General features: G+C 70.8%; 58 protein-coding genes, 2 pseudogenes and 1 riboswitch (2 of these 61 running past the window's edge). Of the genes and pseudogenes, 35 read left to right on the top strand and 25 right to left on the bottom strand.

What is annotated here, in order from left to right:
• A protein-coding gene (locus tag FLW16_RS10315; RefSeq protein ID WP_260615139.1) for an MFS transporter crosses the window boundary here: on the bottom strand, positions 1 to 391 show its beginning. Its footprint begins 989 nt before the window's first position; the window shows 391 of its 1,380 coding nt (coding positions 1-391); it begins with the start codon at positions 389 to 391; its stop codon lies beyond the left edge, outside the window.
• Between the two features lie 122 nt (positions 392 to 513).
• Between FLW16_RS10315 and FLW16_RS10310 the strand changes: the two are divergent.
• Positions 514 to 1,356 (top strand): annotated as a pseudogene (locus FLW16_RS10310) (LysR family transcriptional regulator); the annotation flags it as partial.
• Positions 1,357 to 1,383: 27 nt separating this feature from the next.
• Here the strand turns inward: FLW16_RS10310 and FLW16_RS10305 are convergent.
• Positions 1,384 to 2,559 (bottom strand): macrolide family glycosyltransferase, encoded by a 1,176-nt coding sequence (locus tag FLW16_RS10305; RefSeq protein ID WP_260615138.1) that lies wholly within the window; start codon positions 2,557 to 2,559, stop codon positions 1,384 to 1,386.
• A gap of 289 nt (positions 2,560 to 2,848) precedes the next feature.
• A complete protein-coding gene (sigJ, locus tag FLW16_RS10300; RefSeq protein WP_142559758.1) occupies positions 2,849 to 3,802 on the bottom strand; it encodes an RNA polymerase sigma factor SigJ in 954 nt (317 codons plus the stop codon).
• 170 nt (positions 3,803 to 3,972) lie between these two features.
• On the opposite strand from sigJ, the gene FLW16_RS10295 reads away from it, so the two are divergent.
• The 5 genes from FLW16_RS10295 to FLW16_RS10275 all read left to right on the top strand — a co-directional run bounded on the left by FLW16_RS10295 (position 3,973) and on the right by FLW16_RS10275 (position 9,730).
• On the top strand, positions 3,973 to 4,590 hold the full coding sequence (locus FLW16_RS10295) for a lactate utilization protein (protein WP_260615137.1): 618 nt from the start codon (positions 3,973 to 3,975) through the stop codon (positions 4,588 to 4,590).
• 249 nt (positions 4,591 to 4,839) lie between these two features.
• Entirely contained in the window at positions 4,840 to 5,289 is a 450-nt protein-coding gene (locus FLW16_RS10290; protein WP_142559756.1) for a helix-turn-helix transcriptional regulator, read from the top strand.
• 5 nt (positions 5,290 to 5,294) lie between these two features.
• A complete protein-coding gene (locus FLW16_RS10285; protein ID WP_142559755.1) occupies positions 5,295 to 5,705 on the top strand; it encodes a VOC family protein in 411 nt (136 codons plus the stop codon).
• Positions 5,706 to 5,854: 149 nt separating this feature from the next.
• A complete protein-coding gene (locus tag FLW16_RS10280) occupies positions 5,855 to 8,239 on the top strand; it encodes an excinuclease ABC subunit UvrA (RefSeq protein ID WP_221890986.1) in 2,385 nt (794 codons plus the stop codon).
• 123 nt (positions 8,240 to 8,362) lie between these two features.
• Positions 8,363 to 9,730, top strand: a complete 1,368-nt coding sequence (locus FLW16_RS10275) for a pyridoxal-dependent decarboxylase (RefSeq protein ID WP_142559754.1) — start codon at positions 8,363 to 8,365, stop codon at positions 9,728 to 9,730.
• 141 nt (positions 9,731 to 9,871) lie between these two features.
• On the opposite strand, the gene FLW16_RS10270 is transcribed toward FLW16_RS10275, so the two are convergent.
• The 4 genes from FLW16_RS10270 to FLW16_RS10255 all read right to left on the bottom strand — a co-directional run bounded on the left by FLW16_RS10270 (position 9,872) and on the right by FLW16_RS10255 (position 13,184).
• On the bottom strand, positions 9,872 to 10,219 hold the full coding sequence (locus FLW16_RS10270; protein ID WP_142559753.1) for a helix-turn-helix transcriptional regulator: 348 nt from the start codon (positions 10,217 to 10,219) through the stop codon (positions 9,872 to 9,874).
• 114 nt (positions 10,220 to 10,333) lie between these two features.
• A complete protein-coding gene (locus FLW16_RS10265) occupies positions 10,334 to 11,020 on the bottom strand; it encodes a CHAP domain-containing protein (RefSeq protein ID WP_142559752.1) in 687 nt (228 codons plus the stop codon).
• A gap of 14 nt (positions 11,021 to 11,034) precedes the next feature.
• A riboswitch (cyclic di-AMP (ydaO/yuaA leader) is annotated at positions 11,035 to 11,168 on the bottom strand.
• Between the two features lie 196 nt (positions 11,169 to 11,364).
• On the bottom strand, positions 11,365 to 12,534 hold the full coding sequence (locus FLW16_RS10260; RefSeq protein ID WP_260615136.1) for a cell wall metabolism sensor histidine kinase WalK: 1,170 nt from the start codon (positions 12,532 to 12,534) through the stop codon (positions 11,365 to 11,367).
• On the bottom strand, positions 12,531 to 13,184 hold the full coding sequence (locus FLW16_RS10255) for a response regulator transcription factor (protein ID WP_142559751.1): 654 nt from the start codon (positions 13,182 to 13,184) through the stop codon (positions 12,531 to 12,533). Before FLW16_RS10255 ends, FLW16_RS10260 begins: the two co-directional genes overlap by 4 nt.
• Positions 13,185 to 13,340: 156 nt before the next feature.
• On the opposite strand from FLW16_RS10255, the gene FLW16_RS10250 reads away from it, so the two are divergent.
• Genes FLW16_RS10250 through FLW16_RS10235 form a run of 4 tightly spaced genes read left to right on the top strand, consistent with a single transcriptional unit; the run spans position 13,341 to position 16,940 of the window.
• Entirely contained in the window at positions 13,341 to 13,898 is a 558-nt protein-coding gene (locus FLW16_RS10250; protein WP_142559750.1) for a hypothetical protein, read from the top strand.
• Positions 13,895 to 14,959, top strand: a complete 1,065-nt coding sequence (locus FLW16_RS10245) for an efflux RND transporter periplasmic adaptor subunit (protein ID WP_260615135.1) — start codon at positions 13,895 to 13,897, stop codon at positions 14,957 to 14,959. Before FLW16_RS10250 ends, FLW16_RS10245 begins: the two co-directional genes overlap by 4 nt.
• On the top strand, positions 14,956 to 15,747 hold the full coding sequence (locus tag FLW16_RS10240; RefSeq protein ID WP_185949346.1) for an ABC transporter ATP-binding protein: 792 nt from the start codon (positions 14,956 to 14,958) through the stop codon (positions 15,745 to 15,747). The genes FLW16_RS10245 and FLW16_RS10240 overlap by 4 nt, the downstream gene beginning before the upstream one ends.
• Positions 15,744 to 16,940, top strand: coding sequence for an ABC transporter permease (locus tag FLW16_RS10235; RefSeq protein WP_142559749.1), 1,197 nt, complete (start codon positions 15,744 to 15,746; stop codon positions 16,938 to 16,940). Before FLW16_RS10240 ends, FLW16_RS10235 begins: the two co-directional genes overlap by 4 nt.
• Before the next feature lie 4 nt (positions 16,941 to 16,944).
• On the opposite strand, the gene FLW16_RS10230 is transcribed toward FLW16_RS10235, so the two are convergent.
• Both FLW16_RS10230 and add read right to left on the bottom strand, forming a co-directional pair.
• The gene (locus tag FLW16_RS10230) at positions 16,945 to 18,297 is read right to left on the bottom strand and encodes a serine hydrolase (protein WP_142559748.1); all 1,353 of its coding nucleotides are present in this window, start codon (positions 18,295 to 18,297) and stop codon (positions 16,945 to 16,947) included.
• Between the two features lie 116 nt (positions 18,298 to 18,413).
• The gene (add, locus tag FLW16_RS10225; protein WP_185949345.1) at positions 18,414 to 19,361 is read right to left on the bottom strand and encodes an adenosine deaminase; all 948 of its coding nucleotides are present in this window, start codon (positions 19,359 to 19,361) and stop codon (positions 18,414 to 18,416) included.
• Positions 19,362 to 19,542: 181 nt separating this feature from the next.
• Here add and FLW16_RS10220 point away from each other — a divergent pair, with 181 nt between their 5' ends.
• Together FLW16_RS10220 and FLW16_RS10215 are read left to right on the top strand one after the other, a co-directional pair.
• Positions 19,543 to 20,091 (top strand): RNA polymerase sigma factor, encoded by a 549-nt coding sequence (locus tag FLW16_RS10220; RefSeq protein WP_142559747.1) that lies wholly within the window; start codon positions 19,543 to 19,545, stop codon positions 20,089 to 20,091.
• Positions 20,088 to 21,074, top strand: coding sequence for a hypothetical protein (locus FLW16_RS10215; RefSeq protein WP_142559746.1), 987 nt, complete (start codon positions 20,088 to 20,090; stop codon positions 21,072 to 21,074). The genes FLW16_RS10220 and FLW16_RS10215 overlap by 4 nt, the downstream gene beginning before the upstream one ends.
• 122 nt (positions 21,075 to 21,196) lie before the next feature.
• On the opposite strand, the gene FLW16_RS10210 is transcribed toward FLW16_RS10215, so the two are convergent.
• Positions 21,197 to 22,048 (bottom strand): alpha/beta fold hydrolase, encoded by an 852-nt coding sequence (locus FLW16_RS10210; protein ID WP_142559745.1) that lies wholly within the window; start codon positions 22,046 to 22,048, stop codon positions 21,197 to 21,199.
• Positions 22,045 to 22,482, bottom strand: a complete 438-nt coding sequence (locus FLW16_RS10205) for a MarR family winged helix-turn-helix transcriptional regulator (protein ID WP_142559744.1) — start codon at positions 22,480 to 22,482, stop codon at positions 22,045 to 22,047. Before FLW16_RS10205 ends, FLW16_RS10210 begins: the two co-directional genes overlap by 4 nt.
• A 170-nt stretch (positions 22,483 to 22,652) precedes the next feature.
• Here FLW16_RS10205 and FLW16_RS10200 point away from each other — a divergent pair, with 170 nt between their 5' ends.
• The gene (locus FLW16_RS10200; protein WP_221890985.1) at positions 22,653 to 23,474 is read left to right on the top strand and encodes a helix-turn-helix domain-containing protein; all 822 of its coding nucleotides are present in this window, start codon (positions 22,653 to 22,655) and stop codon (positions 23,472 to 23,474) included.
• Positions 23,475 to 23,547: 73 nt separating this feature from the next.
• On the top strand, positions 23,548 to 24,159 hold the full coding sequence (locus FLW16_RS10195; protein ID WP_142559742.1) for a dihydrofolate reductase family protein: 612 nt from the start codon (positions 23,548 to 23,550) through the stop codon (positions 24,157 to 24,159).
• Here FLW16_RS10195 and FLW16_RS10190 read toward each other — a convergent pair.
• Positions 24,156 to 24,638: a helix-turn-helix domain-containing protein gene (locus tag FLW16_RS10190; RefSeq protein WP_260615154.1), complete on the bottom strand. Its 483-nt coding sequence runs from the start codon at positions 24,636 to 24,638 to the stop codon at positions 24,156 to 24,158. The two genes, FLW16_RS10195 and FLW16_RS10190, sit on opposite strands and share 4 nt — an antisense overlap.
• A 91-nt stretch (positions 24,639 to 24,729) precedes the next feature.
• On the opposite strand from FLW16_RS10190, the gene FLW16_RS10185 reads away from it, so the two are divergent.
• Positions 24,730 to 25,431 carry an SDR family oxidoreductase gene (locus FLW16_RS10185; protein ID WP_142559740.1) on the top strand — a complete coding sequence of 234 codons (702 nt, stop codon included), beginning with the start codon at positions 24,730 to 24,732 and terminating at the stop codon, positions 25,429 to 25,431.
• Positions 25,432 to 25,467: 36 nt separating this feature from the next.
• Complete coding sequence (locus FLW16_RS10180) at positions 25,468 to 25,893, top strand: tautomerase family protein (protein WP_142559739.1); 426 nt, start codon at positions 25,468 to 25,470, stop codon at positions 25,891 to 25,893.
• Positions 25,894 to 25,970: 77 nt separating this feature from the next.
• On the opposite strand, the gene FLW16_RS10175 is transcribed toward FLW16_RS10180, so the two are convergent.
• Together FLW16_RS10175 and FLW16_RS10170 are read right to left on the bottom strand one after the other, a co-directional pair.
• A complete protein-coding gene (locus FLW16_RS10175; protein WP_221890984.1) occupies positions 25,971 to 26,915 on the bottom strand; it encodes a chlorophyllase/cutinase-like alpha/beta fold protein in 945 nt (314 codons plus the stop codon).
• Between the two features lie 15 nt (positions 26,916 to 26,930).
• Complete coding sequence (locus tag FLW16_RS10170) at positions 26,931 to 27,776, bottom strand: LLM class flavin-dependent oxidoreductase (protein WP_260615131.1); 846 nt, start codon at positions 27,774 to 27,776, stop codon at positions 26,931 to 26,933.
• 243 nt (positions 27,777 to 28,019) lie between these two features.
• Between FLW16_RS10170 and FLW16_RS10165 the strand changes: the two genes are divergently transcribed.
• Entirely contained in the window at positions 28,020 to 28,607 is a 588-nt protein-coding gene (locus tag FLW16_RS10165; protein WP_142559737.1) for a TetR/AcrR family transcriptional regulator, read from the top strand.
• A 90-nt stretch (positions 28,608 to 28,697) separates the two neighbouring features.
• Complete coding sequence (locus tag FLW16_RS10160; protein ID WP_142559736.1) at positions 28,698 to 30,959, top strand: ATP-dependent RecD-like DNA helicase; 2,262 nt, start codon at positions 28,698 to 28,700, stop codon at positions 30,957 to 30,959.
• A 41-nt stretch (positions 30,960 to 31,000) separates the two neighbouring features.
• Here the strand turns inward: FLW16_RS10160 and FLW16_RS10155 are convergent, their stop codons facing one another.
• The gene (locus tag FLW16_RS10155) at positions 31,001 to 32,095 is read right to left on the bottom strand and encodes a hypothetical protein (RefSeq protein WP_142559735.1); all 1,095 of its coding nucleotides are present in this window, start codon (positions 32,093 to 32,095) and stop codon (positions 31,001 to 31,003) included.
• Between the two features lie 331 nt (positions 32,096 to 32,426).
• On the opposite strand from FLW16_RS10155, the gene FLW16_RS10150 reads away from it, so the two are divergent.
• The 5 genes from FLW16_RS10150 (at position 32,427) to FLW16_RS10130 (ending at position 37,074) form a co-directional block, all read left to right on the top strand.
• A complete protein-coding gene (locus tag FLW16_RS10150; protein ID WP_142559734.1) occupies positions 32,427 to 33,467 on the top strand; it encodes a cytochrome P450 in 1,041 nt (346 codons plus the stop codon).
• Positions 33,464 to 34,321 carry an isocitrate lyase/phosphoenolpyruvate mutase family protein gene (locus FLW16_RS10145; protein WP_142559733.1) on the top strand — a complete coding sequence of 286 codons (858 nt, stop codon included), beginning with the start codon at positions 33,464 to 33,466 and terminating at the stop codon, positions 34,319 to 34,321. The genes FLW16_RS10150 and FLW16_RS10145 overlap by 4 nt, the downstream gene beginning before the upstream one ends.
• A 187-nt stretch (positions 34,322 to 34,508) precedes the next feature.
• The gene (locus FLW16_RS10140) at positions 34,509 to 35,663 is read left to right on the top strand and encodes an Ig-like domain-containing protein (protein WP_260615130.1); all 1,155 of its coding nucleotides are present in this window, start codon (positions 34,509 to 34,511) and stop codon (positions 35,661 to 35,663) included.
• Positions 35,664 to 35,721: 58 nt separating this feature from the next.
• Positions 35,722 to 36,054 carry a helix-turn-helix transcriptional regulator gene (locus tag FLW16_RS10135; RefSeq protein WP_142559732.1) on the top strand — a complete coding sequence of 111 codons (333 nt, stop codon included), beginning with the start codon at positions 35,722 to 35,724 and terminating at the stop codon, positions 36,052 to 36,054.
• A gap of 102 nt (positions 36,055 to 36,156) precedes the next feature.
• Positions 36,157 to 37,074: a TIGR03620 family F420-dependent LLM class oxidoreductase gene (locus FLW16_RS10130; protein ID WP_142559731.1), complete on the top strand. Its 918-nt coding sequence runs from the start codon at positions 36,157 to 36,159 to the stop codon at positions 37,072 to 37,074.
• A 24-nt stretch (positions 37,075 to 37,098) separates the two neighbouring features.
• Here the strand turns inward: FLW16_RS10130 and FLW16_RS10125 are convergent, their stop codons facing one another.
• From FLW16_RS10125 to FLW16_RS10110, 4 genes are all read right to left on the bottom strand, one after another.
• Positions 37,099 to 38,049: a sigma-70 family RNA polymerase sigma factor gene (locus FLW16_RS10125; protein ID WP_185949344.1), complete on the bottom strand. Its 951-nt coding sequence runs from the start codon at positions 38,047 to 38,049 to the stop codon at positions 37,099 to 37,101.
• A gap of 34 nt (positions 38,050 to 38,083) precedes the next feature.
• Positions 38,084 to 39,130: a hypothetical protein gene (locus FLW16_RS10120; protein ID WP_142559729.1), complete on the bottom strand. Its 1,047-nt coding sequence runs from the start codon at positions 39,128 to 39,130 to the stop codon at positions 38,084 to 38,086.
• Positions 39,131 to 39,154: 24 nt separating this feature from the next.
• On the bottom strand, positions 39,155 to 40,444 hold the full coding sequence (locus tag FLW16_RS10115) for an NAD(P)/FAD-dependent oxidoreductase (RefSeq protein ID WP_142559728.1): 1,290 nt from the start codon (positions 40,442 to 40,444) through the stop codon (positions 39,155 to 39,157).
• Positions 40,445 to 40,573: 129 nt separating this feature from the next.
• A complete protein-coding gene (locus tag FLW16_RS10110) occupies positions 40,574 to 40,753 on the bottom strand; it encodes a hypothetical protein (protein ID WP_142559727.1) in 180 nt (59 codons plus the stop codon).
• Between the two features lie 132 nt (positions 40,754 to 40,885).
• On the opposite strand from FLW16_RS10110, the gene FLW16_RS10105 reads away from it, so the two are divergent.
• Together FLW16_RS10105 and FLW16_RS10100 are read left to right on the top strand one after the other, a co-directional pair.
• Entirely contained in the window at positions 40,886 to 41,317 is a 432-nt protein-coding gene (locus FLW16_RS10105) for a helix-turn-helix domain-containing protein (RefSeq protein ID WP_142559726.1), read from the top strand.
• 121 nt (positions 41,318 to 41,438) lie between these two features.
• Entirely contained in the window at positions 41,439 to 42,212 is a 774-nt protein-coding gene (locus FLW16_RS10100; RefSeq protein WP_142559725.1) for an SDR family NAD(P)-dependent oxidoreductase, read from the top strand.
• A gap of 154 nt (positions 42,213 to 42,366) precedes the next feature.
• Here FLW16_RS10100 and FLW16_RS10095 read toward each other — a convergent pair whose 3' ends face one another.
• From FLW16_RS10095 to FLW16_RS10085, 3 genes are all read right to left on the bottom strand, one after another.
• Entirely contained in the window at positions 42,367 to 42,897 is a 531-nt protein-coding gene (locus tag FLW16_RS10095) for a MarR family winged helix-turn-helix transcriptional regulator (protein ID WP_142559724.1), read from the bottom strand.
• Positions 42,887 to 43,609, bottom strand: coding sequence for an SDR family NAD(P)-dependent oxidoreductase (locus FLW16_RS10090; RefSeq protein WP_142559723.1), 723 nt, complete (start codon positions 43,607 to 43,609; stop codon positions 42,887 to 42,889). The genes FLW16_RS10095 and FLW16_RS10090 overlap by 11 nt, the downstream gene beginning before the upstream one ends.
• Positions 43,610 to 43,685: 76 nt before the next feature.
• A complete protein-coding gene (locus FLW16_RS10085) occupies positions 43,686 to 44,447 on the bottom strand; it encodes a phytanoyl-CoA dioxygenase family protein (protein WP_142559722.1) in 762 nt (253 codons plus the stop codon).
• A gap of 230 nt (positions 44,448 to 44,677) precedes the next feature.
• Between FLW16_RS10085 and FLW16_RS45070 the strand changes: the two are divergent.
• A pseudogene (locus FLW16_RS45070) lies at positions 44,678 to 45,079 on the top strand (DUF4158 domain-containing protein); the annotation flags it as partial.
• Between the two features lie 613 nt (positions 45,080 to 45,692).
• Entirely contained in the window at positions 45,693 to 47,705 is a 2,013-nt protein-coding gene (locus FLW16_RS10080) for a Tn3 family transposase (protein WP_312847128.1), read from the top strand.
• 25 nt (positions 47,706 to 47,730) lie between these two features.
• On the opposite strand, the gene FLW16_RS10075 is transcribed toward FLW16_RS10080, so the two are convergent.
• A complete protein-coding gene (locus tag FLW16_RS10075; RefSeq protein WP_142559721.1) occupies positions 47,731 to 48,027 on the bottom strand; it encodes a zinc-binding dehydrogenase in 297 nt (98 codons plus the stop codon).
• 15 nt (positions 48,028 to 48,042) lie between these two features.
• Between FLW16_RS10075 and FLW16_RS10070 the strand changes: the two genes are divergently transcribed.
• From FLW16_RS10070 to FLW16_RS10040, 7 genes are all read left to right on the top strand, one after another.
• Positions 48,043 to 48,357: an alpha/beta hydrolase domain-containing protein gene (locus FLW16_RS10070; RefSeq protein ID WP_142559720.1), complete on the top strand. Its 315-nt coding sequence runs from the start codon at positions 48,043 to 48,045 to the stop codon at positions 48,355 to 48,357.
• Between the two features lie 263 nt (positions 48,358 to 48,620).
• Positions 48,621 to 50,114 carry an alpha/beta fold hydrolase gene (locus tag FLW16_RS10065; protein WP_185949343.1) on the top strand — a complete coding sequence of 498 codons (1,494 nt, stop codon included), beginning with the start codon at positions 48,621 to 48,623 and terminating at the stop codon, positions 50,112 to 50,114.
• Positions 50,115 to 50,250: 136 nt separating this feature from the next.
• Positions 50,251 to 51,477 carry a sensor histidine kinase gene (locus FLW16_RS10060; RefSeq protein ID WP_142559718.1) on the top strand — a complete coding sequence of 409 codons (1,227 nt, stop codon included), beginning with the start codon at positions 50,251 to 50,253 and terminating at the stop codon, positions 51,475 to 51,477.
• Positions 51,468 to 52,121, top strand: coding sequence for a response regulator transcription factor (locus FLW16_RS10055; protein ID WP_142559717.1), 654 nt, complete (start codon positions 51,468 to 51,470; stop codon positions 52,119 to 52,121). The genes FLW16_RS10060 and FLW16_RS10055 overlap by 10 nt, the downstream gene beginning before the upstream one ends.
• A gap of 11 nt (positions 52,122 to 52,132) precedes the next feature.
• Positions 52,133 to 52,645, top strand: coding sequence for a hypothetical protein (locus FLW16_RS10050; RefSeq protein ID WP_142559716.1), 513 nt, complete (start codon positions 52,133 to 52,135; stop codon positions 52,643 to 52,645).
• A 126-nt stretch (positions 52,646 to 52,771) separates the two neighbouring features.
• Entirely contained in the window at positions 52,772 to 52,981 is a 210-nt protein-coding gene (locus tag FLW16_RS10045) for a hypothetical protein (protein WP_142559715.1), read from the top strand.
• 97 nt (positions 52,982 to 53,078) lie between these two features.
• Positions 53,079 to 53,315, top strand: a complete 237-nt coding sequence (locus tag FLW16_RS10040; RefSeq protein ID WP_142559714.1) for a hypothetical protein — start codon at positions 53,079 to 53,081, stop codon at positions 53,313 to 53,315.
• Between the two features lie 149 nt (positions 53,316 to 53,464).
• Here FLW16_RS10040 and FLW16_RS10035 read toward each other — a convergent pair whose 3' ends face one another.
• Positions 53,465 to 54,052 carry a recombinase family protein gene (locus FLW16_RS10035; protein WP_142559713.1) on the bottom strand — a complete coding sequence of 196 codons (588 nt, stop codon included), beginning with the start codon at positions 54,050 to 54,052 and terminating at the stop codon, positions 53,465 to 53,467.
• Positions 54,053 to 54,355: 303 nt separating this feature from the next.
• Between FLW16_RS10035 and FLW16_RS10030 the strand changes: the two genes are divergently transcribed.
• Positions 54,356 to 54,670 (top strand): YciI family protein, encoded by a 315-nt coding sequence (locus tag FLW16_RS10030; RefSeq protein ID WP_142559712.1) that lies wholly within the window; start codon positions 54,356 to 54,358, stop codon positions 54,668 to 54,670.
• Between the two features lie 52 nt (positions 54,671 to 54,722).
• Here FLW16_RS10030 and FLW16_RS10025 read toward each other — a convergent pair whose 3' ends face one another.
• Positions 54,723 to 54,874: the final stretch of a cellulose binding domain-containing protein gene (locus FLW16_RS10025; RefSeq protein ID WP_142559711.1), read on the bottom strand. Its footprint extends 1,270 nt past the window's final position; the window shows 152 of its 1,422 coding nt (coding positions 1,271-1,422); the start codon falls outside the window, past its right edge; it ends in the stop codon at positions 54,723 to 54,725.

The raw sequence follows: 54,874 nt of genomic DNA, 5'->3' as shown, positions 1-54,874 counted from the left end.
TCATCGCCATCGACGCCGGGACACAGCCCGCCGCGGCCAGGCCGAGCAGCGCCCGCAGGCCGACGAGCGCCCACAGCGACGGCGCGAACGCGCTCAGCAGGCTGCCGAGGCCGAAGGCGGCGACGGCCACCCGGAACACGCGGTGCGCGCCGTACCGGTCGGCCACCGACCCGGCCGTCAGCAAGGCGGCGCCGAACACGAGGGTGTAGCCGGTCACGGTCCACTGCAGCCCCGCCACGCCGGCGCCGGCGAACGACCGGGCGAGGTCGGGCTCGGCGACCGACAGGACGGTGGTGTCGAGCAGCACCATGAAATAACCGAGCGCGATCCCGGCCAGCGTTCGGGGCCGGGCGGGCGCCGCTGGGGGAGCGGCGGAAACAGTCGACGTCACAGGGATCTCCAGAAGGTAGACAACCTGGGGGTCACTGTGGCGTCGGCCGCCGTAGGGCTCCACCGTCCAAGCCGCAGGCGGCGTTCGGAATAACCGAACGCTCCCGGCCCGTTCGGTGCGGCATGGAACTGCGGCAGTTGCGCACCTTCGAGGCGGTTGTGGCACACCGGACAGTCACCGACGCCGCTGTCGCCCTGGATCTCGCGCCGTCGTCGGTGTCGGAGCAGATCAGGACGCTGGAGCGGGACCTCGGAGTCGCGCTGTTCGAGCGGGGTCCCCGGGGGATGCGCCCGACCGCGGCGGGCGAGCGCCTGCGCGGCTGGGCGCGCCGTCTGCTTGACCAGGCCGACCAGGCCCGGCGCGACGTCGCGGAGGCCCGCCCGGTGCTGCGGCTCGGCGCCCTGGAGACGATCGCGGCCGTGTACGTGCCCGCGGTCCTGGCCCGGCTGGCCGAGCGCCGTCCCGACCTCGTGGTGGAGGTGCGGTCGGACGGCGCCCGCGACCGTCTCCTGGACGCGGTCGCCGTCGCGGACCTCGACGCGGCGCTGCTGCTCGACACCGGTGATGATCTGGGCGGGCTCGGCTTCGGCGCGCCGGCCGCGCCGCTGGCCTTCCTCGACCTCGATCCCGTGCCGCTCGCGCTGGTCGCCGCGCCGGATCATCCGCTGGCCGCCGCGTCCCGGCTGCGCAAGGAGGACCTGTACGGCCAGCGGTTGCTGGTCAACGTGCCCGCCTGCTCGTTCTGGCTGGCGGGGGAGCGCCTGCTTGGCGACCGGGTGGAGCGGGTGCGGGCCGGCGGCGTGCCCGTCATGCGGGCGTGGGCCGAGCGCGGCCTCGGGATCACGCTGCTGCCGTGGTTCGCGGTCGCCGATCAGGTCGCCGCCGGCGCCCTCGCCCGGCTCGCGTTCGACGTCCCCGGCCTGAGCCTGCGCCTGGTGTGGAGGGCCGACCGCGAGGCCCTCCCCGGCATGCGCGAGATCCTGTACGCGAGCTCAGGTCAGCATGTTCTCGATCAGGTCGGCGGCGCGCAGGGTGCCGCCCTCGGCCTGCGCGGCGGCGCGCAACCGTGCCGAGCGGCGGGCGACCTCCGCGTCGGTGACCAGGTCGTCCAGAGCCGCCCGTAGCGTCTCGGCGGTGGCTTCCGCGGTGTCGATGCGGCGGGCCACGCCCAGTTCCACGAGCCGGTCGGCGTTCGTGAACTGTTCGGCGGCCTGGGGCACGGCGATCATCGGGACACCTGACAGCAGCCCTTCGCCGCAGCCGCCCATTCCGGCGTGCGTGATGAAGGCGTCCGCGTGGTTCAGGATCGCCCGCTGGGGGACCCAGGAGTGCACCTCGACGTTGGGCGGGATGTCGCCGAGGTCCCTCGGGTCGGTGTACTTGCCGATCTGGAGGACGACGTGCCAGCCGGGCAGGTTGCCGTAGGCGGCCAGGCACTGGCGGTAGAACTCCGGTTGACGGGTGTACGCCGAGCCGAGGGAGATCAGCAGCACGTTCTCCGCGCCCGCCGGGCGAATCCAGCCGCCCGCGTCCGCCGTCGCGTCGACGCAGGGCCCGACGAAGGTCACCGTGTCGGTGTCGACCCGGTCGGCGTGCGGCTGCATCGCTCGGGCGATGAGCGCCAGGGCACGCGGGGGACGGCCGGAGAAGGCGTCCACGTCGGTGGTGGACGCCCCGCAACCGGTGAGCCACTGGGCGAACTTCGCCCGGTAGGCGTCGGCGCCCGGCAGCCGGCGCAGGTGCGCCGCGACGTCCTGGTCGTAGCCGTCCCAGGCCACGAACGTTGGGGACAGCTGCATGAGAGGCCGGTCCTGCGATTCGGCGAGGGCGCGCGCAGCGTAGGCGCCGATGTCGTACAGGTACAGGTCCGCCGGGTCATGGTCGTAGGCGGCGCGCAACTGGGGGAGTGCCTGGATGGCATCGTCCAGGAAGAGGTCCATCGCTGCGATGGGGTCGTCCGGCCAGTCGTTGTCGGCGACCGGCAGCCGGGACGTGCACGGGACGAGTTCGGCGCCGGTGGCCGCGATCAGGTCGGCCACCGCCGGATCGTTGGCGTAGGTCACGCGGTGGCCCCTGGCCACCAGTTCGCGGATGATCGCGAGACCGGGCAGGACGTGGCTGACGGCGGGGACGCCGACCATCGCGATGTGGGCACGACGACGGGACATGCAAGCTCACTCATTTCAGGTCTACGGCGAAACGAAAACAGCAAGCCCGCGCGCCGGCCTCTCCGGTGAAGCCTCGGTCGTAGGCGACGCACACGGACATGCGAGAGGGAAACCGGGGGCGCTGCCCCGGCCTGTCAGCCGTAGATCTGGAAGAAGTGCATGCCCACGACCCTAGCCGCGCTCAGGCTTCCGGGCACCCCGATTTCCGCCGGCCCGCCACTACTGCGCCCGAGCGGCGGCGGGGCTGGACGGAACGGCCACCTCGCCGCCGCTCGGATACGTCTGTGCGTCAGCCCGTCGTCCAGCGGCGGAGTTTCTCGGGGTTGCGTACTACCCAGATGTGCGTGATCCGGTCACCCGCGACGTCGAACGCGAACACGGTCACGGTGACGCCGTCCTGCTGAGCCACCAGGCCGGGCTGACCATTGACCATACGCTCCAGGATCGTCATGTCGCCGGGCCTCCGGCGGGCGATCTCGACCCAGGCGTGCGCGATCTGCTCGCCGCCTTCGATGGGGTGCAGGAAGGTGGTGGCGAGGCCGCCGCCGTCGGCGATCGCCGTGGCGTCGGGGTCGAGCAGGCCGATGAGGGCGTCGATGTCCTTGGCTTCCCATGCCTGCTTGAAGTCCCTGACGACGCTGGCGCGCCGGGCTGCCGGGGTCGCGGAAGGCTGTGACGCCCGGATGCGGCGGCGGGCAGAGGAGGCCAGCTGGCGGCATGCGGCCGGGGTACGGCCCACGATCTCGGCCACCTCGGCGAAGGAGTGGCAGAAGACGTCGTGCAGGATGAACGCGACGCGCTCGGCCGGGGTCATCGAGTCGAGCACGACCAGGAAGGCCAGGTTGACCGACTCGTCCAGGGTGACCCTGTCTGCCGGGTCGACGGCGGTGCCGCCCGGCCGCCCGGTGCTCCGCTCCGTACGTTCGGGTAGCGGCTCGGGGATCCATTCGCCCACGTAGGTCTCTCGCCGGGCCCGGGCGGAGCTGAGCAGGTTGAGGCAGATGCGGCTGGCGACCGTCGTCAGCCAGGCGCCGGGGGATTTGATGGCCTCCTGCTGCTGCGGCGACATGGCGTACCAGCGGGCGTAGGTCTCTTGGACGGCGTCCTCGGCCTCGGCCAGGGAGCCAAGGAGCCGGTAGGCGATATTGATCAGCTGGTGCCGCTCACTCGTGATCGCGTCCAGGCCGGGATCGGGCCGGCCGTGCCCTGGCCGGGATTGGGTGGTCCGGGATTCGGTGGTCATGGTCCCGACGGCTCCCTTGGTCGCATCTGCCCTCACCAGTTCGACAAGAGATCGCGCCGGAATGTGAGGCCGGTGCCTCGCCTCACATTTCTGTGGGCTGTGTTGTCGAACCGCTGGAACGAACACATCATCCAGCGAACAGGAAACTCAGAGACATCATGACTACTTCAATGCTGGCACCATCGTTCGCCGACCCGGCGCCCGCGCAGCGTCTGGAGCGGGCGGCCGCTGCGCTGACCGCGCACGGGTTCGCCGTCGAGATCCTCGACGACGCCGCCGCGGCGCGTACCCGCGTCAAAGAGCTGATACCCGAGGGCGCCGCCGTGTTCACCGGGGCCAGCGAGACCCTCCGCCTGTCCGGCATCGATGAGGACCTCAACAGCAGCGGGCGATACGAGTCCGTCAAGGCACGCAGCAGGACCATGGACCGCGCCACCCAATTGGGCGAGATCTGGCGGATGATCGCCTGCCCCGACGTCGTCGTGGGCAGCGTCGCCGCGGTCACCGAGACCGGATCCCTCGTCGCCGCCTCGGCCAGCGGAGGCCAGCTGGCCGGCTACTCGGGCGCCGCGGCCCGCGCGATCTGGATCGTCGGGGCGCAGAAGGTGGTGCCCGACCTGGGCACCGCGCTGCGGCGCGTCGAAGACCACTGTCTTCCGCTGGAAAACGAGCGCGCCCTGAAGGCCTACGGGCAGCCCAGCGCCCTCAACCGCCTTCTCATCCTCAACGCGGAACCCCACCCCGGGCGCGGCACCGTCCTGCTGCTCCGCGAAGCCATCGGCTACTGAACCACCGGCGTTCCCGGTTGGGGAACCCCTGCGGAGCGGCCGAAGGGCCGGCACCGCTCACCTGTTCCCGGGTTCCTCAACCACGCCGAGCACCTGGCGATCTGCTCTCGCACGCCATGGATCTCACGGAGAGATCCAGGTCGGTCGGACGGCGCGGCGTCGCGATGATCCGGACGCGCCGCAGGTCAGACAGCAGGTGCGGGCCGGCGGCACGCCGAATCTGTCGGTGGCGCGACGTACGATTCTCGGGTGAGCAGCAAACCCGCCTGGGCACAGCACCTGCGCGATCTCGCGCTGCTGCGCCGAGTCCGTGACCGGATCGACCGGGAGTACGCCCAGCCGCTGGACGTCGAGGCGCTCGCGCGCGGCGTGAACATGTCCGCCGGGCACCTCAGCCGCCAGTTCCGGCTCGCCTACGGCGAGTCGCCCTACAGCTATCTGATGACGCGGCGGATCGAGCGCGCTATGGCGCTGCTGCGTCGTGGCGACATGAGCGTCACCGAGGTCTGTTTCGCGGTCGGCTGCTCGTCGCTGGGCACCTTCAGCACGCGTTTCACCGAGCTGGTCGGTGTGCCGCCCAGCACCTACCGGCGCCAGGCGGCGAGCGCGACGGCCGGAATGCCGCCCTGCGTGGCGAAACAGGTGACCCGGCCCGTCAGGAATCGAGAAGCACGCATCACCGAGCCGCAGCTAGCGTGACTGCCATGGACGTGACGATTCACTCGACCTTCCTGCCGCACGACGACCCCGACGCGGCCCTGGCCTTCTACCGCGACGTCCTCGGGTTCGAGGTCCGCAACGACGTCGGTTACGGCGGGATGCGCTGGATCGCGGTCGGCCCCGTCAACCAGCCCGGCACGTCCATCGTCCTGTACCCGCCCGGCGGCAACCCCGGCGTCACCGACGACGAGCGCCGCACCATCGCCGAGATGATGGCCAAGGGCACCTACGCCATGATCACCCTGGCGTCCGACGACCTCGACGGCCTCTTCGAGCGGCTGCAGGCCGGCGGCGCCGAGGTCGTGCAGGAGCCGATCGAGCAGCCGTACGGGGTTCGCGACTGCGCCTTCCGCGATCCCGCCGGCAACATGATCCGCATCAACGAACTGCGCTGAACCGGCCACGTCGCACCGCTGGTTCCTCGTTCCCCCGCGCCGGCGAAGAGAACCAGACGTACCGCTCGAAGCTGGTTGGATCGAGCCTGGCGACGCCGACGGAGACCGCGAAGGCAGCCCCGCCCGAACACATGGAGAACACGATAAGCATGGCCACGAGGACGGACGCGCAGTCCCCTGAGCTGCACGTCGCCGACACCCACGATCTGATTCGCGTGTACGGCGCGCGCGAGAACAACCTCAAGGACGTCAGCATCGAGATCCCGAAGCGCCGGCTGACGGTGTTCACCGGTGTCTCGGGCTCGGGCAAGAGCTCGCTGGTGTTCAGCACGATCGCCGCCGAATCGCAGCGGCTGATCAACGAGACCTATTCCGCGTTCGTGCAGGGCTTCATGCCGACGCTGGCACGGCCCGAGGTCGACGTGCTCGACGGGCTGACGACCGCGATCGTCGTCGACCAGGAGCGGATGGGCCCCAACCCCCGCTCCACGGTCGGCACCGTCACCGACGCCAACGCGATGCTGCGCATCCTGTTCAGCCGGCTCGGTCAGCCGCACATCGGCTCGCCCCAGGCGTTCTCCTTCAACGTCGCCTCGATCAGCGGCGCGGGCGCGGTCAAATTCGAGCGCGGCGGCAAGACCGTGAAGGAGCGGCGCGAGTTCAACGTCACCGGCGGCATGTGCCCGCGCTGCGAGGGCATGGGCCGGACCTCCGACATCGACCTGTCCCAGCTGTACGACGACTCCAAGTCGCTCAACGAGGGCGCGCTCACGATCCCCGGCTACAGCGTCGACGGCTGGTACGGCCGTATCTTCAGCGGCTGCGGTTTCTTCGACCCGGACAAGCCGATCCGCAAGTTCACCAAGAAGGAACTCCACGACCTGCTCTACAAGGAGCCGACCAAGATCAAGGTCGACAACATCAACCTCACCTACGAGGGTCTGATCCCGCGCATCCAGAAGTCGATGCTGTCCAAGGACAAGGAGGCGTTGCAGCCCCACGTCCGGGCGTTCGTGGAGCGGGCCGTCGCGTTCATGACCTGCCCCGAGTGCGGCGGCACCCGGCTCAGCGAGATCGCGCGGTCGTCCAAGATCGAGGGGATCAGCATCGCCGACGCCTGCGCGATGCAGATCAGCGACCTGGCCGACTGGGTCCGCGGCCTCGACGAGCCGTCGGTCGCGCCGCTGCTCACCACGTTGCGGCAGCTCCTCGACTCGTTCGTGGAGATCGGGCTGGGTTATCTGTCCCTTGACCGGGCGTCGGGCACGCTGTCCGGCGGCGAGGCGCAGCGCGTCAAGATGATCCGCCACCTCGGTTCCTCGCTCACCGACGTTACCTATGTCTTCGACGAGCCCACGACGGGCCTGCACCCTCACGACATCCAGCGGATGAACGATCTGCTGCTGCGGCTGCGGGACAAGGGCAACACGGTGCTGGTCGTGGAGCACAAGCCGGAGATGATCGCGATCGCCGACCACGTCGTCGACCTCGGCCCCGGCGCCGGCACGGCGGGCGGCGCGGTCTGCTTCGAGGGCACCGTCGAGGGGCTGCGGGCCAGCGGCACCATCACCGGCCGCCATTTCGACGACAGGGCCACGCTCAAGGAGACGGTGCGCAAGCCCACCGGCACGCTGGAGATCCGCGGCGCGGCGGCGAACAACCTGCGCGACGTCGACGTCGACATCCCGCTCGGGGTGCTCGTGGTGGTCACCGGAGTCGCCGGATCAGGCAAGAGCTCGCTCATCCACGGGTCGGTCCCCGCCGGCGCAGGCGTGGTGTCGGTCGACCAGGGCGGCATCCGCGGCTCGCGGCGCAGCAACCCGGCGACGTACACCGGACTGCTCGAACCGATCCGCAAGGCGTTCGCGAAGGCCAACGGCGTGAAGCCGGCGCTGTTCAGCGCCAACTCCGAGGGCGCCTGCCCCACCTGCAACGGCGCCGGCGTCATCTACACCGACCTGGCGATGATGGCCGGGGTCTCCACCACCTGCGAGGAGTGCGAGGGGAAGCGGTTCCAGGCGGCGGTGCTGGAGCACAAGCTCGGCGGGCGCGACATCAGCGAGGTGCTCGCGATGCCGGTGGCCGAGGCCCAGGAGTTCTTCGGCTCCGGCGAGGCGCGCACGCCCGCCGCGCGCGCCATCCTCGACCGGCTCGCCGACGTCGGGCTCGGCTACCTCACCCTCGGCCAGCCGCTCACCACGTTGTCCGGCGGCGAGCGGCAGCGGCTCAAGCTGGCCACCCACATGGCCGACAAGGGCGGCGTCTACGTCCTCGACGAGCCGACCGCCGGCCTCCACCTCGCCGACGTCGAGCAACTGCTCGGGCTGCTGGACCGGCTGGTCGACTCCGGCAAGTCGGTCATCGTGATCGAGCACCACCAGGCGGTCATGGCGCACGCCGACTGGATCATCGATCTGGGTCCCGGCGCCGGTCACGACGGCGGCCGGATCGTCTTCGAGGGCACGCCGGCCGACCTCGTCGCCGCCCGCTCCACCCTCACCGGCCAGCACCTCGCGGCCTACGTCGGCGCCTGACCCAGGCCGTTCAGGACGGCCGCGGCGGGCGTACAAGCGGGTGCGGCCGCCGCGGCCCCGGCAGATGGGGTTGGGTGTTTTGGGGGATAAGGGGGCCTGCGCATCAGGGGATAAGGTGCGTCGGTGGAGGAACTGAGTCGTCTGTTCCGCTCCGCCGCCGACCACGCGGCCGCGTACCGGAGCTCGTTGCCCGACCGGCCGGTCGGAGTGCCGGTCGACCAGCAGGCGTTGACCGACGCGTTCTCCGGCCCGTTGCCCTCGGCCCCTTCCCCGCCGGAGCAGGTCCTGGCGGACCTGCTCGCCGCGGCCGAGCCCGGCCTGGTCGCGAGCGCCGGCCCGCGATACTTCGGGTTCGTGGTCGGCGGCGCGACGCCGGCCGCGACCGCCGCCGACATCCTCGCCGCCGGTTGGGACCAGATCGCGACCAACGCCGTCACGTCGCCGGCGGCCATCGCGGCCGAGGCCGCCGCCGGCGCCTGGCTGAAGGAGCTGCTGGGGATCCCGCCGTCGGCGTCGGCCGGTTTCGTCACGGGCGGCCAAGCGGCCAACACCGTCGGCCTCGCCGCCGCCCGGCACCAGGTGCTGGCGGACGCGGGCTGGGACGTGGAACGGCGCGGGCTGCTCGGTGCGCCGCCGATCCGGGTGATCGCGGGGGAGGAGCGGCACGCGACCATCGACCGGTCGCTGCGTCTGCTCGGGCTCGGGACGGACGTGGTGGAGCCGGTGCCCGCCGGGCCGAACGGCGCCATCGACCTCGGGGCGCTGCGGGATGTGCTGAGAGCCGGCTCCCCGGGCCCCGCCATCGTGTGTCTCCAGGCCGGCAACGTGAACACCGGTGCCTGCGACCGGCTACGGGAGGCGTGCGAACTGGTTGGCCGGCATGGCGGGTGGGCCCATGTCGACGGGGCGTTCGGGCTGTGGGCCGCGGCGAGCCCCGCGACCCGGCATCTGGTGGACGGGCTGGAGCTGGCCGACTCCTGGGCCTGTGACGGCCACAAATGGCTGAATCTTCCGTACGACTCGGGCTTCGCGTTCTGCGCACGGCCCGGCGTGCACACGGCGGCGATGTCCTACGCCGCCCCTTACCTGACCGGATCGGGTGGCGCACCGGCGGGAGCCGATCTCACCGCCGAATCCTCTCGCCGGGCCCGCGGGTTCGCCGTGTGGGCCGGACTGCGGGAACTGGGCCGCGACGGGGTCGCGGCCCTGGTCTGCCGCTGCTGCGCGCTGGCCCGCCGGTTCGCCGAGGGCCTGACCGCGGCCGGGTTCGAGGTGGCCAACGAGGTGGTCCTCAACCAGGTGCTGGTGAGCTTCGGCGACGACGCGCGCACCGACCGGGTGGTGGCGGCGGTGCAGGCGGACGGCACCTGCTGGGCGGGCGGCACGACCTGGCGGGGGCGGCGGCTGATGCGGATCTCTGTGTCGAACGCCACCACCACCGAGGCGGACGTGGACCGATCCGTCGCCGCGATCACCCGTCTCGCCGCCTGACGTCGGAGCGGTGGCGGCGACGAGCAGTCGCCGCGCGTCGATCCCGGCTCATCGTGCCTGGGCTTTCCGGTGCTCCGCGGCCAGGTGAACGGTGCGGTCCACGCCGGTGCCGCGACGTCGCCGGACGACGTGGGCGCACGATCACGGACGGGCGTCGTCCTGCAGACGGCGCTCGCGCCTGCCGCGGGCGAGTTCGGTGCCCAGGGCATCCAGGCGCTGGTTCCAGAAGCGGCGGAAGTGGTCGAGCCAGGTGTCGACCTCGCGAAGCGGCGCGGGGTCGACGGCGTACAGGCGCCGGGTGCCCTCGGCCCGGACCGTCGCGAAGCCGCTTTCCCGCAGCACGCGCAGGTGCTGCGACACCCCGGGCTGGGAGATCCCGAACTCCTCCTGCACGATCGCGCCGATCTCCCCGGCGGAGCGCTCGCCCTCGGCGAGCAGTTCCAGGATCCGGCGGCGCACCGGATCGCCGAGGACGTCGAACGCGTGCATGCCGCCAGGCTCGCAGCTCACGCTTATGTAGGTCAATTTGGGAGGAGCCCGGACGCCCCGGCGGGGACGGCGAAGCGCGCCGGGATCACCGGCGCGCTTCGGGGCCGTCGTCCGTCAGGAGGAGGCGGTGGCGATGGCGGAGGTGTCCCCGGGATACATCGGGTAGCCGTACCCGGCCACCTGCGAGGTAGGACGGGTGCGGGCCTCGACGGCGCCGCCGTCGCCGGTGTTGCCCTCGATGGTCCGGATCGTGCCGTCGCCGTTGTCCTTGACGACGAACCCGACGTGCTGGACGTCGTCGATGTCCTTGCTGCCGTTCCAGTTGAAGAACACCACCGCGCCCGGCTTGGGCGTGTGGCCCCAGCGGCCGTGGTCGGCGAACCAGCGGGCATGCTCCACGGTGTAGGCGTCGGAGCCCATGACCGGCCCGATGCCGAGCTGCTGGCCCACCCACGAGACGAACATGTCGCACCAGGCCGCGTTGAGGTAGCCCTTGAGCGTGCCGCCGTCGCGGGCGAGGGTCTCGCGGGCGCGGGGCGTGGACATGTACCACTCCTGGAACTTGGTCCCGCCGCCGTTGGCGTTCTCGCTGATCCCGATCTGGCTCCTGGCCAGGGTCAGCACGTCGGCCGCGCTGACCTTGGGCAGCGTGGAGGCGATCTCGGACATGGACTTCACGGCCGCCGGACCCTTGCCGGTGGCCGGGTTGTCCGCGTGCGCGGCCGGCGACGCGATCAGCACCGCCGAGGCGAGGGCCCCGCTCGCGAGAGCAGCGCGAACACAGGTGTTGAGGACGTGCATGGTGGGGCGTACTCCCTTACTTCCATGCCGCCTACCGGGTTAGCTGACGGGTTCGGGCTGGAAGTCGCCCTACGGCACGCATGCCGATTCACCCCAGGAGAGGTGGGTCCCCGGCTCCGCGCGGACGCGGACTCGGCGGCCGGGCGGCAGGCCGGGATCGGCCGGCCGCGTCGGTCTGAGGAGGGCTTCTTGACCATTGAGATGAGCAAGTGCGCCCTGAGATGCCTAAAAGGTAATAGACCAGGTCAAACCGGTCAAGTTAGAACAACTCAGATTTTACTGGTCAGTAGGCGGCAAACCGGACGCAGACGGGTAGCGGGCATCGGCTGCAGGAAGATCCGGGCTCACCCAGGCAGGCGTACAGTCACCGCCAGGCCGCCCTCCGGCCGGGCGAGCGCCTCCACCTCGCCGCCGTGCGCCACGGCGATGGCCCGGACGATGGACAGGCCCAGCCCCGACCCCCGCGCGGAGCGCACGCGGTCGCCGCCGAGCCGTCGGAACGGCTCGAACAGGTCGTCCACCTCGTACGGCGGGACCAGGGGCCCGGTGTTCTCCACCGTCACGCTCACCCCGGTCTCCTCCTCCCGCAACCGGACCCAGACCTCCCCGTCCCGCACGTTGTACTTGATCGCGTTCTCCAGCAGGTTGATCAGGCAGCGTTCGAGGAACAGCGGGTCGCCGTGCGCGACCGCCGGGCGCAGGTCCTCGTGGACGGTCACCTTCCTGTGGCGCGGCTGCAGGTCGATCTGCTCCATCGCCGTACGGACGACCTGCCGCAGGTCGACCGGTTTGCGGGCCGTCAGCTCCTGCTCCGACTGCGCCAGCATGAGCAGGCCCTCGATCAGCCGCTCGTACCTCGCGTTGGTGCCGAGCAGCGCGCGGGCCAGCGCCTTGAGGTCCTCCGACGCCGCCGGCTCCTCCAGCGACACCTCCAGGACCGTACGGTTGACCGCCAGCGGGGTGCGCAGCTCGTGGGAGGCGTTGGCGATGAACCGGCGCTGAGCGTCGAACACCCGGTGCAGCCGGTCGAGCATCGCGTCGAAGGTGTCGGCGAGCCGCTTGACCTCGTCCTGCGGCCCGCGCAGCGCGATCCGCTCGTGCAGCGTGCTCTCCGACAGCCGCTGCGCGGTCTCGGTCACCCGGTCAAGCGGGCGCAGCGCGCGGTCGGCCACCAGGTAGCCCACCACCACCGCGACGGCCCCCACCAGAACCATGACGATCACCGACGACCTGAGCACGTCGCTCAGCACGTCGGCCGCCCCCTGCTCGACGTTCGTGCGCACCCGCTGCGCGAGCATGTCGCTGTCGGGCAGCCTGCCCCCCAGTACGGCATCGGGGACACCGGCCACCTTCGACGCCACCGCGACCACGAACCGCTGGTTGAGCGCCCGCGCGGTCAGCAGGTGGGTGAACCACAGCAGCACCGACCCCGCCAGGAAGAACAGCCCGCCGTACAGCAGGGTGAGCCGCATGCGCAGGCCGAGCCTGCTCCACGGGGACAGGACGCGGGTCACAGCCGGTACCCCCGGCCCGGCACGTTCTCGATCACTGCGGGCTCGCCGAGCTTGCGGCGCAGCGAGGTGATCGTGACGCGCAGCACGCCCGTGCCGGCGTCGGCGTGCTCGTCCCACACGTTCGCCCGCAGCCGGGCCGAGGTCACCAGCCCTCCGCCGGCCCGCATGAGCTCGTGCAGCACGTCGAACTCCTTGCGGCCCAGCGCCACCTGCCGCCCGTCGCGCACCACCGTACGGCGGGCGGGGTCGAGCCGGATCCCGGCCCGCTCCAGCACGGGCGGCACCGCCCGGGGCGAGCGCCGGGCCAGCGCCCGGATCCGGGCCACCAGCTCGGCGAACGCGAACGGCTTGACCAGGTAGTCGTCGGCGCCCAGGGACAGGCCCCCGACCCGGTCCCGCACCCGCCCGGCCGCCGTCAGCATGAGGATGCGGCTCGCCCCACTGGCCGTGACCAGTTCCCGGCACACCTCGTCGCCGTGCACCTCGGGCAGGTCGCGATCGAGCACGACCACGTCGTAGTCCACGTAGGCGGCCAGCTCAAGCGCCTCCTGACCGTCGTAGGCCACGTCCACCGCGATCGCGTGCAGCCGCAGCCCCCGCGCGACGGCCTCGGCCAGCTGTTCCTCGTCCTCGACCACGAGCACCCGCATCCCAACCTCCCGCTCGGCTCCGAGAGTGGCGCAGGCGGTGTTAGCCGCGGATAAGCAGACCTCGCTTATCCACGTTTAGCACCACCTCCGCTGGAGTTGGGCCCCGTCCCCGGCGAACGCCCTGGACGAGAAGGAGCGACAGAGGAGGAACGACCCATGCGCATACGACAACTGCGCGCGCTGTGCCCGGCACTGGGCCCGACACTGGGCCTCACATTGGGGCTCGCACTGGCACTGGCCGGCTGCGGCGCCGCCCCCGCGGACGACGGGATCGCCAGCGCGGGCGGCGCCGGATCGGGCACCGCGAGCGGCGCGGCGGCCAGGCCGTCGGCATCGGCCACCGTGGACCGTCAGGAGGCCCAGCTCAAGTTCGCCCAGTGCATGCGCGAGCACGGCGTGGACGTGCCCGACCCCGGTGCCGACGGCCGCGTCCGCATCATGGGCAAGAAGGGCGACGAGGCCGCGATGCAGAAGGCCATGCAGGCCTGCCAGCACTTCATGAAGGACGCGGTCGGCGACAAGCTCGGCGGCGACGACCCCGAGGCGCGCGACCGGATGGTCAAGTTCGCCCAGTGCATGCGCGACCACGGCATCGACATGGCAGACCCGGCCCCCGGACAGGGGATCCAGATCAAGCTCAAGCCGGGCCAGGAGAAGGCGATGGAAGAGGCGCAGAAGGCCTGCGAGGAGTTCGCGCCGGGGAGGAAGCCGTGAGGAAGGGCCTGGTGATCGCGGGCGCCGGCGTCCTCGCCCTGGCCGCCGCGGGAACGGCCGTCGCCGTGGCGGGCGGCGACGGCGCGGGCGCGGCCGAGCCGTCGCCGCCCCCGGTCCCCGCCACCGCGTCGATCACCCGCCAGGATCTGATCGACACCAAGACCGTGGAGGGGTCGCTGACCTACTCCGGCGAGCGTCAGGTGAGCACCGACGCCTCCGGCACCGTCACCTGGGCGCCCGCCGAGGGCGCGGTCGTCCGGCGCGGCCGCCCGCTGCTCAGGGTCGACCGCAGGCCGGTGGTCCTCATGTACGGATCGCTGCCGCTGTACCGCCCGCTGCGACAGGGCGTCGACGACGGTCCTGACGTCGAGCAGCTCGAACGCAACCTCAAGGTCCTCGGCTACGGCGACGACCTGACCGTGGACGACCACTTCAGCTACGCCACCTACCTTGCCGTCAAGGAGTGGCAGGACGACGCCGGGCTGTCCGAGACCGGGCAGGTGGACGCCTCCCAGGTGGTCTTCCTGCCCGGCGCCGCCCGGGTGACCGACGCCAAGGTCGAGGTCGGCGACAGGACCACCCCCGGACGTCCGGCCCTCACCGTGTCGGGCGTACGGCGGCTGGTGCACGTGGACCTGTCCACCGACGACCAGTCGCTGGCCAGGAAGGGCGCCAAGGTCACGGTGGAACTGCCCGGCGGCGAGCGGGTCACCGGGAAGATCACCGCGGTCGGCACGGTGGCCGAGGCCGTCCCGTCCGGGCAGGGCCAGGACGAGGGCAGCACCATCGACGTCGACATCACCCTGCGCAAGACCCCGAAGACCCGCCTCGACAAGGCGCCGGTCGAGGTGGAGCTGGTCAGCGAGCGGCGCGAGAACGTGCTGGCCGTGCCGGTGGAGGCGCTGCTGGCCCTGCGCGAGGGCGGCTTCGGCGTCGAGGTGGTCGAGGGCGGGTCCACCCGCGTGGTCCCGGTCGAGCTCGGCGCCTTCGGCAGCGGCATGGTCGAGATCACCGGCGCCGGGCTCGCCGAGGGCATGAAGGTCGGGGTGCCCGCCACATGAGCATCCCGCAGCCCGAGCAGCCCTACGTGGTGGAGCTGCGCGAGGTGACCAAGATGTACGGCGGCGGCGTGCATGCCCTGCGCGGGGTGGACCTGCTGGTCGAACGGGGCGAACTGGTCGCCATCGCCGGGCCGTCCGGCTCCGGGAAGTCGACCCTGCTGCACCTCATCGGGACCCTCGACCGGCCCACCACGGGCACCGTACGGATCGCGGGGCACGACGTGGCCGGGCTTTCCGACCGCGAGCTGTCCGCGCTGCGCGCCCGCCATCTGGGCTTCGTCTTCCAGCAGTTCCACCTCGCGCCCGGGGTGAGCGCCTTGGACAACGTCGCCGACGGCCTGCTCTACACCGGCACGCCGCTGCGGGCGCGGCGAGAACGCGCCGCCGCCGCACTGGAGCGGGTGGGCCTCGGCCACCGGCTGGGCCACCGCCCCAACCAGTTGTCCGGCGGCGAGCAGCAGCGGGTGGCGGTGGCCCGCGCCGTGGCGGGCGACCCGCCGCTGCTGCTGGCCGACGAGCCGACCGGCAACCTGGACTCCGCGGCGGGCGCCGAGGTGCTGGGGGTCCTGCGCGACCTGCACGCCGCCGGCACCACGATCGCGGTCATCACCCACGACCCGGAGATCGCCGAATGGTGCCCCAGGCAGGTGCGCGTACGCGACGGCCGCGTCGTCGCCGACGCCGGGGCGGGCACCGGACGCCGCCCTCCCGGACCCAATCCGAAGCGCACCCCTGAGACGGCGTCGAACGCCGAAACGGCGGGGGCGGCGAAGGGAGCACCACGATGACCCGTCAGCGGCCGGCCCCCGTCAGGCTCGGGCCGTCCGACGTCCTGCGGACCGGCGCGGCCGGGCTGCGCACCCGCCCCGCGCGGGTGGTCCTGTCCGCGCTCGGCATCGCCATCGGCATCGCCACCATGATCGCGGTGCTGGGCATCTCGTCCTCCTCCCGCGAGCAGTTGCTGCGCCAGCTCGACCGGCTCGGCACCAACCTGCTCACCGTCGCGCCGGGGCAGACGATGTTCGGGGAGGAGGCCAAGCTGCCCGTGGAGGCGCTCGGCATGGTCAGGCGCATCGGGCCGGTCCGCACGGCCTCGGCCACCGGCACGGTCGACACCACGATCCGGCGCACCGACCGCATCCCCAAGGCCGTGACCGGCGGCATCGCCGTCCAGGCCGCGACCGCCGACCTGCTCACCACCCTGGAGGGCCGGGTGGTCAAGGGCGCCTGGCTGAACGCCGCCACCGAGGCGCGGCCCGCCGTCGTGCTGGGCGCCAAGGCCGCCGAACGGCTCGGCATCTCCAGGATCGGCGTACAGGTCTGGATGGGCGAACGGTGGTTCACCGTCGTCGGCGTCCTCGGCCCGATGCCGCTCGCTCCGGAGATCGAGCGCTCGGCGCTCGTCGGGTTCCCGGCAGCCGAGAAGTACCTGGGCTTCGACGGCCACCCGACGACCGTCTACGAGCGGTCCGCCGAGGAGTCGGTGGAGGCCGTACGGGCCGTGCTGCCGCGCACGGTCAACCCGGAGAACCCGGAGGAGGTCACGGTCAGCAGGCCCTCAGACGCGCTGGCGGCCCGGGCGGCGGCCGCCAGCGCGTTCACCAACCTGCTGCTCGGGCTCGGCGCGGTCGCGCTGCTGGTCGGCGGGGTCGGCGTGGCCAACACGATGGTGATCTCGGTGCTGGAGCGGCGCAAGGAGATCGGCCTGCGCCGCTCGCTGGGCGCCACCCGAGGGCAGGTGCGCCTGCAGTTCCTCACCGAGTCGCTGCTGCTGTCGGCGCTCGGCGGGATCGCGGGCGCGGCGCTGGGCGGCCTGGCCACCGCCGGCTACGCGCTGTCGCGCGGCTGGCCGCCGGTGGTCCCGGCCTGGGCGTTCGCCGGCGCCATAGGCGCGACGCTCGTCATCGGCACCCTCGCCGGCCTCTATCCGGCGATGCGCGCGGCCCGCCTGTCGCCGACGGTCGCGCTGGCCACCACCTGACGGGTCACCTCCAGCCGGCCGGATCGACGCCGCCCGGCACCGGGGCCGCCGGGTCGTACGGCTCACGCGTGAAGATGAACGTGTTGAGGTCGAGGTGGGTCACCCCGCCGGGGGAGCGGACCACCCGCAGGGTCTCCCCGGCGTAGTAGCCGTCGAGGCCCACCCAGGTGCCGTCGGTGCGGGCGGCGAACCGGGAGGCGCGGCCCTGCCCGTTGACCGGGGCCAGCGAGAGGCCCCGCTGCGGCAGGACCCGGAGCACGTACGGCGTCGGCCCCCAGTACCACGGCCCGGTCAGCGCCAGCAGGTCCTCGTCCACCGGGGAGGGCGACCATTCGGCCGGCAGCGGCGGCTCGTGCTCGGCCAGGATGTCCAGCAGGGCGGTGTCGAGGTTGCGCACCCCCGAGGTGGCGTTGGCCATCCACAGCACCGCCACGCCGTCGGCGGGGTCGGCCCACACCGTGGAGAGGAAGCCGGGCATCGACCCGCCGTGGCCGGCCAGCCGCCGCGGGCCGCCGGGCCCGATGTGCCGGGCCAGCTGGATGCCGAGCCCGTAGCCGCGGATCCACACGTCGCCGTCATCCACGACGGCCGGCTCGCGCATCTCGGCGACCGTGGCCGGGCGCAGCACCTCTCTGGTGTCGCCGCCGATGAAGGCCGCCCAGCGGGCCAGGTCGGCGGCCGTGGACCACATCTGCCCGGCGGGGGCCATGGCGCCGTGGTCGTTTTCCGGCTCGGGCAGCAGGACGTCGGCCCAGGGATGCACGGCATATCCGGTGGCGTACGGCGCACGGGGGCGCGGGGTGGTGTCGCGCATGCCGAGCGGCTCCAGGACCTCCTCGCGTACGACCTCGTCCCACGGCGCCGACCGCTTGCGCGCGACCAGCTCGCCGAGCAGGGCGAACCCGACGTTGGAGTAGTGGAAGCGGCGGCCGGGCCGGTGCCGGGCGGACTCGGGGCCGAGCGCGGCGATCAGGTCGCCCACCGGCACACCCGGGGTGCGCTCCCACCACTGGCCGGGCGATTCGGCGGTCAGCCCGCCGCTGTGCGACAGCAGCTGAGCGACCGTGACATCGCCCAGCGGGGTGCCGGGCACGTGCTTGTCCAGGGGGTCGAGCAGGTCGAGCCGGCCCTCGTCGCGCAGCCGCATGACGACGGTCGCCACGAGGGTCTTGGTGATGGACCCGATGCGGTACTGGGTGTCCCGGGTGGGCGGCTCCCCGCCGACCCGGCCGCGCGCCCCGAACCAGGCGATCTCGCCGTCCCGCACGATCGCCGCCACCACCGACGGCACCCGTGCCTCCGCCTGCTCGGCCGCCAGCCTGCGCAGCAGTGCGCGGGCCGTCCCCTCCAGCACCATTCCGGTCGTCCCCTTTCCGTGATCCGCACCAGGCTAGCGCCCCGCCGTCCACGCGGCCCGGGAGTCGGCCCAGGCCGCGCTCGGTCCCGGCAACGGCGCTGCCGGGGAACGGGCTCTCATCCGCTCAGCCATCCGTCGATCTCGGCGCCGATCCGCGCTTTCAACTCGGCAGGTGCGAAGCTGCCCTCGACCGAGGCACGGGCCAGGTTCGCCAGTTCCGCATCGCTGCATCCGAAGATCTCCCTGGCGCGCTGGTACTCCGCCGCCAGCGACGTCTCCCCGTCAGTGTTCACGGTAACCGTCAGACCGGCCTCGATCAGGCGCGGCAGCGGGTGATCCGCCAGTGACGGGACCAGCCCGAGCAGGACGTTCGAGGAGGGGCAGACCTCCAGCGGCACTCGGCGTCTGCGCAGTTCGGCCACCAGGTCCGGATCCTCCAGCACGCGGATGCCATGGCCGATCCGCTCCGCGTGCCCCACCGTCAAGGCCTCCCAGACGCTGGCCGGGCCTGCCGTCTCCCCGGCGTGATGCACCAGGTGCAGCCCAGCCTCGCGGGCGGGCCGGAACACCTCGGCGAACGGCGCCGCCGGGTAGGCCTCGTCTCCCGCCAGGCCGATGGCGATCACCTGGGGGTGCCGGGTGGCCAGCTTGAGGCTGTGCCACAGCCGCTCGACGGGACGACGGCGGGAGTGGTCCAGGATCACCCGAGTCTGGATGCCGTACCGCTCCGCGCCCGCGGCGAGTCCCTCCAGCACGGCCTCCAGCGGCATGTCCGGATCGCCGAGACGCTCGCCGTGCGCCGCCGCGGTGAAGGTGACCTCCGCGTAGCGAACGCCCTGGGCGGCCTCGTCCTCGCAGAACTCCTCGGCGATACGACGGAAGTGCTCATGGTCGCGCAGCAGCCCGCGTACTACGGCCCGTTGGTCGGCGAACTCCCTGAAATCGGTGAACGGCCGGTCCTGGACCGGCGGCTCGCCTCCCAGCTCGCGGATCGTAGCGGGACGGACGGTACTTTCCAGGTGGGTGTGCAGATGAGCCTTGGGCAACAGGCGGAGGTCTCTCACGGCAGAACCCTAGGCAATCGGCGTCCGCAGTACGGACATGATTTCGACGTGCGGCAACGGCGTCCGGACGGCGGCGGCGCTGAAGATTTCCAAGATTCACACGAAATGGTGGGGCACCTTTCGCCATGAAGGAGATGTCCGCGTTTCGTACTGACAAGGAGATCAGCCGTGGGAATCGCCCGTGGATGACGATGAAGCGGCCAGGTTCGAGGCCGTCTACAGGGAGACATACGACCAGATCGCAGCCTACGCCGCGCGCCGCTGTGACACTCCGCAGGACGCGGCCGATGTCGTGGCGGAGACCTTCACCATCGCCTGGCGCCGGGTGGCTGATCTGCCGCCGGGGCAGGAGGCCAGGCTCTGGCTGTACGGCGTAGCGCGCAAGGTGCTGGCCGATCACCGCCGGAGCACAGCCCGGCAGCGGCTGCGCAGCGTGGAGCTTGACGCCGAGATAGCCGATCTTTATGGGGACTCTCCCGGCAGCAGCGTGGAGCTGAGCGTGATCGGCGCGGTGTTTCGCAGCCTGCCCGACGACGACCGTGAGCTTCTCTCGCTGGTCGCCTGGGAGGGGCTGGGGCGCGATGAGATCGCCGCGATGCTGGGACTGTCCCGCAACGCCGTGCGCATCAGGCTTTATCGCGCCCGCAGGCGCTTCTCGCGCGCACTCGACGAAGCCAGTGTCCGGTTCACAGCAGAAAGCCGAATGATTTCGGCGGGGAGGGTGTTGTGAGGAACGTCGATGAGATCAACGAACTTCTGAGGCCACTGGCCCGAGTCGAGCCCGGACAGCCGAACAGCCACGCGTCCGGTACGGGGGCGCGCGCGTTGCTGGCCTCGATCACGACCCAAGAGCCCGGCAGTGCCGCCAGGACGCCGGGACGTACCCGCTGGTCCGCGTCGCGCAGTCCTCGGCATCTTGCGCTGGGCCTGACCGCTGCGGCCGTGCTCGCAACAGGCATCGTGATAGGGCCGAGCCTGCTGGAGGGCGGACGTGGCGTGGCGGTGTCCTACGCCAATTCCGCAGTGGAGATCCACCGGGAAGGCGACCAGTACGTCGCCCGCATCAAGGACCCGTTCGCCGACCACGACAAGTACACCCAGGCGTTCCACTCGGTCGGCCTGAACGTCGATCTACGCCCGGTGCCCGTCTCGCCAGGCGGCGTGGGAAAGATCCTCGGAATGATCATCGCGGACAAGGGTTCCTCTCGCCCCGCCCCGCAAGCCGAGCCAGACCCCTCCGGCCCTCGGATCAACGGTGTCCCCCTCTCGATGGAGGCGACGCCCAAAGGATGCCGGCCAGGACAGGACAGACACTGCGTCATGGTGATGCGAATCCCCGCCGGTTTCACCGGCAGTGTAGACGTCAAGCTGGGACGCCAGGCGAAGCCGGGAGAGGAATACGCGAACTTCGACTCGGCCATGGCGCCAGGCGAGATGTTCGCCGGGGTCCGGCTGAGAGACGGCCGCCCTGTGGACGACATCCTGGCCGAGGCGCGCAGGCGTAACCTGACCGTGGTGTTCAGCCTCATTCGGACGGATGAGAAAACGGGCGGCCTGTCCTTCGAGCCGCTACCTGCCGACCGGGTCGGACCCGGCTGGACCGTCTGGAACGCATGGCAGGTGAAGGCCGGCGTGATCCGGCTGCTCGTCACACCCGAGCGTCTACCCGAGAACCCGTTCTACAACGGAAGCGCGCCACCGCCCGCATCCTGATCACGCGCACGACTCGGCTCCCGCCCCGCAACGGGGCGGGAGCCGTCCGTTCGATGGCCTGCGCGCCCAGGGCGCGACCGTGGCCGGCGCATTGTCAGCGATCGGGCGACCGGGCGTCCACGTCATCGTCCCAGAAGGAACGGCAGCGCCCGCTCGGCCACGATCGGGCCCGATTTCGGCTCGGTGGGTGACAGGTGGCCGAGGCCGTCGATGGTGTCGAGAGTGGCGTCGGGAAGGGTGTCGCGGAGCATGGCGAACTCCGCTCGGTGCGCGGGCTTGGAGCGGCCGCCGACGAGGAGCAGCACCGGGGCGGTGACGTCTTTGAACTCCGCGAGCCGGCCGTACTGGGCGGCGAGTTGCTCGTGCTCGGCCAGGCAGGCTCCCAGAAGGGACCGCATCCGCTGCCAGGCCGGCCCGCGGAAGGCGATGCGGAAGACCATGCGCAGATACCAGTGCGGCAGTTTGGTCATGAAGTCCGGCGCGCCGCCGGAGCCCTGGATGAAGTGGATGAAAGCGCCGTAGTGGTCGCCGGCGGCCAGCCGTTCCCGGAAGGGGGCCATCCAGGCGGTGGGGATGGGGGAGCAGGGCACTCCGGGCTCGTAGACCGCGATGCGGTCGAACAGCGGAAAGGAGCGTGCGGTCTCCAGGACGACCAGCCCGCCGTAACTGTGCCCGAAGGCGAGGCGCGCCCCGGTCGCGGCCTGGACGGCGCGCAGGTCCTCCACTTCCTTGGCCAGGGAATACTCGGGACCCTGGGGGCCGCTGGCGCCACGCCCGCGCCGGTCGACGACGTGCACGGTGAAGGAGCCGGCCAGCGCGGCGGCCGGCGGCAGGTAGTCCTCTGAGGTGCGGAGGTTGCCGCCGACCACGATGAGATCGGGACCCGTGCCCAGCGTCTGGTAGCCGATCACGGTGCCGTCGGCCGAGACGGCCGTGCCCCGGCGTAAGGACGAGGTGTCGATGTTCGGGCTCACTTTCCCGCCTCCCGCTCCAGTCGGTCGAACGTCGCCAGCAGCCGCGCGGTGTGCTCGGCGTACTCGGCGTAGGGCACGCCGCTGTGGGCGACGACGGCGGCCAGCCGGTCTTCGAACTCCTGCCGGATCGAGGTCACCCGCCGCTTTCCCTCGTCGGTGAGGCTCAGCCGCCTGCGGTTCCCCCCGGCGGGGTCGGGCTGGACGTCGAGAAGACCCTCAGCCGCCAGGACGGCCGTCATGCGGCTCACCGACGGCTCGGTCACGCCGAGGTATTCGGCGAGGGTCCGCTGCGTCGAGGCTCCCAGTTCCCCCACCAGGGTCAGCGCCAGGAACCGGCTGTAGGAGATGCCGTGCTCAGCCCGGAGGATCCGGTCGGCGGCCCGGTCCAGCCGGGCGGTGAGCACGTGCAGGTTGAGGCTCAAGTTCTGCTCCATGCCAGTAACTTAGCATGCTAACTTGCCTAAGGCAAGGTGTAGATGCTCATGCACGAAAGGCGACCGCCGTCAGCGCGGCGGCGAGGTCCGGGCGGGCATGGCGCGCCGGCGCTGCTTTGCGCGCGAGATCGAATCCTCGTCACACTGGGTCCATGGAATACGTCGGCCGGGTGCCCGCGCCGCCGCTCGACCAGTTCATCGACGACATCTACTGCCTGACCGGGGTGCCGCGACACCGCCGGATGAACGTCCCGCCGATGCCGTCGGCACACCTGTTCATCAACCTGGGCGGACCCGCCCGGCTGTGGGATTCCGACCCTTCGGTGCCACCGGCGATATTCACCGATGGGTGGTTCATGGGCGTATGGACCAGGCGTTTCCTCTTCGAGTACCCCACGCGTGTGCGGCTCGTCGGGGTGCATTTCAAGCCTTGGGGGATGTCGCCGTTCGTCGATGTGCCGGCGATCGAGTTGCGAAACCGATGGGTGCCGGTCGACGCCGTCTGGCGACGATCGGTGGACCGGATTCGCAACCAGGTCGGCGACGTCGCATCGGCCACCGAGACACTGCGGGTGGTGGAGGAGGAGCTGCGATCGCGATTTGCCGAGGCGGGGCGTGGTCTCGACCTGGTCCGGCACGCAAGCGGGCGTCTGGAGACCTCCCACGGCGCGGTCCCTGTCGGCGCGCTGGCCGATGCGGCCGGGGTGAGCGGCAATCACCTGGCCGCGCAGTTCAAGTCTCATGTCGGGATCACCCCGAAGCGGGTGGCGCGGATCTACCGCTTCGCGCGGCTGATCCTGTCCGTAGACGCCCGGCGTCCGGTCGACTGGTCGGAGCTCGCCCAGACGGCGGGCTACTTCGACCAGGCCCACTTCATCAGGGAGTTCAAGGACTTCACCGGCCACACCCCGACGGAATACCTGGCCCTGCGGCGCCGGTTCCCCGCCGAGCGGGAGTTCCCGCCGGACAGCGGTCCGATGCCCGCCGATTGATTTTTTACAAGCCCGGCCGCCACCGGGACCGACAAGATCGAGGTGAGTGCGCAAGGAGACCCGAGGAGAACCAGTGGGCACAGTGATCATGCACAACGCGGTGTCGGTGGACGGCTTCATCGCCGACGAGAGCGACGGCGTCGGGCCGCTCCACGATTGGTACTTCACCGGGGACACCCCGATCACCGAAGGCGGCGACCAGCAGTACGACCACTCCGGAACCGGAAGTGACTTCAAGGTCTCACGAGCATCGGCGGAGTACGTCCGGCCGATGTGGGAGTCGATCGGCGCGATCGTGATGGGCCGCAACCTGTTCGACCTGGTGAACGGCTGGGAGGGCCGGCCACCCGCGGGCGAACACGTGGTCGTGGTGTCCCACCGTCCCAAGCCCGAGGGCTGGCACCCCGAGGCGTCGTACCATTTCGTCGATGACGTGGCGGCCGCGATCGACAAGGCCCAGGAGCTCGCCGGGGAGCGAATCGTCGGCGTGAACGCCGGCGACGTGGGCGGCCAGATCCTCGCGGCCGGTCTCGTGGACGAGGTGGCGATGGACGTGGTGCCCGTGGTGTTCGGGTCGGGCAAACGCTACTTCGGCGGCATCGACGGGCAGCATCTGCTGGAGGATCCCCACGTGGTCACCCAGGGCGACCGAGTGCTGCACCTGAGGTTCAAGGTGCGCCGCTAGCCGCGCCGCCAGGCGGGGTTCAGCCGGATCTCGATGTCGTCGCACACCGTCTCCGGTGCGGGCTCGGCGCTGACGCGGACCTGTATCGGACGGCCGGTGCCGGCCTCGACGAACGACAGGGGCGGGCGGCCATCCTGCAGGTGCCTGTCGCCCCACTGTATGAGCGACAGGAACACCGGCAGCAGGTCTTCGCCGGCCTCGGTCAGCCGGTATTCGTCGCGGGCCCGGCTCCCCGGCTCCCGATAGACGACGGGCGCGACGACACCCGCGGCCTTCAGCTGTTTGAGTGCCCGCGACACCGCGGGCGCCGAGGCCCCGATCCGCGTCACGAAGTCGTCGAACCTCGTCGTGCCGTAGAAGCATTCGCGGACCACCAGGAACACCGTCTTGGTGCTGAGCAGGTCCAGCACCCGCCCCGCCGAGCATCCGTCGCCGATCGACCACGCATCCCGGTCGGACAGCCGTTCCTCGAACCTCATCGCCACGCCGCCATTGTAGCTAACGCTTGCGTTAGCCAGCAGGGTGTGATGCAATCTCACTAACGAGGTCGTTACTCAGGCGGGGGATGTCATGGTCGCAGTGGCGGGCAGGGTGGTCGTGGTGACCGGGGGCCGGCGTGGACTCGGCGCGGCGCTGGTCGACGAGGTGCTGGCGCGCGGAGCGCGAAAGGTGTACTCGACCGCGCGCTCGGCGTACGTCGACGACCGTCCAGGGGTGGTCGCCACCGAGCTGGAGGTCCGCTCGGCGGCGTCGGTCGCCGCCCTCGCGGAGCTCGCCACCGACGCCGAGATCGTGTTCAACAACGCCGGGATCCTGCTGCCCGCCCCGCTGCTGACGGGTGACTTCGAGCGTGCCACGGAGACGTTCGACGTCAACGTCTTCGGGCCGCTGCGGATGGCGCGGGCGTTCGCGCCGATCCTGGCCGCGAACGGCGGGGGCGCATTGGTCAACATGCACTCCGTGCTGTCCTGGCTGGCCGGCAGCGGCGCCTACGGGGCGTCCAAGGCGGCGGCGTGGTCCCTCACGAACTCGCTCCGGCTCGAACTGGCGCGTCAGAACACCCAGGTCGTGGGTGTGCACGCGGGGTTCATCGACACCGAGATGGTCTCCGCCGTCGAGCTGCCGAAGGCGACTCCGGCCGAGGTGGCCGCGCGGATCGTCGACGGCCTGGAGTCCGGGGCCACGGAGGTGCTCGCCGACGACGTCACAGTGGCCGCCAAGTCGGCGCTGTCCGGCCCCGTGGAGAACCTGACCTTCTCGGCCGCACGTTGACGTCGCGTCTCAGCACTCAGGGAGTACAGAACCGCCATGCCACTGTGGACCATTCATCACACGCCCGGAATCTTCACCGACGAGGAGAAGCACCAGCTCGCCTCCCGTATCGCCGACCACTACGAACAGGTCGGGCTGCCGCGGTTCTACGTGGTCACGCTGTTCCACCAGACCCGGCCCGAGGATTTCTACGTCGGTGGGGAGCCCACCGCGGCCGGGGTCCGCATCGCCATCGACCACATCGCCCGCAGCAATCCCGATAGGGAGAGCCGGCGCCGGACCGCCCGGTGGATCAGGGGCATGCTGCAGCCCCACCTGGAAGGGCACGCGGCGCTGCACTGGGAGTTCCACATCGACGAGACCAGCGACGACCTCTGGATGATCAACGGGATCGCGCCGCCCCCGGCAGGCTCCGACGCCGAGAAGCGGTGGGCTGCGAGCAACTCGGCGTCCCCCTACTGACCGCGCCGGTGAGCGACCGCACGCCCCCGCGCCGGTGACGAGGCGGCGAAGGGGCACGCAGTGCGCCTGTCAGGGATTCATCGGGATTCGATCCGGCCCAGTGGTTCGCCGGCCTCAGCCAGAGCGGCACGCGCCGCCGCCCAGGTGGAATCCCCGAGGCCGAGCGCGGTGCGAAGGTAGGCCCACGTGAGCCGCCGGATCAGGGCGACTCGCTCGGGGTTCTCGTCCGTCGTCTCCGTGACGTTGTAGCCGGAGATCCCGCCGAGCGAGTGTTCCGCCCCGAAAACGGTGAGCAGGCTCTTGCCGCCCGGGCTCAGGAAGTACGCGTCGGTGAACCAGTCGGGCCCGCGGACCGACAGCAGGGACTGGTCGCGATCTCCCGCGACCATGAGGGCCGGTGTGGTCATCTCAGTGAAGCTCGGGTTCATGAACGGGAAGTGCTCGGCGGCGAACGGAGTCAGGTCCGCTCCGCCCGTGCCGGGGAGGGCGAGCAGCACACCCGCGTTGATCCGCGGGTCGGACATGTCCTCTCCCGGCTCGCCCGCGGAATCGAGGACTCGCGCGCCCAGGAGCATGCTCGCCGTCTGGGCGCCCCAGGAGTGTCCGGCCACGGCGATGCGGCTTCGGTCGAGACGCCCGCCGAGGCCGGGAACGGCGGCTTCGACGAACTCCAGCCCGTCGAGGACGCGCTTCAGGTCCTCGACGCGGAAACGCCAGATCAGCGGCGTACGGGGGTCGTCGGGGGGAAGGTTCAGCGTCCTCGAGTCGAGATGGGTGGGCTGGATCACCGCGAAGCCGTGGGCGGTCCAGAAGTCGACCAGCGGGCCGTAGCCGTCCATCGACCCCCCGAAGCCGTGCGAGAAGACGATGACCGGCAGTTCGCTCCCGGTCGCCGGCGCCGACACGCGTACGCGCAGATCCTCGCCACGGCCGGGGGCCGGCAGCACCACCGGCTTCACCGAGATGACGGGGCTGGGTGCGCCGACGGCCACGTCCGTAGTCGCCACGCCTGCGTTGTTCATGGGTTGGTCTTCCTCTCAGTTGTTCCGTGAGGTGATGAGTTCGTCGGTGACCCACCGGGCGACGCCGGCGGGGTAGGGCGACGGCAGTCCGAGGACGATGTGCCGGAAGCCGGCGTCGATCGCCTCGCCGATCGCGTCCCGGGTGGGGCCGGGCCGGTCGTAGGAGACGGGCAGGTGGATCGAGCGGGTGATGGAGGCGGGGTCGCGGCCGATCTCGGCGCAGTAGCGGTCGAGCAGCGCGCTGCGGCGGACGACGTCGTCGATGTCGCCGCCGGGGATGTTCCACAGGTCGGCGTGCTCGGCGACCACGCGCAGCGTCGGGGACGAGCGCCCGCCGATGAGGATCGGCGGATGGGGGCGCTGGACGGGTTTGGGATTGCAGAACGCTCCGGTGAGCCGGACGTGGGTGCCGTGGAAGTCGAACGGTTCGGCCTCGGTCCACAATCGCCGGATCACCGTGCAGGCTTCGGCGAGGCTTTCCACGGCGTGCGCGGCGTCGTGGAAGGGCAGGCCGTGTGCTTCGTACTCACGCCGGGCCAGGGGGTGGCCGGGGCGTGAGCCGACGCCGATGCCGAAGTCGAGGCGTCCGCCGCAGACGTCGTCGACGGTCGCGGCGATCTTGGCGAGCATCGCGGGCGGCCGGAACCGGTTGCTGGTCACCAGCACGCCGAGCCGCAGCCGCCGGGTCTGCGCGGCGAGGGCCGCGAGCAGCGTCCAGCCTTCGTAGGCCGGCCCGTCCGGGTCGCCGCCGATCGGCATGAGGTGATCGAACAGCCACGCGTGCTCGATCTCCGGGATCGAGTCCGCCTCGCGCCAGACCCGCAGGACGTCGTGGTAGGCGACCTGTTGCGGGGCGGTCATGATCCCGAAACTGGGGTGGAGTGAGTGTGGCATCGGGGTCGTCGGTCCTTTCGGCACCGGCAGCGCCGGGGTGGGGTGCGCCACCGGCGTCGACCGGGAGGGGAATGGGGAAGCGTGGTGGCGACGCATGGCTTGGTCGCCGGTCCGCTGCTCTGGCATGATGAACAAGCGGGACCGTGTTCCGTTTCGACGATACGGAACCATGTCCCGTTTAGCAAGCCCGGCAACGGAGGGAGCCGCGCGATGAACGACAGCGACCGAGGCGCGGAGCGGGCGGCCCGGCCCAAACGGGCGGACGCACGGCGCAACGAGAAGACCCTGCTCGACGCGGCCGCCGCGGTCTTCGTCGCCTCAGGCGTGGACGCGCCCGTACGCGACATCGCGGCCAAGGCCGGCGTCGGGACGGCCACGATCTACCGCCACTTCCCGACGCGAGCGGATCTCATCATCGCCGTCTACAGGCACCAGGTCGAGGCCTGCGCCGAGGCCGGCCCGGCCCTGCTTGAGACCAGTGCGACCCCTTACGCCGCGCTGGAGCGATGGATCGGCCTCTTCGTCGACTTCCTGGTCACCAAGCACGGACTGGCTGCCGTGCTGCGGTCCGACGCCGCCGGCTTCGACGCCCTGCACGCCTACTTCCTCGACCGTCTCGTGCCCGTGTGCACCCGGCTGCTCGACGCCGCGGCCGCCGCCGGCGAGATCCGCTCCGACATCCCGGCCATCGAACTCATGCACGGCGTGGGAAACCTCTGCATCGGCGCCGAGCACGACCCTCACTACGACGCACGGAGGCTGGCCGGACTGCTCATCGCGGGACTGCGCCTGCGCTAGGGATCGTCCGAACACCGGGTGCGGCGCCCGATCCCCGGCGGCGCCGGTTCCGGTCAGGCGGGTCCCGCCATGTGGGAGACAATGCGACGCATGACGAATCCTCCCGAAGGCGCCGCGGGCAGGCCGCCCGGCCTGCAGCTCGACGCCGTGCTGGAGCGGATCACCTACGCCAACGAGGAGACGGGCTACACGATCGCCAGGGTCGCCACCGAACGGTCGGGCACCGAGCTGCTGACCGTCGTCGGTCCGCTGCTCGGGGCGCAGGTGGGCGAGTCGCTGCGGCTCACCGGCCGCTGGGGCTCCCACCCCAAGTACGGCAGGCAGTTCGAGGTCTGGTCGTACTCCACCGTCCTGCCGGCGACGATCCAGGGCATCCAGCGCTACCTGGGCTCCGGGCTGATCAAGGGCATCGGCCCCAAGATGGCCGAGCGGATCGTGGACCACTTCGGCACCGACACGCTGCGGATCATCGAGGAGGAGCCCAAGCGCCTGGTCGAGGTCCCCGGCCTCGGGCCCAAGCGGACCAAGATGATCGCCGCCGCCTGGGAGGAACAGAAGATCATCAAGGAGGTGATGATCTTCCTGCAGGGCGTCGGGGTGTCCACCTCCATCGCCGTGCGCATCTTCAAGCAGTACGGCGAGGACTCCATCGACGTGGTCCGCAAGGAGCCCTACCGGCTCGCCGACGACGTGTGGGGCATCGGGTTCAAGACCGCCGACACCATCGCGCAGGCCGTGGGCATTCCGCACGACAGCCCCGAGCGGGTCAAGGCCGGCCTGCGCTACACGCTGTCGCAGGCCGCCGACGACGGCCACTGCTTCCTGCCCGCCCCCAACCTGGTCGCCGACGCCGTCAAGATCCTGGAGGTGCCGCCCGACCTGACCTCGGCGTGCCTGGAGGAGCTCGTCGCCGAGGAGGGCGTGGTCCGCGAGGAGGTCCCGGCCAGAGGGAACGGCGAGAACGGCCAGGGCGACGAGAACGGCGACAGCACCGTCCCCGCGATCTACCTCGTCCCCTTCCACCGCGCCGAGCTGTCGCTGGCCGGCACGCTGCGCACCCTGCTGACCTCCGGCCACGACCGGCTCGGGGTGTTCACCGACGTGGACTGGCCGGCCGCCTTCGACTGGCTGCGCGGCCGGACCGGCGCCGACCTCGCGCCCGAGCAGGCCGAGGCCGTACGGCTCGCGCTGACGGAGAAGGTCGCCGTCCTGACCGGCGGCCCCGGCTGCGGCAAGAGCTTCACCGTGCGCTCGGTGGTGACCCTCGCCCGCGCGAAGCGGGCCAAGGTCATCCTCGCCGCCCCGACCGGCCGGGCGGCCAAGCGGCTGGCGGAGCTGACCGGCCACGAGGCCACCACCGTGCACCGGCTGCTCCAGCTGCGCCCCGGCGGGGACGCCACCTTCGACCGGGACAACCCCCTCGACGCCGACCTGGTCGTGGTGGACGAGGCGTCCATGCTCGACCTGCTGCTGGCCAACAAGCTCGCCAAGGCGGTCGCCCCGGGCGCGCACCTGCTGTTCGTCGGCGACGTCGACCAGCTTCCCTCGGTCGGCGCCGGAGAGGTGCTGCGCGACCTGCTGGCCGCGCCCGGCATCCCCCGGGTGCGCCTGACGCAGATCTTCCGCCAGGCGCAGGAGTCAGGCGTGGTCGTCAACGCCCACCGCGTCAACACCGGCCGGCACCCCCTGGTCCGGGAGTTCCCCGACTTCTTCCTGTTTCCCTGTGAGGAGCCCGAGGAGATCGCCGCCCTGACCGTGGACGTGGTCGCGCGGCGCATTCCCAGGAAGTTCGGGCTCAACCCGCGCAGGGACGTGCAGGTGCTTGCGCCCATGCACCGCGGCCCGGCCGGCGCGGGGGCGCTCAACATCGCCCTGCAGGAGGCGCTGACCCCCGCCCGCGAGGGCATGCCGGAGCGCCGGTACGGCGGGCGGGTCTTCCGCGTGGGCGACAAGGTCACCCAGCTGCGCAACAACTACGACAAGGGCGCGGCCGGGGTGTTCAACGGCACGGTCGGCGTCGTCACCGCCATCACCCCCGAGGAGAGCAAGCTGACCGTGCTGACCGACGAGGACGAGAACGTCGACTACTCCTTCGACGAGCTCGACGAACTCGCCCACGCCTATGCGGTCAGCATCCACCGTTCCCAGGGCAGCGAGTATCCAGCCGTGGTCATCCCGCTGGCCACCAGCGCCTGGATGATGCTGCAGCGCAACCTGCTCTACACCGCCATCACCCGGGCCAAGAAGCTCGTGGTCATCGTCGGGTCGCGGCGGGCGCTCGGCCAGGCCGTGCGCACGCGGGGGGCGGGCCGCCGCCACACGGGGCTGACCCACCGCCTCCGCGTGCCCTGATCTTTCGTGTCCTGACCGGCCGGGCCCGCCCCCCGCGCGGGTCAGTACTTCGAGGTGTAGGTCACGAACGACGGCTGGTCGACCTGGGTGGTGCCCTTGTAGCAGACCACGTCACGGACGTAGACGTCCGAACCCGAGGTCGTCCACAGCGTGAGCAGGTTGCAGTACTCCGGCCCGGGACCGTACGCCGTCACCTGCACGTTGTTGGGCGTCGCCCCGACCCTGGGGAAGTACACCAGGCGCATGCCGGTCCCGGCCGTCCGCACCGTGTTGACCCCGCTCTGGGAGTTGTAGTTGATCCCGGTCGGGACCGGCGCGTACGGCCCGGGGTTGGCGGGGACGTTGTCGAAGGTGTAGGCGAACAGCTTCGGCGGCGCGAAGGCCCCGGTGATCGCCCGCTCACGCTGGTAGGTGAGGGTCCAGCCCGTGTCGTACGGCTTGTCGGCCACATCGTGGCACAGCACCTGGATCTTCTGCCCCGACGCCGCCCAGCTCCATGCGCCCACCTTGCACCGCGCCGGCTTGCTCGAGTCGACCGCGGTGACCTGGATGTTCCCGGCCTGCACGGCGGAGCCGAGCCCGGGCAGCCAGACGGTCCAGTCGCCGGTCGTGTTGGGGAAGACGGCGTTCACGCCGAGCGAGGAGTTGTAGTCGGAGGCGATGGACGTGCCGTCCCAGTAGACGTAGCCGTACGCCTGCGTCGCCGAGGACAGCGCCCCGCTGCTGCTGGCGAAGACGATCGAGAAGCGCGCGAAGACTGGGGTTCCGCCGAACTTGTAGCAGCGCACCGCCACGATCTCGTCGGAGCCGGCCTGCCCCCACTTCTCGATCTGGCACCACTCGGCCGACTGCGAGATCGCGGTCACGTGCGCGATCCCGCCCTTGGGGATGCCGATCTTCGGGAACCGCACGAAGTACTCGCCGGTGCCGCCGGGCGAGACGCTGACCGTCGGCCCGGGCGCCCAGCTGCCCGCCTGGTAGGCCAGGTTCGGCACCCCGGAGGTGACGTCGACGTAGGCGAACCCCCACACGTCGGGAACCGCCGCGTTCGCGGCCCCCGCCCCCGCGGCGGCGCCTGCGGCGACCATCGCGCACAACAACAGTAATCGAGTGACCACGGTACGTAACAGGCGCATGCCGTCCTCCATCGCGGTGGTGCCCAGCGGGCGTACGAGATGTCGACGCCGGGGTGGCCCGGCGGGTGGTGCCCAGCGGTGGTGCCCAGTGGTGGAGCCGTGGATCACGCTCGGGGAGGCGCGGGGATCACAATCACCCTCCCGCCCTGTGATAACCCGCGCGCCGATCGTTGAGAAGGCCCAAATGCCCCCGGGCCGCCGGGCGCCAGCCCGGCCGTGAAACGTTCATCGTTCGACCGGTGCCGAAGGATCGCGGCCCTAGCCTGCCGGGGAGGCGACGACCACCCAGGAAAGGGGGAAGGGGGCCGTCTCCACGGACCCCCGGCCACCGATGACAGCAGATCCGCCCGCCGGAGAGGACCGGCGGCTCACCCGGCACGCGGACGTGCGCGCCGTGCTCGCCGATCCCCGCTTCCTCGTCCCCGCAGCCCCCGCAGCGCAACCGGGAGCGGGGATGGCGTGGCTGCGGGGAGCGGTCAGCAGATTCAGCAACGGAGCCGAGCACGCCCGCCGTCGCGCGCGCGTGACGGGGTTGCTCGACGCCCTCGACCCCGTACGGCTGCGCCGCGAGGCATGCGAGCGGACCGGCGCCGAGCTGGCGGGCGGCGCCCGTGTGGACGTGATGGCCAGGATCGCCCGCCGCGTCCCGGTCGGCGTCCTCGCCACGCGGCTCGGCGTCCCGGAGGACCGGCGGGAGGAGGTGGTCGCCGCGGTGACGGCCATGGCCGCCGCCTATCACCTCCCGCCCGCTCCCGGCGCGGCGCCCGCAGGGGATGCGGGGGACGCGGCGGTGGGCGTGCTGGCGGCGGCGCTGAGCGAAGGGGAGGAGCCGGAACCCGGCCTGCTGGCCGCGGTCGCGGGGGCGCTGGTCCAGGCGTGCGACGCCACCGCCGGCCTGGTGGGCAACACCCTCGCCGCCGTGGCCCGCCTGCCCGCCGACCTGTCCGTGCGGTGGCCGGTCGAGGCGCTGCTCACCGAGACCCTGCGGTGGGACCCGCCCGTACGGCTCACGCGCCGGGTGGCGGCCGAGGATGCCACGGCCGGGGGAGTTCCCGTGCCCGCGGGGGCCGTCCTCGTGCTGGACCTGGCGGCGGCCAACAGGGACCCCGAGGTCTTCCCCGACCCGCACCGTTTCGACCCGGCCCGTTTCCACCAGGGTCGCGGCGAGAGCGGCGGGCATCTGGGTTTCGGCAGCGGGATCAGGCACTGCCCGGGGGAGCGGGCCGCGCTCGCCCTGGCGGCGGGCGTCCTGGAGGCCGCTCTCGGGCACCGCCTCGCCGACCCCGAGATTCCCTACGAGCCGTCGCCGAACCTGCGCGTGCCCGCCCGCCTCCACCTTGAGAACGCCGAGACCACGGGAGGACCCCGATGAGCACCGACGCCGAGACGTCCCGGGCGCTGCAGCCTGCCGATTTCCGTGCGCTGCACCCTGCCGATTTCCGTGCACTGCACTATGCCCAGCATCCCTTGGTGCTGCCCAACGCCTGGGACCACGCCTCGGCGGCCGTCCTGGCCGCCGCCGGGTTCGCCGCGCTCGGGACCACGAGCCTCGGCGTCGCCGCGGCGGCGGGCAAACCCGACGCGACCGGCGACACCGCGGCGGAGACGCTGGCGCTGGCCCGGCGGCTGGCCGGGCTGCCGTGCCCAGTGTCGGTGGACATCGAGGGCGGCTTCGCGGACGCGCCGGAGGGCGTGGCCGAGATCGCCGCCGAACTCGCCGCCCTCGGCGTGGCCGGCGTCAACATCGAGGACGGCCGGTCGGACGGGACGCTGGCGGACCTCGGCGAGCGGTGCGAGACGATCGCCGCGGTCAAGGCGCGGGCGCCGGAACTGTTCGTCAACGCCCGCACCGACACCTACTGGCTGGGGGCCGGGGACCTGGGCGCGACCATCGCCAGGGTGCAAGCCTTCGCCGGGGCCGGAGCCGACGGGGTGTTCGTCCCCGGGGTCGCCGCCGACGACGACGTTCGGGCGCTGGTGGACGCGGTCGATCTGCCGCTCAACGTGCTGTTCCTGCCCGGCCGCCACACGGTCGCGGGACTCGCCGCGCTCGGCGTCCGCCGGATCAGCACCGGGTCGCTGCTGCTGCGGGCCGCCCTGCACGCGGTGGCCGAGACCGCCCGGGCGGTCGCCGCAGGCGGGCAGATCCCCGCGGGCCTTCCGTCGTACACGGACGTGCAGGCCCTCGTCACAGTGGGTGCTGACTCGCCGCTTGATCAACCTTGACGCGCACCTTACCGTCTACAGAGAGGAGTCGACCGAAGAAGCGACCGAAATGTGACCTGAGCGTAGGAGAAAATGCCAACATAAGAGGCAACCCCGAATAAGGTCTTATGGTGCCCTTCGCGCTCATGGGGGAGTAGTTGTGCTGAGCACTGGAAGTCGTTCGAGGTGGCCGATCGCCGGAGTCGCCGTGGCGCTGACCGCGGCTCTGTCGGCATGTTCCGGCGGATCGGGCACGCCAGGCTCGGCGGGCGGAGACTCCGGCGACGCCGCGCCCGCCGTCCCGGCCCCCAAGATCACGATCAGCCCGGCGACGGGCAGCGCGAAGGTGCGTCCCGACAAGACCGTGGTCGTCACGGCCGCCGACGGCGAGCTGGAGGAGGTCACGGTCCAGGCGGGCGACGAGACGCTCGAGGGCGAGTTCGACTCCACGCACACCAAGTGGACCTCCAAGGAGCCGCTCAAGCCCTCCGCCAAGTACACGGTGTCGGCCAAGGCCAACGGCAAGGGCGGCCCGGCGACCGCGACCAGCCGCTTCACCACGCTCAAGCCAAAGGTCGGGCTGGAGGTCGTGGACGTCACCCCCGGCATCAAGGGGGAGACCGTCGGCATCGGCATGCCGATCATGGTGAGGTTCAACGCGCCGGTGAAGGACAAGGCCGCCGTGGAGCAGGCCCTCGAGGTGGACGCGGAGAAGCCGGTCAAGGGCGCCTGGCGATGGATCGACGACAAGTACGTCATCTACCGGACCGCTAAGTACTGGCCCGCGCACCAGAAGGTGAAGTTCACCGCGCACCTGACGGGCGTGAAGGCCGGGCCGGACACCTACGGCCTCGAGGACCACAGCACGACCATCAAGATCGGCGCGGCCTGGATCAGCTCGGTCAGCACCAGGACCCACATGATGGTGGTCCGGCGCGACGGCAAGGTCGTACAGACCATGAAGATCAGCGCCGGCAAGGCCACCACCCGCGAGTACACCACCACCAGCGGCATCCACCTGACCATGGAACGCGGCAACCCGGTCACGATGATCTCTCCGGGGAAGAAGGAGGGCGACCCCGGCTACTACAAGGAGGTCGTCAACCACGCCGTGCGCATCTCCAACAGTGGCGAGTACGTTCACGGCGCGCCCTGGTCGGTCGGCTCGCAGGGCCGGGCCAACGTGAGCCACGGGTGCGTCAACGCCAGCCCCTCCCAGGCCAAGTGGTTCTACGACAACTTCCACCGGGGCGACGTCGTCAAGATCGTCGGCACCAACCGGATCCTGGAGTGGAACAACGGCTGGGGCTTCTGGCAGATGCCGTTCAGCAAGTGGAAGCAGGGCAGCGCCCTGGAATCGTGATCCCCCGATCATATCGAGGAATTTCGAAACATCGGCGGGGGAACTGTAGCCTGGGCTCATGGCGGAGACTGTGACCTCACCGGATCCCGGGCTGGTCGACGCGCTGCGTGCGCTGTCGAACCCGGTGCGGTTGCAGCTGCTGATGTGGCTGCGCGAGCCGGAGCGTCACTTCCCGCTGGAGGAGGCGATCGCCGATCCGGCGGAGGTCGGCGTGTGCGTGAGCCACATCCAGGCCAGGGCGGGGCTCGCGCAGTCGACGGTGTCGGCGTACATGGCGGAGCTGCAACGGGCGGGCCTGGTGAAGGCCACACGGGTGGGCAAGTGGACCCACTACAAGCGCGACGAGCAGCGCATCGCCCAGCTCGTCGCCACCTTGGGGGAGACGCTCTAGAACCACGACGTCGCACGACGGCGACCTCGCGTTGCATGTCATATCGACAATCTGCGATAGTTCGATATGTACAGAACGGAGACGAACGCGAGGAGATCACCGATGGGCGACCTCGACGGCCTGGACCTGGGCAGATTCGGGATCTACACCTTCGACTTCGAGCACCAGCCGGCCGCGCGGATGCGCGAGTCGATACAGGAACTGGACGACCGGGGATGGCCGGCGTTCTGGATCCCCGAACTGGCGGGGCGTGAGGCGTTCACGCACGCCGGCTACCTGCTCTCCTGCACGCGGCGGATCACCGTCGTCAACGGCATCGCGCAGATCTGGTCGCGCGAGGCCCCCTGGGCGTACGGCGCCGCGCTGCTCCTGGCCGACGCCTACCCCGGGCGGCACGTGCTCGGCCTGGGATTCGGCGGCGTGCCCCGGCCGGGGATCACGCCGCTGGCGGCGATGGCCGCGTATCTCGACGAGATGGACGGGCTGGCGACGTCCAACCCGCTGCCGCGGGCGCCGATGCGCCGCATCCTCGCGGCGTACGGGCCCAAGATGCTCGAACTGGCCCGTGACCGCTCCGCCGGCGCCCTCACCTATCACGTCACCGTGGCGCACACCGCACGAGCGCGGGAGATCCTCGGGCCCGACGCGTTCCTGGGCGTCGAGCACGCGGTGCTGTTCGAGTCCGACCCCGCCAGGGCCCGTGCGGCCGCGCGCGAGCACCTCCACCCCTACCTGAACACGCCGTACAACATCGCGAAGTTCCGGCGGCTGGGCTACCCGGACGAGGAGATCACGGGCGGCGGCAGCGACCGCCTCGTCGACGACCTGGTGTTCTGGGGCGACCTCGACACCATCGTGGCCAAGCTCCGCGCCCACCTCGACGCCGGCGCCGACCACGTCGCGATCCAGGTCATCGGGATCGAGCCGGGGCGATCCGCGATGCCGTACTGGCGGATGCTCGGCGACGCGCTGCTGCCCGGTGACGGGTACGAGGGCGCCGGCGTCCGGCCCACGGCGTGAGGGGCGGCCGCGGTCGGTGCCGGGTCACCACTGGCCGATGAGCGGCGTGTCCGGTCCGTGCCGCCGCCAGGTTTCGGTGAGGCGGACGAGGCGCATGGGAGCGGCGATGCCGCGCACGGTTGCGATCTTGCCGCCCGTGATGTCGAACGTCACGGCACCGATCACCTGGTCGCCGACCACGAAGAGGATGGCGGGGGCGCCGTTGACGAGCGCGTAGTGGACGGCGGGCGTGCCGCCGGCGAATCGCCGCTTCGCGGGTGTGGGTTTGAAGCCGGCCCGTACGACGGCGGCGATGCGCTGCGGGGTGTCGTACCACAGCAGCTTCTGGGCCAGCCCGGCACCGTCGGAGATCGCGGTCGCGTCGTCGGTGAGCAGTGCCACCAGCCGTTCGGTGCGACCCGAGGAGGCAGCGGCGAGGAATTCCTCGATGACCCTGCGGGCGGATGCCGGGTCGACCTCTCCGCCGCGGCGCGCGGCGGTGATGCGGCGCCGGGCCCGGTGGAGGTGCTGCTGGCTCGCGACCTCGGTGATGTCGAGGATCTCCGCGATATCGGCGTGGCTGTAGGAGAACGCTTCGCGCAGGACGTAGACGGCCCGTTCGAGGGGCGACAGGCGCTCCATGAGCGTCAGCACGGCCAGGGAGACCGATTCGCGCTGCTCGAACGAGTCGGCCGGGCCGAGCATCGGGTCGCCGTCGAGTAGCGGTTCGGGCAACCAGGCGCCGGCGGTGCGTTCGCGGCGGGCTCGCGCCGAGCGGAGCCGGTCGAGGCACAGGTTGGTGACGACCTTGGTCAGCCATGCTTCCGGCACCTTGATCCGTTGCCGGTCCACGGCCTGCCAGTGCAGGAACGCATCCTGCACGACGTCCTCGGCGTCGGCGGCGGAGCCGAGCAGCCGGTAGGCCAGTGAGGCCAGCCGGTTCCGGTTGGCCTCGAACCGGCTGGTGTCGAAGCGATCAGTGGCAGTGCTGTCCACGCGGACCACCCTTGGGGCGTGTTTCAGAGGTGAATCAGGGACCGGGTGTTGTGAGGTGCGGCGCGTGCGTGGCCGGCCGCGCGGCCGTGTCCGCGACGGTGGCGGTAGACCGGGCGCGCAGGCCGCCGGCCAGGGACAGCATTAGGCCGAGCGTGAGCCAGGTCCCCAGGACGGCGGCAGAGTGGGTGGCGCCGTGGCCGTCGAAGAAGGCGGTGGAGCGCAGCAGCCGGCCGCCGGCCCCCGGCGGCAGCAGTTGGCCGAGGGCGCCGGACCAGCCGGGCAGCATCTCGGGGGCGGTCGCGGTGCCCGACAGGGGGTTGCCGATGAGCATCATGGTGGCGGCGCCGAGGCCGAGGCCGGCGTACCCGAGCAGTGACTCGAGCCCGAGGATGCTCAGGGAGGTGGCCGCGATGGTCAGGGCGATGGCGCCGCTGTTGGCCCAGTAGGAGCCGTTGAGTGAGCCCAGCCAGAACTGCAGGATCGCCGCCACGGCGAGTCCGCCGGTGACGGCGAAGGCGAACGCTCCGGTGACGCGGCGGACGGTTCCGCGGACGAGCCTGGTCAACAGCACGGCGGCGAGCAGGCCGCCCATGACCAGCGGCAGGGCTCCGGCGGCCAGTCCGGCGCCGCGCGGGTCGTCGGCCGGCAGCGGGACGAGGTCGCGGGCGGCGACCGCCGTGCCGGTTCCCTGGTCGAGGCCGGTCGCGATGCTGTTCAGGGTCTGGGCGACGGCGGCGCTTGCGGCGGATGCGGTGATGACCTGAGGGGTGCCGGAGCTGAGGTCGATCGCCCCGTACACCTCGCGGTCGCGGATCAGCCGTTCGGCGGCAGTGGTGCCGGCGACCTCGGTGACATCGAAGCCGTCCGGAAGACGTCGGTCGAGTACGGCGGTGAGCTGCTTGACGGCGGGGGCGGGCCCGGCGACGGCGATCGGCACATCACGCACCGATGAGCGTACCGACGGCCAGGCGAAGGCGGTGAGCAGCAGGCTGATGATCACCGTGAGCAAGGCGACTGCCCCGGCCACGGCCGGCCAGGGTGAGGGCGACGCGTCGGCTGCGGGCGCGGCCTGGGTGGACATGCCTTCTCCTTCAGAGAGGGGAGTTCATCGCCGGGTGAGCGGGGTTTCGGACGCGACGCGGGTCGGCTTTTCCGGATTGCGGACGTCGTGGGTGCCGCTGATCCGGGCCTTCTCGACACGACCGGTCTTCTCCCCGTTCGCGTCCGGCGCGGCGGCCAGGCGGTGCTTGCGCTTGGGCAGGCCGAAGGTCGGGTGCGAGGTGGCCCACAGCGACATCTTCACGATGCCCGTCTTGACCCGCGCGGCCTTCCGGCCGCCCACATACTTCGGCTTTGCCTGCCCTTCGTCGTCGACCATCTGCAGGATCCCGTCCCGCCGCCCGAGGCTGATGTGGTTGCACGTGTAGACCAGCTTGCCGTCCGCGATCTTGCGGCCGGTCAGGCGTCCCACGATCGCCTCGACAGCCTGCCGGCCGGTGCAGCCCGCCGAAGCGCAGGACATCGGCAGTGGCCGGCCGTTGTCGCCGATGGCATAGGCGCTGTCACCGACGGCGTAGACGTTCGGGTGCGAGACCGACCGCATGGTGCGATCGACGACGATCTGACCGCTCTCAGTGACCTCCAGCCCGCCGGCGGCGGCGATGGGGTCGACCGCGAACCCGGCCGTCCACACGGTCGCGTCGGACGACAGGGCGGTGCCGTCGGCGCACAGCACCCGCGTCGCTTCGACGGCTTCGACGCTGGTGTGCTCCAGGACCGTGACACCCAGCCGGTCGCAGGCCTGACGCAGGTGGCCGCGGGCCCCGGCGGAGAGCCGGGCGCCCAGCTCGCCGCGGGCGATCAGCGCCACCGACAGGCCGGGCCGGGATTCGGCGATCTCCGTGGCGGTCTCGATGCCGGTCAGCCCGTCGCCGACGACGACAACGCGCCCGCCTTCGCCCCGCCTGGCCAGGCTGTCCAGGCGCTCGCGCAGGCGCAGCGCCGAGGGCCTGGCGGCGACGTCGAAGGCGTGCTCGGCCGCGCCGGGGACCGCGCGGTCGGCGCCGTGGCTGCCGAGCGCGTACAAAAGCGTGTCGTAGCCGAGTTCGCCGCCTCCGTCGGCGTCGGCCACGGCGACGATCTGGCGCTCGGGGTCGACGGCGGTGACGCGGGCCACGCGCAGCCGTATCCCCGTGCCCGCGAAGACGTCGGCGAGCTTCGGAGCCTCGATGTCCTGGCCGGCCGCCAACTGGTGCAGCCGCATCCGCTGGACGAAGTCCGGCACGGCGTTGACCACGGTGATCTCTGTGTCCGCCGGGGACAGCCGGCGGGCCAGGGTCCCGGCCACGTAGGCCCCGGCATAGCCGGCGCCGAGGACGACGATGCGGTGCTTCATGTGATGCTCCTGTCCGTTCGCTTGCTCTCGGTGAGTTGAGCGGAACGGCGCCCCGATTGCTGACAGGAGCTGCGTGTGGCGTGGGTCACAGAGCGGCAGGAGCGAGTGCTACGCCCGTCCTCTCCGGACCTACTGGACGCCCCACTTCATGAGGGCGAAGGCACCCAGGATCTTCAGCACGACGAGCGCGATGATCACGCAGAACACGATCAGCGCGGGGCGGTGCTCGAAGTGCTTGCCCTCCTTCAGGGGAGGCCGCTTGGCGACGCGCTCGGCGATGCGCTCTTCTAAGGGTTTGCGGTGGAACATGAACGCAGACTACTGCCCGCGTCGCTCGGTCCCTCCGACGACCGTGGCCGCCGTAATCCCGCACGCCTCCGCAACATTCCCTGGGAGACGGATATATAGGGTGTGTTGGAGAGCTGATCGGAGGGGAGTGGGATGCCGCGGCAGCCGTACTCGGTGGAGCAGGTGGCGAACCTGCTGGGCCTGCATGTGAAGACCGTGCGCAACTATGTGCGCGACGGGCGGCTCAAGGCGGTGCGCATCGGCAAGCAGTACCGGATCGCCCGTGAGGACCTGGAGGCGTTCATGGGCGGTGCCGCCGAGCCTGCCGCCGAGACCGCCGGGCGGCGTCATGTGGAGGCGTCGAGCATCGTGCAGATCGACGCCATCTCCCCCGACGAGATGATGAGCCTGGGCAACACGCTGGTGGCCGCCGCCGTCAGCCGTGGCCCCGGCGACAGGCCCCTGCGCGTCGAGACCGTCTACGACGAGGAGAGGGCCAGCATGAAAATCATCATCGTGGGCGGCGTGGCCGACACCGCCGAGGTGTTCCGGCTGGTCACCACCCTGGTGAAGGAGCCGGCCTGACCGCTGCCCGGCAGTCCGCACCGGACGAGGTCCGCGCTCTCGGCGGCGAGGCCACAACTGAGCATTAAGTCTGGCGCTACATCGTTTGGCCACCGGGCCCGGATGCTGTGCGCTTGTCCGCATGACACATTCGGCTTCTCCCTTCGAGACCAGGACGGCGATCGTGACCGGCGCGGCCCGCGGCATCGGCGCCGCGGTCGCCAGACGGCTGGCACGGGACGGCATGGCGGTGGCGGTCGTCGACCTGGACGAGGCGGACTGCGCCGCGACCGTCGAGGCGATCAGGAGCGAGGGCGGGACGGCCCTGGCGATCTCGGCCGATGTCGCCGACGAGAGCCTGGTCGGCGATGCCGTCGCGCGGGTCGCCGACGAGCTGGGGCCGCCGACGGTGCTGGTCAACAACGCCGGCGTCGGCCCGCGTACCGACCTGGTGGACATGACCACCGAGCAGTGGGACATGGTCCTGGGGGTCAATCTACGCGGTCCGTTCCTCCTCACCCGCGCCGTCGTCCCGTACATGAGTGACGCAGGCTGGGGACGCATCGTCACCATGTCGAGCATCTCCGCCGTGGGAGACGCCGCCCGGGTCGACTACGCCAGCGCGAAGGCGGGGCTGATCGGCTTCACGAAGTCGCTGGCCCTCCAGCTCGGACGGCGCGGCGTCACGGCCAACGCCATCGCGCCGGGCTTCGTCGTGAGCGACATGACCAGGGCCTCGGCCCGGCGGCTCGGCCTGGAGTTCGAGGAGTTCCAGCGCAGGGCGGCGCAGTCCATTCCCGTGGGCCGCGTCGGGCAGCCGGAGGACATCGCGCACACCGCTTCCTACCTGGTCAGTCCGGAAGCGGGGTTCGTCTCGGGACAGGTCGTCTACGTCGCCGGCGGGCCGGTGGACTGACGGCCCGGCGGCCGCCACGTCGGCGCCGGTATCGCCGTCCGGCAGCCGCGCCGCACCTGCTCATCGCCCGCAGACCCGCGACGCCGCCGGCGTCCGGCGCTCCCGCGTGAGCCCTGGCCAGCGGTGGGTCAGTGGTGGAGGGACACGTGAAGGGTCAGTCCCCGACCTGCCCGGTCAGGCTCGGGCCGCCCAGTCCGGCGAGCAGTTCGCGCAGCAGGTCGGCGAGCTGGTCGCGGCGTTCGGGTGGGAGATGGCCGACGAGGCGGTCCTCGGCCATGAGCAGGTCGGCGACGACGCGGTCGAGCAGGGCGTTGCCCGCGTCGGTGAGGAAGACCGCGCGCGCGTGGTAGCCCGATCCGGCGGTGGTGCGTTCGACCAGCCCGGCCCTGACCGCCCGCTCCACGCGCTGGGTGATCGCGCCGCGCGTCACCATGCACGCGTCGGCGAGCTCGCCCGGGCTCAGCCGGTAGGGCGGGCCGGAGCGCCGCAGCGTGGACAGCAGGTCCAGGGTCGCGACGTCCACGCCAAGCTTCGCGAGGAGACGGCGGCGCTCGTCGCCGAAGACCTTGGCGGCCCACCAGATCCGGGTGATGACCCCGATCGACTCCACCGGGACGCCCGGCAGCTCGCGCCGCCAGGCGTCCTGGATCGCGTCGGCACCGTCGCGCGGCGGCTCAGCGGCCACGTTCGGCCCCGCCGTTCACCTGGATGATCTGCGCGGTGACGTGCCCGCCGCCGGGCGAGGCGAGCCAGTGCACGGTCTCGGCGATGTCCTGCGGCGACCCGGCCCGGCCGGTGTGCGTCTGCCCGACGAGCATCGCGCGGCGTTCGTCGTCCATGGTGCCGCGGAAGAACTCGGTGTCCTCGATGAACCCCGGGGCGACCACGTTCACCGTGATGCCGCGTGGCCCGAGGGCGGCGGCGAGATCGAACGCGTACGGGTGCAGGGCCGCCTTCATCGGGCCGTACGAGGTGCCGCCCGAGCCGCGGAAGGCCGCGATCGAGCTGATGAACACAACTCGGCCGTTCGGGTTCAGCAGATCGCGGAACGCCTCGGTCGGCAGCACCGCCGTCAGCACGTTGGTCCGGAAGTTGCCGGTCCACCGCTCCGCGACGTCGCCGGAACCGCCGTGCCTTTCCATGTTGCCGCCCGCGTTGTTGACCAGCACGTCGATCGAGCCGAAGCGCCCGGCCAGGTCGGCGCGCACCCGCTCGACCTCCGCGGGCTCGCTCAGGTCGGCCACCAGCGCGGTGCCGCCGATCTCCTTGGCCGTCCTTTCCAGGACGTCGGCACGACGGCCGATGATCGCCACCCGGTCCCCATCTGCGGCGAAGCGCGCCGCCACGGCCTTGCCGATGCCGGTGCCGCCGCCACTCACCACTATCGTCCGCGTCATCGCGATCCTCCTTGAGTTTAGACCTAAACTCAGTTTAGCTCGCCGCCGCGGCGAAGGCGTGGCGCGGTGCGGCCGTTCAGCCGCCGAGCCCGAGCCGTACGGCCCGGGCGAGGGGGGTGGCGTCGCCGGAAGTCAGCGGCTCGGCCAGGAAGAGCGGGATCTGGGACATGAAGCGAGGCCGGGTGCCGCGGTGGGGCTGAGCGGCGTGGACGAGGTGCGGGTGGCACAGGTAGACGTCGCCGGGCAGTCCCGTGGCGCAGGTCTCGGGCCGGTGGGCGGTCGCCTCGTCCAGCACAGGGCCGGCGGCGAAGAACTCCAGCCCCTGCTCGCCGTACGGTTCCAGGGCACGGACGGTGTCGAGGTGGGAGCCGACCCTGATGCGGGTGGGCGCGTCGTCGGGTCCGATCTCCGACAGCAGCACCAGCACGAGCATCGTGCGGGACGCGATGGTGACGGTTCCCCAGGTGTCGGCCGGTCCTGGGTTGTTCTGGTCGATGTGCCAGCCGGTGTCCCCGGCGTCGGAGGGGTGGGGGAAGCGGACCGGCGTGTTGCCGATGGTGCCGCGCGGCACCCATCCGCCCTTGCCCGCGACGAGGTCCAGCGCCTCGGTCAGGCGCCGGCCGCGCATCGCCTCTCCGAACGGGCCTCGCCCGGCGGGGTCGGGGGCGGCCCACACCACCGGCTGCGTCCAGTCCTCCGGCCGGTCGGGGGACAGGCCGATCTGCCGCCACAGCAGATCCCTGAGCCGGTCGCCGGTCTCGCGCGGGAACGCCTCCTCCACCTTGAGGAAGCCCTCGGTGACGAAGCGGTCGAGATCGGCATCGGTGAAAACAGCCATGGCCGGACGGTAGCGATCTGCGGCGCTGGGTGTCGATCGATTTACCCGGCGCCTCACCCACCGGGTCCGGACGGCCGCCCGCGCGACGAACCGCGGTGGACGCGGCGCCTCGAACTCCGTCACGATGTCGCCCAGCGCCCGGGCGAACTAGGGGTGCCGGTAAGAAACGTGTCATGAGCCCCAAACGGCGTTGATCTTGTTGTGATTTGCCTGGTCAATGCTGGTCGGTCATGAAACATCCCCCGATGCACATCGACGAACTGGTCGAGCACTGGACGATCCTGGACGAAGAGCGCGAGCTGATTGCTGGAAAGCGGGACGCGACGCGACTCGGCTTCGTTATCTTGCTGAAGTTCTACACGCAGCACGGCCGGTTCCCGCGCGGTCGTTCAGAACTGCCGGACGACGTAGTCGAGTACGTGGCCAAGCAGGTCCAGGTTCCCGCCTCAGAGCTCGGCTTCTACGAGTGGTCCGGCTCCACGATCGAGTACCACCGCAGTCAGATCCGCACGCATCTGGGTTTTCGCACCTGCACGACGGCGGACGCGTCGAAGCTGGCGGTGTGGCTGGCCGAGGAGGTCGCGCACGCGGAGCGGCGGCCTGACCGGGTGCGGGAGGAACTGCTCAAGCATCTGCGCGAGGAGCGGATCGAGCCGCCGACGCCGGGGCGGATTTCCCGGATCGTGGCCTCGGGTCTGCATAACGCGGAGGTCACCTGGTCGGTGCGGATCGCTTCCCGGCTGAGCCCCGAGACCACGCAGCGCATCTGCGCGCTGGTCGGCATCGACGACGCGAGCCGCGCGGGAGCGGAGGCGGCCGGCAACGGCCAGGAGCCCGCTGGCCAGGTGCCTGCCGAGGACGATGACGAGGACTTCGACGTGCTGGCGTTCATCAAGTCCGCGTCGGGCAACGTGAGCCTGGAATCGATGATGACCGAGATCCGCAAGCTGACGGCGGTGCGGGCGATCGAGCTGCCGCCCGGGTTGTTCGCCGATGTGGCACCCAAGGTGCTGGCGTCCTGGCGGGCCCGGGCGGCGGTGGAGGCGCCCTCGCACATGCGCACGCACCCGCGCGAGCTGACGGTGCTGCTGCTGGCGGCACTGGTGCATGAGCGGGAGCGGGAGATCACCGACACGCTGGTGGAGCTGCTGATCGCCACCGTGCATAGGATCAAGGCACGGGCCGACAGCAAGGTGACCAAGGAACTGATCAACAGCGTTCAAGCGGGCGACCGGCAAGGAGAACATCCTATTCAAGGTCGCCGACGCCGCCCTGGGCCACCCCGACGAACCGGTCCGCCAGGTCATCTTCCCCGCCGTCAGCGGCGGCGAGCAGACGCTGCGAGACCTGGTGCACGAGTTCAAGACCAAGGGCCCGGCCTACCGCACCACGGTGCAGACCACACTGCGCGCCTCCTACACCAACCACTACCGGCGCGGGCTGATCGCGCTGCTGGACACCCTGGAGTTCAAAGGCAACAACACCGCCTACCAGCCGGTGATCGAGGCGCTGGAGCTGATCAGCCGCTACGCCAAGGCGGGCAACACCACCTACTACCCACGCGGCGAGACGGTGCCCGAGCACCGCGGCACCGCCGGCGACTGGGAGAACCTGGTGTTCAAGAACGACAAGCGCGGCCGTCGGCGGGTTGTGCGGATGGTGTACGAGATCGTCACCTTCCAGGCGCTGCGCGACGCGCTGCGCTGCAAGGAGATCTGGGTGGTCGGCGCCCACTCCTTCCGCGACCCGGAGGAGGACCTGCCCAAGGACTTCGCCGCCCGCCGCGTGGAGAACTACGCCGAGCTGCGCAAACCGCTGGACCCACGGGACTTCATCGCCGAGTTGAAGGCCGAGATGCGCGCGGAACTGGACGCGCTCAACACCGCGCTGCCCAAGCTGGACTGGGTGGCGATCTCCGAGCGCAAGTCCGGCGCGATCAAGCTGACGAAGATCGGCCCGGCGGAGGAGCCGCGGAACCTGCGAAAGATCAAGAACGAGGTGAGCCGGCGCTGGGGCGCAGTCCCGCTGATCGACATGCTCAAGGAGGCGGTGCTGCGCACCGGCTGCCTGAACGCCGTCACCTCGGTGGCGGGCAGTTCCAGCCTCAAGCCCGAGGTCATGGCCGAACGCCTGATGCTTGCGATCTTCGGGTACGGCACCAACACCGGGATCCGGGCCGTGGCCTCCGGTGGCCACGCACACAGCGAGGACGACATCCGCTACGTCCGGCGCCGCTACCTGACCCCGCAGATCGCCACCGACATCGCGAACGCCACCTTCACCGCCCGGGACGTGGAACTGTGGGGCGAGGGGACCACCACTGTCGCCTCCGGCTCCACGCACGTGCGCGCCTACGACCAGAACATCTTCACCGAGTGGCACTCCCGGTATGGAGGCCGCGGCATCCTCATCTACTGGCACATCGAGCGCGGGTCCATGGTCGTGCACTCCCAGACCCTGCGCGCCTCGGCCTCGGAGGTGCACGCGATGATCGAGGGCGCGGTCCGGCACGGCACCACCATGAAGGTCGAGGGCAACTATGTCGACTCCCACGGCCAGACGGAAATCGGGTTCGGCGTGACCAGGCTCTTGGGCTTTGACCTGCTGCCGCGCATCAAGCAGATCAACAAGGTCAAACTGTATCGGGTCGAGAGCGGCGAGAGCGACCTGTACCTGCGGCTGACACCGGCGATGACCCGGCCGATCCGCTGGGACCTGATCGAGCAGAACTACGACCAGATGATCAAATACGCAACCGCGATCAAACAGGGTACTGCCTCCACCGAGGCCATCCTGCACCGCTTCACCGAGTCGGCCTCCCACCCTACCTACCAGGCCATGCTCGAGGTCGGCCGCGCGCAGAAAACGATCTTCGTGGCCCGCTATCTCCGCTTTCGTGAGCTCCAGCGGGAGATCCAGGAAGGGCTCAACGTGGTGGAGTCCTCCAACGGAGCAAATTCGGTCATCTTCTACGGCAAGGGCGGCGACATCGCCACCAACCGGCGCGAGGAACTGGAGATGAGCGTGTTGTGCCTGCGTATCCTGCAGGCCGCGCTCGTGTACATCAACACCTTGATGCTGCAGGACGTCCTCGCCGATCCGGAGTGGGCCAAGCTGTTCAAGCCCGCCGATCGCCGCGGACTGACCCCGCTGTTCTGGCAGCACGTCCAGCCCTACGGCGAGGTACGGCTGGACGTCGCCAAGCGCCTGCCGCTGGGCGATGGCGTGGGTGCTGCGCAGCCGGGTGGACCGGAGTAGTTCGAAGGCGCCGCAAGAGCCGTGGTTAAGGAGTGGCCAACACGGCAATCACTCGTTTGCCTCGTGCGTGTCCGGTCCCGGTCAGCTTGTGGGCCTGGCCGATGTCTTCCAGGGGATAGGTCTCCTCGACGATCGGCTGGACGGCTTCTCGGTCGACGTATCCGGCCAGTGCGGTGAGGTCGGCTCGCCGCGAGCGTGCCATCATCACCCGTACGCTGCGGCTCCTGGCCGCCTGGGCGAGGGGCGGGCCCCGGCCGCCGAGCGGGGCGTTGCTGCACCCCGAGCTGCGCGACCCGGGCACGGGCCTGGCCGTGGGCGGCATATCCGGCTCCCCGACGTGGTGGTGCCGACCCGCACGCTCACGGGGGAGCGGGACATCAGTGGCAGCGGCGTCTTCTGCGGCCTCTACGGCGCTCGCGACCCGTGGGACCGGCACAACGCGGGCGACCCGTCCGACCCGTTCCTGCCGCGTACGGCTGAGCCGGTGCTCAGCCGGCTTTACCCGACGCACGCCGACTACGTGAGCAAGGTGCGGGCGGCCGCGCAGGCGTCGGTGGACGCCGGATATCTCCTCCCGGAGGACGCGCCCACGATCGTCACCGCCGCCGAGAACTCGGCGGTTAGGGAACGCCGGAACGAAAACCGGCGCTAGGGATCCATCGGGCCCTGGTGGGCGGCTGATGCGATCCCGGTGACGGACGGCCTGGAAAGCGATCCTGCAGACAACGCTCTTTCATCTGCAGGATCGCGGCCTGCGGCCATGTCCTCCAGACGATGCGTGACGCGGCCCCCTGTCATCTGTGGCAAGGCAGACGGGGTGCCCTGGGCGCACGTGTGAAGGTGGGCTGGGCCTCACCTTGTTTTGGGATGCCTCGGCCATGTCACCGGGCCAGCCGTGATCTTTACGGTGAGCGCATGACAAACCGAACGAACCGGCCGGTCAGACCGGTGCCGGTCCGCTCCGCACATCGAGTGAAGACCTTGCCGGTCGTCCTGTCAGCCCTGTCCGCGTTCCTGGGCCTGGCCGTACTGCCGGCAGCGGCCCAGACCGCGCCGACCCTCGCCTGGAGGGCGTGCCCTGGGGGCCAGGGGCCGGCGGAGATGGAATGCACCACGATCGAGGTGCCGGTGGACTGGTCCGCGCCGGGTAGAACCACGATCAAGCTGGAGCTCGCCCGGCTCCCCGCCGCCGATCCGTCGCTCCGCCTCGGCAGCGTTCTCGTCGTGTCCGATGGCGGTCCGGGGATCCAGGGCGTCCTTTCGTCGGCTCCGGAGTCCTTCACGAAGTTGCGCAAGCACTTCGATGTCGTCGGCTACAACCCTCGCACCAGCACGGCGGGGCGCTATCTGCCGCCCTCCTGCGCAGTTCCCGGACTGCCACTCAACGACCCGCGTGACCGCGCCGCATACGAGGCCCAGGCCGCCGCCCTCGAACGCCTGGTCGATCGATGCCGCCAGGACGACATGACCGGTCTGGCCGACCACCTGGACTCGGACTCAGTGGCCAGGGACATGGAGGCGATCCGCATCGCCCTCGGCCAGGACAGACTCACCATGCTGGCCTTCTCCTACGGTGGGGTTCCGGCCGCCGCGTACGCGCGGCTCTACCCGGGGCGCGTCCGTGCCATGGTTCTCGATAGCACGCCCGACGCGACGGTGGGCTGGCGCGGTATGGAACGCGCGCAACTGCGCGCCACCGAGGCGGCGTTCAAGCGCTTCACCACCTGGTGCGCCGGTGACGACGCGTGCGCACTGCGGGGGCGGAACGTGCGTAAGCTCTGGCGCGAGCTGATCAAGAGCACCGGCCGCAGGCCCGTCACGTACGCCTCCGCCCGGCTGGGCGAGATCAGACTGACCGATCTGCACCTCAAGGCGCTGGCCCGGGTGGTCCTCCCCCTTCCGGAGAAGGCACCGGAGTTCGCCGACGCGCTGCTCAAGGCGAGCAAGGGTGACTTCGCCTGGTTCGGTGAGCAGATCCTGGGCGTCTCCGCGAGCTGGAGCTCGCCGGGCGCGGCGGCGACCCGGTGCCCGGATGGCCTGGTGAGGCTGGGGTACGAGGCGCTCGTCAGCGACCGCCGTTACAGCGAGCGGATCTCCCACGACTTCGGCGGCGGGGTCGGCATCGGGCTGGAGGCTCTGGCCTGCTCCGGCTGGCGGCATCTGCCGGTGAACCCGCCTCGCCCCCTGCCGGCCGGCCTGCCTCCTGCACTGGGGCTCGGCGGCGATCGTGACTTCACGGTCACCGAGCTCCTGGTGAGCAGGATCCCGGGCTCGGTCACCGTCCGCTATGACGGCCCCGTCCACGTCGTCTACCTGCGGGCGAAGGACCCGTGCGTGACAGGGTACGCCGACCGGTATCTGACGAAGCTGACGTTGGCTCCCGCAGGCACCCTCTGCTCGCCCCGGTAGTGATGACATGGCAGAAAAGCTGCCTGTACGCTGCTCTCGCTGAGGCCGCGACCCGGGAAGAGGTGGGGTTTACCTCACCTTTTTCCGGGATATCCGGGTCATGTCGTCGAGCCGTGCCGCTCTCTAGGGTTGGCGCATGAGCACTCCCTGGGACCGGATTCGCGGCCACTGGTCGTCGCCGACCTGGCTCCGTACCATCCACGTGACGGCGGGCGTCCCGATCGCGCTCGTGTCGATGGCAGCGATCTTGGCGCTGGGCGCGCTGTCGATAGCGCTGGCGTGGACAGTCGTCGTCCCCCTGGTCGCGCTGCTGATCCTCACCTGGACGGTGCCGCTGCTCACCTGGCTGCAGCGCTCCCGGTTCGCCGCCTTCCTCGGCCACGGCATCCCCCCGGTACCTCGTTTCCCCCGGGAAGGGAGCCCGCTCAGACGGCTTCTCCTGCAGGGGCGCTCGCACAGCCTGTGGCGGCAGGTCGCCTATCACCTGGCGATCGGGCCCCTGATCGGCGCGGTGGGCTTCCTGAGCGGGGCCGTGGCGTGGTCGGCGTGCCTGGTCGCGGTCATCATCGCCGTGCAACTCCTGATGGCCGGAGGCGGCTGGACCGCCTCCCTGCCCGCGACGGCCGCGCTCGCGTTGTTCGTGGTGGTGCCGTGGCTGCTTCGGGGGATCACCGCGCTTGACGCGGTCGCGGCGCGTACGCTGCTCGGTCCCAGCGTGAAAGACGAACTGGCCCGGCGGGTGAAGACGCTGCGGGAGAGCCGGGCCGAGGTGATCGAGGCCGCCGACGCGGAACGCCGCCGGATCGAACGCGACCTGCACGACGGCACACAGCAGCGGCTTGTGTCGCTCGCCCTGAACCTCGGCATGGCCCGCACCGCCTTCACCGACCTGCCGGAGCCCGCCCGCCAGGTCATCGCTCGGTCGCACGAGGAAGCCAAGCAGGCGTTGAAGGAACTGCGCGACGTCGTTCAGGGGCTACACCCGGCCGTGCTCAACGACCAGGGCCTGGACGCGGCGCTGTCCGGTCTCGCGGCGCGTGCCCCTTTCCCCGTACGGCTCAGCGTTGACGTGCGGGAACGGGCCGATCCCGTGATCGAGGCGGTCGCGTTCTTCGTGGTCTCCGAAGCGCTGACCAACGTCGCCAAGCACGCGCGGGCCTCCGAGGCCGACGTCACCGTGAGCCGTGACGCGGACATACTCCGCATCGTCATACGCGACGACGGCTGTGGGGGTGCCGAGCCCACCAAGGGGTCGGGGCTGCGCGGCCTCGCGCAGCGGGCGGGATCGGTGGACGGGACCCTGCGCATCGACAGCCCGAGCGGTGGCCCGACGACGATCGAGGTGGAGTTGCCGTGCGTGTAGTGCTCGCCGAGGACTCCGTCCTTCTCAGGGAGGGCCTGGTCTGGGTCCTCGGATCAGCCGGCATCGAGGTCGTGGCCGCGGTGTCCGACGCCGAAGGGCTGCTGCGGGCGGTGGACGAACACGAGCCCGATCTCGTCGTCACGGACGTGCGGATGCCGCCGACGCACACGGACGAGGGACTGCGCGCGGCGCTGCTGCTGCGGCACCGGCGGCCGAAGCTGCCCATCCTCGTGCTCTCGCAGTACGTCGAGGAACGCTACGCGACTCGGCTGCTGTCCACGGCGACGACCGGCGTCGGATATCTGCTCAAGGACAGGGTGGCCGACGTCGCCGAGTTCCTGGACTCGCTGCGGCGCGTCGCCGCGGGCGGCACGGCCCTGGACCCCGAAGTGGTCGCCCAGCTGCTGCTGCGCCGCCGCAGCGATCCGCTGGACCTGCTGACCCGCAGGGAGTGCGAGGTGCTCGCGCTGATCGCGGAGGGACGGTCCAACGCCGGCATCGCCGAGGCCCTCGTGGTCTCGGAAAGCGCGGTCGGCAAACACATCAACAACATCTTCGCCAAGCTCGGGCTCTCCGGCGCCGAGAAGGATCACCGGCGAGTGCTGGCCGTACTGCGATTCCTGAAGATTCGAGAGGCGACATGATGAGAAGAGCGGTGCGGACCGGATGGATCGCCGCCGGCGCGGCGCTGACCGTGTCCGCGGTGGTGGCGATGGCGTTGGCGGCGTGGTCGGAGATCCGCGTTCCCCATGCCAGCGACTTCTCCTTTCCCGGCTCCTACAGGTCGTCGGTCCTCGACCAGTCGGGGACCGAGACGAGGACCGTGACGTACGCCGTCACGACGTCCCGGATCATCGTGGATGCGCGGGGCAGGGTCGACGTGCGGGTCGCTCCGGGTGTCCCCGGACGCCTCTCCGTCAAGCGGGAGACGACCTGGCACGGCGGGCCGCCCTCGATGAGCGAGACCTGGGAGTCGGGGAAGACGCTGCGGGTCGAGGTGACCTGCTCCCGGGACCTGGGGCGGGTGGATGCCGGCTGCCGCACCGTCTACACCTTGAGCGCACCGCCCGGCGTCGGCGTGCTGGTGATGACACCTGACTGGACTATGCCGTGCCCACCGGCCACGGCGGAGGTGACCTGCGGCTCCGCGTCACGCGATCCGTCATAGGGGAGCACGGGCTTCTGCGATTAACCAACTCCGGAAGCCATAATCTTGATGCTTATTATGAAGGATGTACATAACTACGAACGTGATCCGGACGGCTATCTCTACGACCCACGTGCAAGGACGGCGATGGCACGGTTCGCCGGAGAGGACGGTGAAGACGGGGATCTGCGCGCGTTCGAGGCGAGCGCGGCCGTCGGCACCGCCTGTCACGCCGTCGAGCGCCTGCGTGCCCACGGCTCCGAGGGCAGAGGCGTCAGCGCGGGCGCTCTCGATCTGCTGATCCGGCTCGCCGCGAGCGAGCAGGGGATCAGCATCGGCGTCGCGGCCCCGGCCTGACGATTGAGCGCATGGCGTATCCCATGCCACTGCTGGCGGTGGTCATCATCCGGCCGCCCCGGCGTAGCAGGCGCCGGTAGCGGCCGAGGTCGCTGCCGTGGCAGTCGAGAACGACGTCGAAGGATCCGCCGATCGCGGCCGGATCGCGGTAATCGAGCGTGCGGCTGGCCCCGAGGTCGCGACAGGGCGGCCTTCACTCCTGGGAGGCATGTTCCTCCAGGCCATCGTCTGGTGGCTGGACACCGGCAGGCAGATCCCCGCGCGAGAGATCGCCACCCATACAGCCGGACTGGCCTCGGCACTCATCGCCAAGGCTGGCAACAACGGAGCATGAAGCCGCGATGCCGCCGTATCGGCGCTACGCGGCTCCCAGCAACACCAGGACGGCGGCGACCGTGAGGCTCGGACAGCACGGCGGCGATCTGGTCGGCGAGCTTGACCTGGCCGCCGTAATAAGTAGGTGATCGGGGCAGCACCACGCTCCTACGCCGAGACAGGCTTGTCGGGATCAAGATGACGGTAGATCGTGGCGCGGCTGACACCGAGCCGATCGGCGATTTGCTGGACGGTGTAGCGGCGCTTACCGTCATCGCCCTTCATCTCGTACAACGCCCGAGCCATCTCCACGCCGTGGGCGTCCAGGGCCGGTGGGCGCCCGCCGACGCGCCCGCGCGCCCGAGCCGAGGCGAGCCCTTCGAGGGTGCCCTCGACGATGAGCTCCCGGAGGAACTCGTCGAAGGCGCCGAACATGTGGAACTGCAGGCGGCCGGACGGCGTGGAGGTATCGATGCCCTGCTTGAGCACCAGAAGGTCGACCTCACGCTCGCGAAGCTGCGCCGCCAAGTCCAGCAGATGGCGCAGCGAGCGGGCGGCACGCGACAGCCGGGTGATGACGAAGGTGTCGCCGGGCCGGAGGTAGTCCAGCGCCTTATCGAGTTCGGGGCGTCGATCGATCTTCCCGGACGCCTTGTCGATGAAGATCCGGTCACATCCGACCGCGGTGAGGGCGTCGCGTTGGCTGTCGGGGTTCTGGTCGCGGGTGGAGACCCGTCCGTAGCCGATCCTGCTCACCACATTAGTGTCTCATAAACGGCTGATCTGAGATGTAGTGGAACATAGTTTCCGAACGCGGATTTTGAGACATGATCGTGAGAGTAAATGTCGAGAACAATGCAGCAGTCGGACCGTGTCTCAGAAATGATCGATTCCGGACAAGATCAACAGCGATCCGCGGCGCGTCTGGGGCTCATGACACGTTTCTTACCGGCACCCCAACTACTCTCCTGGCTCGGATCGTCCGGCGCAGATCGTCCAGTTCAGGGGCCGTGCCCGGTCGCACGGCGACGACGGCTGAGGCAACGGAGGGCTGAGCACATGCATTTCCTGGTCATCGCCTATGACCACCCCGGCGAGGAAGGGCAGCGGCGCCGTGCGGCCGCCCGGGAGCGGCATCTGGCGCAGGCCGCGTCGACGACCCAGGTCACAGCCGTGTTCGGCACCGCCATCCTGGACGACGACGGTGCCATGATCGGCTCGATGTTGGTGATGGCGGCCGACTCCCGGGCTGCGCTGGATTCGTGGTTGCGTGTCGAGCCCTACGTGGTGGACGACGTCTGGCGCGAGGTGCGCGTCCACCAGTGCCAGATAGGACCGTCATTCCTGCCGCCCGGCGGTGAGACCTCCGGATGACGTTGACGTCGTGCCCGGCTCCCGTCCCCGGCCGGTGCCGGCATTCGACAAGTCACGGGCTGCTGCAGGTGAGCGTGGGCGATGTCGGTGATCCGTTGGCGAGGAACCCGAACGTGGCGGAGGCGTTCGCACCCAGCGAGCCGTTCCAGCTCACGTTCTTCACCGTCACCGCGGAACCGCTGATACTCAAGGTGCCGTTCCAGA

The sequence above is a fragment of the Microbispora sp. KK1-11 genome (assembly GCF_006874435.1).
Classification (GTDB): domain Bacteria; phylum Actinomycetota; class Actinomycetes; order Streptosporangiales; family Streptosporangiaceae; genus Microbispora; species Microbispora catharanthi.
This window is presented reverse-complemented; position numbering and strand designations above follow the sequence as displayed.

Excerpts from the sequence above, each read along its gene's own strand:
- FLW16_RS10305 (WP_260615138.1), bottom strand. The coding sequence starts at position 2,559 with ATGTCCCGTCGTCGTGCCCACATCGCGATGGTCGGCGTCCCCGCCGTC.
- sigJ (WP_142559758.1), bottom strand. The coding sequence starts at position 3,802 with ATGACCACCGAATCCCGGACCACCCAATCCCGGCCAGGGCACGGCCGG.
- FLW16_RS10295 (WP_260615137.1), top strand. The coding sequence starts at position 3,973 with ATGCTGGCACCATCGTTCGCCGACCCGGCGCCCGCGCAGCGTCTGGAG.
- FLW16_RS10285 (WP_142559755.1), top strand. The coding sequence starts at position 5,295 with ATGGACGTGACGATTCACTCGACCTTCCTGCCGCACGACGACCCCGAC.
- FLW16_RS10280 (WP_221890986.1), top strand. The coding sequence starts at position 5,855 with ATGGCCACGAGGACGGACGCGCAGTCCCCTGAGCTGCACGTCGCCGAC.
- FLW16_RS10270 (WP_142559753.1), bottom strand. The coding sequence starts at position 10,219 with ATGCACGCGTTCGACGTCCTCGGCGATCCGGTGCGCCGCCGGATCCTG.
- FLW16_RS10265 (WP_142559752.1), bottom strand. The coding sequence starts at position 11,020 with ATGCACGTCCTCAACACCTGTGTTCGCGCTGCTCTCGCGAGCGGGGCC.
- FLW16_RS10255 (WP_142559751.1), bottom strand. The coding sequence starts at position 13,184 with ATGCGGGTGCTCGTGGTCGAGGACGAGGAACAGCTGGCCGAGGCCGTC.
- FLW16_RS10250 (WP_142559750.1), top strand. The coding sequence starts at position 13,341 with ATGCGCATACGACAACTGCGCGCGCTGTGCCCGGCACTGGGCCCGACA.
- FLW16_RS10240 (WP_185949346.1), top strand. The coding sequence starts at position 14,956 with ATGAGCATCCCGCAGCCCGAGCAGCCCTACGTGGTGGAGCTGCGCGAG.
- FLW16_RS10235 (WP_142559749.1), top strand. The coding sequence starts at position 15,744 with ATGACCCGTCAGCGGCCGGCCCCCGTCAGGCTCGGGCCGTCCGACGTC.
- FLW16_RS10230 (WP_142559748.1), bottom strand. The coding sequence starts at position 18,297 with ATGGTGCTGGAGGGGACGGCCCGCGCACTGCTGCGCAGGCTGGCGGCC.
- FLW16_RS10205 (WP_142559744.1), bottom strand. The coding sequence starts at position 22,482 with ATGGAGCAGAACTTGAGCCTCAACCTGCACGTGCTCACCGCCCGGCTG.
- FLW16_RS10190 (WP_260615154.1), bottom strand. The coding sequence starts at position 24,638 with ATGAGGTTCGAGGAACGGCTGTCCGACCGGGATGCGTGGTCGATCGGC.
- FLW16_RS10185 (WP_142559740.1), top strand. The coding sequence starts at position 24,730 with ATGGTCGCAGTGGCGGGCAGGGTGGTCGTGGTGACCGGGGGCCGGCGT.
- FLW16_RS10180 (WP_142559739.1), top strand. The coding sequence starts at position 25,468 with ATGCCACTGTGGACCATTCATCACACGCCCGGAATCTTCACCGACGAG.
- FLW16_RS10175 (WP_221890984.1), bottom strand. The coding sequence starts at position 26,915 with ATGAACAACGCAGGCGTGGCGACTACGGACGTGGCCGTCGGCGCACCC.
- FLW16_RS10170 (WP_260615131.1), bottom strand. The coding sequence starts at position 27,776 with ATGACCGCCCCGCAACAGGTCGCCTACCACGACGTCCTGCGGGTCTGG.
- FLW16_RS10165 (WP_142559737.1), top strand. The coding sequence starts at position 28,020 with ATGAACGACAGCGACCGAGGCGCGGAGCGGGCGGCCCGGCCCAAACGG.
- FLW16_RS10160 (WP_142559736.1), top strand. The coding sequence starts at position 28,698 with ATGACGAATCCTCCCGAAGGCGCCGCGGGCAGGCCGCCCGGCCTGCAG.
- FLW16_RS10155 (WP_142559735.1), bottom strand. The coding sequence starts at position 32,095 with ATGCGCCTGTTACGTACCGTGGTCACTCGATTACTGTTGTTGTGCGCG.
- FLW16_RS10150 (WP_142559734.1), top strand. The coding sequence starts at position 32,427 with ATGACAGCAGATCCGCCCGCCGGAGAGGACCGGCGGCTCACCCGGCAC.
- FLW16_RS10145 (WP_142559733.1), top strand. The coding sequence starts at position 33,464 with ATGAGCACCGACGCCGAGACGTCCCGGGCGCTGCAGCCTGCCGATTTC.
- FLW16_RS10135 (WP_142559732.1), top strand. The coding sequence starts at position 35,722 with ATGGCGGAGACTGTGACCTCACCGGATCCCGGGCTGGTCGACGCGCTG.
- FLW16_RS10130 (WP_142559731.1), top strand. The coding sequence starts at position 36,157 with ATGGGCGACCTCGACGGCCTGGACCTGGGCAGATTCGGGATCTACACC.
- FLW16_RS10120 (WP_142559729.1), bottom strand. The coding sequence starts at position 39,130 with ATGTCCACCCAGGCCGCGCCCGCAGCCGACGCGTCGCCCTCACCCTGG.
- FLW16_RS10115 (WP_142559728.1), bottom strand. The coding sequence starts at position 40,444 with ATGAAGCACCGCATCGTCGTCCTCGGCGCCGGCTATGCCGGGGCCTAC.
- FLW16_RS10110 (WP_142559727.1), bottom strand. The coding sequence starts at position 40,753 with ATGTTCCACCGCAAACCCTTAGAAGAGCGCATCGCCGAGCGCGTCGCC.
- FLW16_RS10105 (WP_142559726.1), top strand. The coding sequence starts at position 40,886 with ATGCCGCGGCAGCCGTACTCGGTGGAGCAGGTGGCGAACCTGCTGGGC.
- FLW16_RS10100 (WP_142559725.1), top strand. The coding sequence starts at position 41,439 with ATGACACATTCGGCTTCTCCCTTCGAGACCAGGACGGCGATCGTGACC.
- FLW16_RS10090 (WP_142559723.1), bottom strand. The coding sequence starts at position 43,609 with ATGACGCGGACGATAGTGGTGAGTGGCGGCGGCACCGGCATCGGCAAG.
- FLW16_RS10085 (WP_142559722.1), bottom strand. The coding sequence starts at position 44,447 with ATGGCTGTTTTCACCGATGCCGATCTCGACCGCTTCGTCACCGAGGGC.
- FLW16_RS10075 (WP_142559721.1), bottom strand. The coding sequence starts at position 48,027 with ATGCCGCCCACGGCCAGGCCCGTGCCCGGGTCGCGCAGCTCGGGGTGC.
- FLW16_RS10065 (WP_185949343.1), top strand. The coding sequence starts at position 48,621 with ATGACAAACCGAACGAACCGGCCGGTCAGACCGGTGCCGGTCCGCTCC.
- FLW16_RS10060 (WP_142559718.1), top strand. The coding sequence starts at position 50,251 with ATGAGCACTCCCTGGGACCGGATTCGCGGCCACTGGTCGTCGCCGACC.
- FLW16_RS10045 (WP_142559715.1), top strand. The coding sequence starts at position 52,772 with ATGGCACGGTTCGCCGGAGAGGACGGTGAAGACGGGGATCTGCGCGCG.
- FLW16_RS10030 (WP_142559712.1), top strand. The coding sequence starts at position 54,356 with ATGCATTTCCTGGTCATCGCCTATGACCACCCCGGCGAGGAAGGGCAG.